A 53,759-nucleotide genomic window follows, 5' to 3' on the forward strand; every position below is an offset into this window, starting at 1 on the left:
CTGGAGCATCTGCCGCAGCGCTACGCCGAGCTGCACGGCATCAGCCGGGCGCTGGCCGATGCCGAGCTGATGCCGCTGTTTCGCCAGCATGCCGGCACCCTGCCCTGGTACTGCACCGACTTCTGGAGCCGCGAGCTGAAACTGTCGGTCCGCGACCTGAAGCGCGAGGTCGCCGACCTGATCGCCCTGCGTCCGGACGCCGATTTCTTTCTCCAGGCGCTGCGCGACGCCGGCAAGCGCGTGGTGCTGATCACCAACGCGCACCGCGATTCGCTGTCGCTGAAGCTGGAAAAGATCGAGCTGGCGCCCTACTTCGACCGCCTGATCAGCTCCCACGACTACGGCTTCCCCAAGGAGGACCAGCAGTTCTGGTTCGCCCTGCAGCAGGACTTCCCCTTCGACCCGGCGCGCAGCCTGTTCATCGACGACAGCCTGCCGATCCTGCGCAGCGCGGGGCGCTACGGCGTGGCCCATCTGCTGGCGGTGCGCCAGCCAGACAGCCGCGGCCAGGCCAGGGACACCGAGGAGTTCGCCGCCGTCGAGGACTACCGCCAGCTCGGCGCGCAGCTCAGCGCCGCGCTCTGAATCGCCGACCACCGCACCGCCGGCCGGTTCGCCGGCTGCGCCACTTTTTGCGCAGGTCGTGATTGTCCTCGCAGCCCGGCGATGCGGTGCTTGTCCGGCGAGACGGCGCTGGCAGCATGTGCTGCCATCCATCCAACGAGGCCTGCGATCCATGAAGTTTTCCTTGTTCCTGCTCACGCTCGGTTTGGCCAGCGGCAGCGCCCTGGCCGGTAACACCGAGGCCGGCATCGGCGGCGCCTTAGGCGGCGCGCTGGGCACGGTGGTCGGTGAGCACGTCGGCGGCAGCACCGGCGCCACCATCGGCGCCGGCGTTGGCGGGGCTGCCGGCAGTGCCGTCGGGGCCGACAGAGACGCCCGCGCAGAAGCCGCCATTGGCGGTGGCATCGGCGCCGCCGGCGGCCAGGTGATCGGCAGCCGGGTCGGTGGCAGCACCGGCGGCGTGATCGGCGCGGCCGCCGGCGGCGGTGCCGGGGGCGCGCTGGGCAATGCCTCCGGCGGTGATGACGACGATCACGACGGGCGCCGCTACCGCGATGGCCACCACCATGACGGGCACCCCGGCAAGGCCCTCGGCCACAAGAAGCACAAGTGGCACAAGAAGCACCGGTAAAACGACAAGGCCCGCACGAAGCGGGCCTTGTTTATAGAACTGAAGCCGTGCGGCGTCAGATGCCTTCGCGGCGCAGGGCCGCGGCGGTGAAGTCGCTCTTTTTCAGCTGCACGTTGAAGTCGTACATCGGCTCGTTGTTGTCGAGGCCGTCGACGAAGTAGCGGCTGCCCTTGAAGTCGTAGATGGTCTCCAGGGTGCTGAGGAACATCGGCACGTCGTAGTAGCTGATCGGGTGCGCCTCCTGCAGGCCCACCAGTTCGCCGTTCTTGTCGTAGAGGTCGACGGCGAGGATCTGCCAGCTGTCCTCGTCCAGATAGAAGCGGCGCTCGGCGTACGGATGGCTGTGGCCCTTGCGCAGCTTGGCGTCGACGACCCACACGCGGTGCAGCTCGTGGCGCAGCAGCTCGGGGTTGACGTGCTTCGCCTGCAGGATCTTGTCGTAGGGAATGCCTTTCTGGTGCACCGCGTAGCTGTTGTACGGCACCAGCATTTCCTGCTTGCCGACCAGCGTCCACTCGTAGCGATCCGGCGCGCCGTTGTAGGCGTCCACCACGTCGGCGGTGGCCATGCCGTTGGTGTCCGGCTGCATGGCGTCATAAGCCAGCATCGGCAGACGACGCACGCGACGCTCGCCGCGATTGAAGCGCCAAGCCTTGCGGATCGCCAGCACCTGGTCGAGGGTCTCCTGCACCACCAGGGCGGAACCGGCCAGCTTGCTCGGCGCGGTCACCACGTACTTGTAGAAGAACAGGGTGTTGTCCAGGTCCGCCGGGGTCATACCCTCGCGGCCGTAGAGGAACAGGATGTCGCGCTCGCGCTTGACCAGCACGTAGTCGCCGCCCTCGAGCACGGCGGCATGGTTGGTGACCATGCGGGTCTGCTCGCCACGGTAGCGGGTGATGTGGTTCCAGATCGCTTCCTGACCGTTCTGCGGAATCGGGAAGGGAATGCCGGCCGCGGTGCCCTCGATGCCATTGCCGCCGGCGATCAGGCTGGCGTTGGTGGCGTTGTAGCGGGTGGCGTCGTAGATGCGCTGCGGCGAGGCGGCGCTGCGGCGAGTGGGAAGCACGCGCAGGAAATAGTCCGGGTTCTGTTCCAGCAGCTTCTGGTAGGCCGGAGTCAGCAGGGCCTTGTATTGGCCCATGTTGCCCTTGTCGACGCGATACAGCTCGGCATCGGCGGCGAAGGGGTCTGGATGGTGCATGCCCGGCTGATAGTTGGCCGGCGGCGTGGCCACGCCTCCCTCCCAGGGCGGAATGGTGCCGGCGGCGTTGCCGGCGCGCTCCCCGCCCAGCGGCATCAGATCTTCTCCGAGGCGGGCGGCCTGGGCCGCATCCACGCGGGCGTGCGCGGGCAGGCTGACAGCGGCGGCCAGCGACAGGACTGCAATAGTTCTCAGCACAGCGTTCTCCTCGCGACGCGATAGCGCGTCGCTGCTCTTATCTACGACCAGTGTAGGTCGCGCTTGCAGATTGCCATTGGGTGAGGTGGCCATCCTGGCACCGGGTGGTCCCGGTTTATCGATCCCGCATCCGGCGGGACACTGAATGCTTACTCGTAGCGCTGGAACTTGAGGTCCCAGACGCCGTGGCCGAGGCGCTCGCCGCGCTTCTCGAACTTGGTGACCGGGCGCTCGCTCGGGCGCTCCACGTAGCCGGCGTCTCCAGCCAGGTTATGGTAGCCCGGTGCCAGCGACATGACTTCCAACATATGTTCCGCGTATGCCTGCCAATCGGTGGCCATGTGCAGCACGCCGCCGACCTTGAGCTTGCGCCGCACCAGCTCGGCGAAGGCCGCCTGAACGATGCGCCGCTTGTGGTGGCGGGCCTTGTGCCAGGGGTCGGGGAAGAACAGCAGGACGCGGTCGAGGCTGGCGTCGGCCACGCAGTCGCGCAGCACTTCCAGGGCGTCGCAGCTGTACACGCGGATGTTCGACAGGTTCTGCGTGAGCATGCCGTTGAGCAGGGCGCCGACGCCGGGGCGGTGTACTTCCACGCCGATGAAGTCCTGCTCCGGCGCGGCCGCGGCCATCTCCAGGGTGGCATGGCCCATGCCGAAGCCGATCTCGAAGGTGCGTGGCGCGCTGCGGCCAAACACCTGGTCGAAGTCGCGCGGGCCGTCGGCCAGCTCCAGGCCGAACTTTGGCCAGCCCTGATCCAGGCCGCGCTGCTGGCCCTCGGTCATGCGCCCGGCGCGCATGACGAAGCTCTTGATGGTGCGCAGGGGCCGCTCGGCCGCGCCTTCGCCGGCCTGCTGAATGTCGTCGCTCATGAAAGGTCTCTTACTTGATCAGGCCGTCCAGCGGCGACGATGCGCTCGCATAGAGTTTCTTCGGCATGCGCCCGGCCAGGTAGGCCATGCGCCCAGCGATGATCGCGTGCTTCATCGCCGCACCCATCAGGATCGGGTCCTGGGCGTGGGCGATGGCGCTGTTCATCAGCACCGCCTCGCAGCCCAGCTCCATGGCGATGGTGGCGTCGGAGGCGGTGCCCACGCCGGCATCGACCAGCACCGGCACGGTGGCTTCTTCGAGGATGATGCGCAGGTTGTAGGGGTTGCAGATGCCCAGCCCGGTACCGATCAGGCCGGCCAGCGGCATCACCGCGATGCAGCCCATCTCGGCCAGCTGGCGGGCGATGATCGGGTCGTCGCTGGTGTACACCATCACGTCGAAACCTTCCTTGACCAGCACTTCGGCGGCCTTGAGGGTCTCGATCACGTTGGGGAACAGGGTCTTCTGGTCGGCCAGCACTTCCAGCTTGACCAGCTTGTGGCCGTCGAGCAGCTCACGGGCCAGGCGGCAGGTGCGCACCGCTTCGGCGGCGTCGTAGCAGCCGGCGGTGTTGGGCAGGATGGTGTACTTGTCCGGCGAGATCACATCCAGCAGATTGGGCTCGCCCGGGTTCTGCCCGATGTTGGTCCGGCGCACGGCGACCGTGACGATCTCCGCGCCGCTGGCCTCGATGGCCAGACGGGTTTCCTCGAGGTCCTTGTACTTGCCGGTGCCGACCAGCAGGCGCGACTCATAGGTGCGGCCGGCCAGGGTGAAGGGCTTGTCGGTGATCGTGCTCATGGCTACTCCTCGAGGTCGATCTAGCCGCCGCCGATGGCGTGAACGACTTCCAGCCGGTCGCCTTCGTGCAGCACGGTGGCGCCGTGCTGACTGCGCGGGACGATGTCCAGATTGAGCTCGACCGCCACCCGCTTGCCGGCGGCATCGAGGCGCACCAGCAGGTCGGCGACCGTGGCGCCGTCCGGCAGCTCGAAGGGTTGGCCGTTCAACTGGATGTGCATGGCTGGGCGGTCAGATCATGAAAGGGTCGGCATTCTAGCCCGATCGACCGGATCGACCAAGGCACGCGCGTCCGATACCGTTCCGCGACGATTCAGGCGCGCCCGGAGCGCAGCGCCGCCAGGCCCAGGCACAGCCAGCCGGCGAGGAAGCACACGCCCCCCAGCGGCGTGATCATGCCCAGCTTGCCCAGGCCGCTCAGGGTCAGCGCATAGAGGCTGCCGGAGAACAGCAGAATGCCGACCGCGAACAGCGTGCCGGCCGCCCTGAGCAGGCGCCCCGGCAGGCGTTCGGCGAGCAGCGCCACGCCAAACAGGGCCAGGGCATGCACCAGCTGGTAGTGCACGCCGGTCTGGAACACCGCCAGGTATTCCGCGCTCAGCTGCCCCTTGAGACCGTGGGAGGCGAAGGCGCCCAGCGCCACGCCGGAGAAGCCGGCCAGGGCCGCCAGCAGCAGAAAGACTCGTAACATGATGGGTTCCCCGACAGATTCGATGCGGCCGCTATAATGGCCGCTCCCTCAGACCGGGCCAAGCCATGCTGCGCAACCTGCTCCGTCGCCTGACCAAATTGCTGCTCTGGTTCGTCGCCGTCAGCGCCCTGCTGGTATTCGCCTTGCGCTGGATCGATCCACCCGGCACAGCGCTGATGATCGAGCGCAAGGTGCAGTCCTGGATCGATGACGAGCCGATCGACCTGCAGAGAACCTGGCGCCCCTGGAGCGAACTGCCCGACGACCTGAAGATCGCGGTGATCGCCGCCGAGGATCAGAAGTTCGCCGAGCATTGGGGCTTCGACGTCGCCGCCATCCGCCAGGCCCTGGAGCACAACGCCGAGGGCGGCAGCCTGCGCGGCGCCAGCACCATCAGCCAGCAGGTGGCCAAGAACCTGTTCCTCTGGTCCGGCCGCAGTTGGCCGCGCAAGGCGCTCGAGGCCTGGTTCACCGGGCTGATCGAGCTGTTCTGGTCGAAGCAGCGCATCCTCGAGGTCTACCTCAACAGCGTCGAATGGAGCGACGGCGTGTTCGGCGCCGAGGCGGCCGCGCGCCACCACTTCAATGTCGGCACGCCGTACCTGTCGCGCCAGCAGGCCTGCCTGCTCGCCGCCGTGCTGCCCAACCCGCGCGCCTGGAGCGCCAGCCGCCCGGGCCCACATGTGCAGCGCCGGGCCAACTGGATCCGCCGGCAGAGCTATCAGCTCGGCGGCAGCCACTACCTCAACCAGCTGTCGACGCCGCAGCCGCTGGCCCAGTGGTGGCCGGAGTGGCTGTCGAAACCCTAAGCAGGCCCCAGGCGATCAGCGCCTGGCCGGTGAAGTAGCAGCTGACGATCACCGGCACCGCATGGGGAAAGGGCTGGACGAACTTGTTCACGCCGATCAGCGAGTCCGCCAGCATGAACAGCACGGCGCCCAGCCACAGCGGCCCGGGGCTCGTCTCCAGGCGCCCGGCGAGCAGCACCATGCTCAGCAGACAGCTGAGATAAACCGCCACCGGCACCTGCAGCGCGCCTGCGGCCGGCAGCATCCAAGTGGCCATCGCCACGGTGTAAATCGCCACCGGCAGTGCACGCCAGTTCAGCCAGGGCCGACCGCGGCCGAGCCTGAAGAAGGCCACGGCAAAGGCGATCTGATTGACCAGGAACGCGAGCAGCGCCTGCATGAACAGGCCGTCGCGATCGCCGAAGTCGAGAAAGAAGTCGCCCGCGGCCGCCGCGGCAAATCCCAGCGCCAGCCAGCGCCCCGTCGCAGCGGGAAAGGCGCGCCAGACCAGCAGGGCGAACAGCAGCATGGGCAGCGGCTTGAGCAGCCAGCCCAGCGGATAGGGCTTGAGCGGCAGCAGCGCCAGGTAGAGCAGGCCGAGGCCCAGGGCGAGCAGGTAGCAGCGGCGTTGCGGGGCGGACATGGGGCGACTCCCGGTCGAGACGGATGTCCGATCCTGCCGGCCAATCGCTCCGTTACGCCACGCCGGGCGCGCCAGCGCCGCCGGCCGTGGGCGTCACTCGTTGAGCAGCCGCCGCGGCACCACGCGCAGCAGCTGCAGATTCCCGTCCTGCAGGTGAACGGTGAGCCCCAGTTGCGGATAGACCCAGGCCTCGCCCTTGGGTATCTGCAGGCGCAACCGCGGCTCGCCGAGGCTGGCGCTGAGACCGGCGGCGGCCGTGGCCTGGCGCGGGCGCAGGTTGAGCACGGCAATCGGACGCTCGGCCAGTTGCTCGAGCATGGCCTTCGATTGCGGCTGCTCCGCACCGCCGGGCTTGGCGCCGCTGGCGCGCGCCAGGCTGTCGCGCTGCGACTCGCTGAGCGCCAGCTCGGCCTCCAGCTGCCAGGTACCTTCGCCCAGGGAGGGCTGGTCCCGCAGTAACAGGCGCGGGCCATCCAGACGCGGCTGCAACCACAGCTCGGCCGTCGGCAATCGCGCGGCGAGCTGCCCCAGGTTCAGCCGTTCCTCGGCCAGCGGCTGCAGCACCTCAACCTGCCAGGCGCCGAGCCAGGGTATCGGCGCGGCCTCCTTCTCGCGGGGTGTCAGCAGCCAGTAACCCAGCAGGCAACTGGCCACGGCCACGATGGTGAACAGCAGGGCGGGTGGACGACGAGTCACGGCGATCCTCCGGACAGAAAAAAGCCGCACCTGGGTGCGGCTTCTCGGGTGGCTGACGCTTACGCCTGGATCGAGCCTTTCAGCTTGTTCATGGCGTTCTTCTCCAGCTGGCGAATGCGCTCGGCGGAGACGTTGTACTTGGCGGCCAGGTCGTGCAGGGTCGCCTTCTCCTCGGCCAGCCAGCGCTGGTGAAGGATGTCGCGGCTGCGCTCGTCCAGGCTCTCCAGCGCCTCGTGCAGGCTGGCGTTGGAGCTGTCGCTCCAGTCGGCATCCTCGAGCTGCATGGCCGGATCGTAGCGATGGTCTTCCAGGTAGTTGGCCGGCGACTTGAACGCGCTTTCGTCGTCGTCCTCCGCGGCCGGGTCGAAGGCCATGTCCTGGCCGGACAGCCGGCTCTCCATCTCGCGCACTTCGCGCGGCTCCACGCCCAGGCTCTCCGCCACCGCATGCACTTCGTCGTTGCTCAGCCAGGCCAGACGCTTCTTCTGGCTGCGCAGGTTGAAGAACAGTTTGCGCTGGGCCTTGGTGGTGGCGACCTTGACGATGCGCCAGTTGCGCAGAATGAACTCGTGAATCTCGGCCTTGATCCAGTGCACGGCGAAGGACACCAGGCGCACACCCATCTCCGGGTTGAAGCGCTTGACTGCCTTCATCAGGCCGACATTGCCTTCCTGGATCAGGTCGGCCTGGGCCAGGCCGTAGCCGGCGTAGCTACGGGCGATGTGCACCACGAAACGCAGGTGGGCCAGCACCATCTGGCGCGCGGCCTCGAGGTCCTGCTGGTAGTAGAGACTCTCGGCCAGCTCGCGCTCCTGCTCGACGGAAAGCAGCGGGATGCTGTTCACCGCATGCACGTAAGCCTCCAGGTTGGCGCCTGGGACTAGGGCATGGACAGGTTGCAGGGAAGTGGTCATCAAAAACCTCCGGTATTACAGAGCGGTGCAGTCTAGCACTGCCCCTTCTGAGCCGGGAACCTGTGGAAAAGTTCCCTTACAGTTGCTCATAAATTGATCAGAATCAACGCATTGCTAGCGTGGCGCGAGCTCGCTCAGGTGACGGGCGACGGCCAGCCAGGCGCCAATATAACCGAGGAATACCGCGCCCAACAGCAGCGAGAATCCATCGCCGGCGGGTACGCCCGCCAGAGCGAAATCGCTGCCGTAGAGACCGGCCAGGCGCACCACCGCATCGTTCAACCAGTCCAGACCGAAGGCCAACAAGGCCCAGGCGAGCAGGCCGGCGCCGAGACCGTAGAGCGCGCCCATATAGAGGAAGGGACGACGCACGTAGCCGTCGGTACCGCCGACCAGCTTGATCACCTCTATCTCGCTGCGGCGATTCTCGATGTGCAGGCGAATGGTGTTGCCGATCACCAGCAGCAGCGCCATCACCAGCAGCAGGGTCAGGCCGAAGACGAAGCGGTCGCCCAGGCCGAGAATGGCGGTCAGCCGCTCCACCCACTGCAGGTCGAGCTGCGCCTGGTCGACGGCAGGCAGCTCGGACAGACGCTGGCGCAGGGCCTCCAGGCGCGGCTTGTCGATTTCCTTGGGCGTCACCACCACCACCGCGGGCAGCGGGTTGTCCGGCAGCTCGCGCAGCGCCTGACCGAGGCCGGACTGCTGCTCGAACTCGGCCAGGCCGGCCTCGCGGCCGATGAATTCGGCCTCGGCCACGTCGGCCATAGCGGCGATCTCGTCGCGCAGTTGCAGACCCGCGTCGTCGCCGGCCTCCACCTTCAGGTACAGGGAAATCTGCGCGGCTTTCTGCCAGGAGCCGCCGAGACGCTCGACGTTGTCCAGCAATAGCGCCAGACCCATGGGCAGCGACAGCGCCACGGCCATCACCAGGCAGGTGAAGAAGCTGCCGATCGGCTGGCCGATCAGCCGGGCGAGACTGTCGACCAGGCTGGCACGGTGGCTCTCGACCCAGGCGGCGAACAGGGCGGAGAAGTCCGGGCCCTGCTTGATCGGCTTGTCGGTTTTGCTCTGCACGGCGCCGACGCGTTCGGCGGCCTTGATGTTGCGTTGCTTCTCGCTCATCAGCTGGCCTCCCCGTCGCCGATCAGTCGGCCGCGCTGCAGGGTCAGCATGCGGTGGCGCATGCGGGCGATCAGCGCCAGGTCGTGGCTGGCGATCAGCACCGTGGTGCCGAGGCGGTTGATGTCCTCGAACACGCCCATGATCTCGGCGGCCAGGCGCGGGTCGAGGTTACCGGTGGGCTCGTCCGCCAGCAGCAGGGCCGGGCGATGCACCACGGCGCGGGCGATGCCGACACGCTGCTGCTGACCGGTGGAGAGGTCGGCCGGGAACTGCTCGGCCTTGTCCGACAGCGACACACGCTCCAGCGCCGCGCCGACCCGCTTGGCGATGTCCGGCTTGGACAGGCCGAGGATCTGCAGCGGCAGGGCGACGTTGTCGAACACCGAGCGGTCGAACAGCAGCTGGTGATTCTGGAACACCACGCCGATCTGTCGACGCAGAAAGGGAATCTGCGCGGTGGTGATCTGCGACAGATCCTGGCCGGCCAGCAGCAGCTTGCCGCTGGTGGGCCTTTCCATCGCCAGCAGCAGGCGCAGCAGGGTGGACTTGCCGGCGCCGGAATGGCCGGTGACGAAGAGGAACTCGCCGCGGCGCACGCCAAAACTCAGTTCGTGCAACCCGACATGGCCGTTGGGATACCGCTTGCCGACCTGCTCGAATCGAATCATCCCTGTTCCTTCTGTGCAAAGAGCGCCTGGACGAAGTCGTCGGCGACGAAGGTGCGCAGATCGTCGATGCCTTCACCGACGCCGATGTAGCGGATCGGCAGGCCGAACTGCTTGGCCAGGGCGAAGATCACCCCGCCCTTGGCGGTGCCGTCCAGCTTGGTCAGGGCCAGGCCGGTGAGGGTCACGGCCTGGTTGAACTGCTTGGTCTGGTTGATCGCGTTCTGCCCGGTGCCGGCGTCCAGCACCAGCAGCACTTCGTGCGGCGCGGTCTCGTCCAGCTTGCCGATGACCCGACGGACCTTCTTCAGCTCCTCCATCAGGTTGTCCTTGGTGTGCAGGCGACCGGCCGTGTCGGCGATCAGCACATCCACACCGCGGGCCTTGGCGGCCTGTACCGCGTCGAAGATCACCGAGGCAGAGTCGGCGCCGGTGTGCTGGGCGATCACCGCGATGTTGTTGCGTTCGCCCCACACCTGCAGCTGCTCGACGGCGGCGGCGCGGAAGGTGTCGCCGGCGGCGAGCATGACCTTCTTGCCCTCGCCCTGCAGCTTCTTGGCCAGCTTGCCGATGGTGGTGGTCTTGCCGACGCCATTCACGCCGACCACCAGAATCACGTAGGGCTGTTTGCCCGCCTCGACCACCAACGGCTGCTCGACCGGCTTGAGCAGGTCACCCAGTTCCTCCTGCAGCGCCTTGTACAGCGCGCCGCTGTCGGCCAGTTCCTTGCGCGCCACGCGCTTGGTCAGGCTGCCAATGATCGCGCTGGTGGCCTCGACGCCGACGTCGGCCATCAGCAGACGGGTTTCCAGCTCGTCGAGCAGGTCGTCGTCGATGGCCTTCTTGCCAAGGAACAGGCTGGCCATGCCCTCGCCCAGGCTGGCGCTGGTCTTCGACAGGCTCTGCTTGAGACGGGCGAACCAGCCGCCCTGGTTGTCGCCGGGCTTGCTCTGCTCGACCTGTACCGGCGCGCTCTCGACCACGGGCTGCGGCTCGGGCTGGGCCTCGGCGGGAGTCGGCTGCTCATGCGTCGGGTGGGTGACTTCGCTGCCGGCATTGATGCGGAAACGCGAGAAGGGCTGCCTGGATTCTTCCACCAGCGGCTGGGCCTCGACCACCGGCAGGTGCTCGATCGGCGGCTGCACCACCGGCACGGTTTCGGCGGGCGCAGGCTCGCTCGGGACAGGTACGGCGGGTGCCTCGGCCGTGGCCTGGGTGGCGACGGATTCTTCCGCCGGAGCGGGCTCGGTCGCTACCGGCTCGGGCGCTGCGGCGGCCGATTCGGAGTGAGGTTGATCAGGTGTCGGCTGAGCGTCCTGCGGCTTCTTGCGCAACCAGCCGAACAGGGATTTCTTCTCGCCGGACTGCTCCGGTGATGGCTTGTCGTCTTGGGAACCAAACATGGGTCGCTTGATCTCAGGGGAGCCGCACGGATCGCCGCGCCGCCCCGGAAAAGGATGCGGTATCCTAGCACCTCTTCGCCCGCCGGCGGTACGACCGCCCGGGCCGTCCGAAAGGCTCAGGTTCCCCTATGACACGTCTCGCCCGCCGCTGTGCCGGCCTGCTCTTCGCTACATTCGTTCTCCCCCTGACGGCCCTGGCCGCAGCTCCCCAACCCACCCACGAATTCCAGCTGGACAACGGCCTCAAGGTCATCGTCCGCGAGGATCATCGCGCCCCCGTGGTGGTCTCCCAGCTCTGGTACAAGGTCGGCTCCAGCTACGAGACGCCCGGCCAGACCGGTTTGTCTCACGCCCTCGAACACATGATGTTCAAGGGCAGCCGCAAACTCGGCCCTGGCGAGGCCTCGCGCATCCTGCGCGAGCTCGGCGCCGAGGAGAACGCCTTCACCAGCGACGACTACACCGCCTATTACCAGGTGTTGTCGCGCGACCGCCTGGCCGTGGCCTTCGAGCTGGAGGCCGACCGCCTGGCCAGCCTCAAGCTGCCGGCCGACGAGTTCGCCCGCGAGATCGAGGTGATCAAGGAAGAACGCCGCCTGCGCACCGACGACAAGCCCTCGGCGCTGGCCTACGAGCGCTTCGAGGCCATGGCCTATCCCGCCAGCGGCTACCACACCCCGACCATCGGCTGGATGGCCGACCTCGAGCGCATGACCATCGATGAGCTGCGCCACTGGTACGAGGCCTGGTACGCGCCGAACAACGCCACCCTGGTGGTGGTCGGCGACGTCACCCAGGACGAGGTGCGCGGCCTGGCCGAGAAATATTTCGGTCCGATCCCACGCCGCGACGTGCCGCCGGCGAAGATTCCCCGCGAACTGGCCGAACCCGGCGAGCGCCGCCTTACCCTGCACGTGAAGACCCAGCTGCCGAGCCTGCTGATGGGCTTCAACGTGCCCGGCCTGGCCACCAGCGCCGACGCCCGCCAAGTGCATGCCCTGCGCCTGATCGCGGCGCTGCTCGACGGCGGCTACAGCGCCCGCCTGCCGTCGCGCCTGGAGCGCGGCGAGGAGCTGGTGTCCGGCGCCTCGGCGGGCTACGGCGCGTTCAAGCGCGGCGACAGCCTGTTCCTGCTCACCGCCACACCCAACGTGCAGAAGGGCAAGACCCTGGAACAGGCGGAGGCCGGCCTGTGGCGCCAGCTGGAAGATCTCAAGCACAGCGCGCCGAGTGATGAGGAACTGGCGCGGGTGCGCGCCCAGGTGATCGCAGCACTGGTCTACGAGCGCGACTCGATCACCAGCCAGGCCAGCACCATCGGCTCGCTGGAAACCGTCGGCCTGTCCTGGCGCCTGATGGACCAGGACCTCGCCGCCCTCGAGGCCGTCACCCCCGCCGACATCCAGAAGGCCGCGCAGACCTTCTTCACCCGCTCGCGCCTGTCGGTCGCCCACATCCTGCCCGAGAACATCCCCGAAGGAGACCAGCCATGAGCGCGCGCAACGGCCTGCGTTACGGCCTGCTCGGCCTCGGCCTGATCCTGCTGGTCGGCCTGCTGACATTCATCGCCACCCGCACCGCACAGGCGCCGACCGAGGCGCCCGCCCCCTCGAAGCAGCTGGAATCGCTCGCCACGCTCGAGGGCAAGGCGCCGAGCAAGCGCACTCTGGACATCCAGCAGTGGCGCACCGCCGAAGGCGCCCGCGTGCTGTTCGTCGAGGCGCGCCAGCTGCCGATGTTCGACCTGCGCCTGACCTTCGCCGCCGGCAGCAGCCGCGACGACGGCGTGCCCGGCCTGGCCACCCTGACCAACGCCATGCTCAACGAAGGCGTGGCCGGCAAGGACGTCACCGCCATCGCCGAAGGCTTCGAGGGCCTCGGTGCCGAATTCGGCAACGGCGCCTACCGCGACATGGCCATCGCCAGCCTGCGCAGCCTCAGCGCCGCCGAGCAGCGCGTGCCGGCGCTGAAGCTGTTCGAGCAGGTGATCGGCCAGCCGACCTTCCCCGAAGACTCGCTGGCGCGAATCAAGAACCAGCTGCTGGTCGGCTTCGAGTACCAGAAGCAGAACCCCGGCAAACTCGCCGGGCTGAAGCTGTTCGAGCGGCTGTACGGCAAGCACCCCTACGCCCATCCCAGCGAGGGCACCGAGCAGTCGATCCCGGGCATTTCCACGGACCAGCTGCGCGCCTTCCACGCCAAGGCCTATGCCGCCGGCAATGCGGTCATCGCCCTGGTCGGCGACCTGTCCCGCACCGAGGCGGAAGCCCTCGCCGCCGAGGTGTCCGCCGCCCTGCCGAAGGGCCCGGCGCTACCCCCGGTAGCCCAGCCCGAGGAGCCCGATCCCGGCCGCAGCCACATCGATTTCCCCTCCAACCAGACTCACCTGATGCTGGCCGAGCTCGGCGTCGACCGCCGCGACCCGGACCACGTCGCGCTGACCCTGGGCAACCAGATCCTCGGCGGCGGCGGCTTCGGCACCCGTCTGATGGAAGAGGTGCGCGAGAAGCGCGGCCTGACCTACGGCGTCTACTCCGGCTTCAGCCCAATGCAGGCCCGCGGCCCGTTCATGATCAACCTGCAGACCCGCGCCGATCAGAGCGAAGGCACCCTCGAACTGGTGCAGGGCATCCTCCGCGACTACTTGGCCAGCGGCCCGACCCAGCAGGAACTGGACGACGCCAAGCGCGAGATGGTCGGCAGCTTCCCGCTGACCACCGCGAGCAACGCCGACATCGTCGGCCAGCTCGGCGCCATGGGCTTCTACGATCTGCCACTGACCTATCTCGACGACTTCATGAGCGAAGCCCAGGCCCTCACCGTCGAACAGGTGAAGACCGCCATGGCCAAGCACCTGAATGCCGACAAGCTGGTGATCGTCACCGCCGGCCCTACCGTCGAGCAGAAGCCGCTCCCACCGCCCACCGACAAGCCGGCCGAGCAACCCTCCGGCCCACCGGGGCACTGATGCGCAAGTCCAGCGGCAAACCCGCCCCCAAGGCCGGCCACGGCGGCAGCGGCCAGCTGCGCATCATCGCCGGCCAGTGGCGCTCGCGACGCTTCGTCTTTCCCGAGGGCCCCGGCCTGCGCCCGACCCCGGACCGGGTGCGCGAGACGCTGTTCAACTGGCTGGCGCCGCATGTCGAGGGCGCCCACGTGCTCGACTGCTTCGCCGGCAGCGGCGCCATGCTGCTGGAGTCGCTGTCACGCGGCGCCGCCAGCGCCCTGGGCCTGGACCTCAACCCGCAATCGGTGGCGGCCCTGCGCGGCCATCTGGCCACCCTGCAATGCCCGGCCGGCCAGGTTCAGCAGGTGGACGCCCTGCGCTACCTCGAAGCCCAGCCGGCAACGCCCTTCGACCTGGTGTTCCTCGACCCGCCCTTCCACCAGAACCTGCTGGCCCCGGCCTGCACTCTGCTGGAAGAACGCGGCTGGCTGGCACCGCGCGCCTGGATCTACTGCGAGAGCGAGGCCGCCCCCTCGACCCTGGGCTTGCCGGCCAACTGGCGCCTGCACAGGGAAAAGCAGGCCGGCCAGGTGTATTACTCGCTGTGGCAGCGTGGCTGATGGCGCGCCGCCCCTCGCCGCTGCGCGATTTTGTCTACGACAACCTGCTCTATCTGTTGCTTATCCCGCTGGCACTGGCCCTGCTCCTCGCCGAGCAGGAGATCGGCCTGAGTCTCTCCCGCAGCATCCAGGAACCCTCGACAGGCCTGACCCTGGGCCTGGCGACGCAGCGGGCGATTGCCGTGCTGATCCTGATCTTCAGCGTGCGCGGTATGTGGCTCGGCAGCCGGCGCTGAGTACACATTCGTCCGGCCAATGGTGCTTTCTCTTTGCCTGCACAGGCCCTAGCCTGAGCGTTTCGGCACGACCCCGACCTCCATGCACGACTTCCAGCCCGCCTGGTGGCTCCCCAGTCCCCACCTGCAGACCCTGTTCGGCTCGCTGTGCCGCACCCCGCCTGCGCTTGCGCGTCAGCGCGAGCGGCTGTGGCTGGAGGATGGCGATTTTCTCGATCTGGACTGGCATGGCCCGCACGAGGCGAAGGCGCCGCTGGTGCTGGTGCTGCACGGGCTGACCGGGTCTTCCAGTTCGCACTATGTGCTCGGCTTGCAGCAGCAGCTGGCGGCGCGCGGCTGGGCCAGCGTGGCGTTGAACTGGCGCGGCTGCTCGGGCGAGCCCAACCTGCTGCCGCGCGGCTATCACTCCGGGGTCAGCGAGGACGTGGTCAGCGTGGTGCGCCACCTGCAGGCCCAGCGGCCGCTGGCGCCGCTCTACGCGGTCGGCTATTCGCTGGGCGGCAACGTGCTGCTCAAGTACCTGGGCGAATCGGGACGGGACTCGGGATTGCAGGCGGCGGTCGCGGTGTCGGTGCCCTTTCGCCTGGACCACTGCGCCGAGCGCATCGACCGCGGCTTCTCCAAGGTCTACCAGGCGCACTTCATGCGCGCGCTGGTCGCCTATGTGCGCGACAAGCAGCAGCGCTTCACCGACGAGGGCCACCACGAGCGCCTGGCGGCACTGCAGCAGCTGGGCTCGCTGGAGGGCATGCGCACCTTCTGGGATTTCGACGGCCGCTTCACCGCGCCGCTGCACGGCTACGCCGATGCGGACGACTACTACCGGCGCGCCTCCAGCCACTATTACCTCGGCAAGATCGCCACGCCGACGCTGATCATCCAGTCCAGCGACGACCCCTTCGTCTTTCCTCACAGCGTGCCGCAACAGGACGACCTTTCCCCCACCACGCATTTGGAGCTGCACGCCCGCGGCGGCCATGTCGGCTTCGTCGGCGGCTCGCCGCGGCGACCGGAGTTTTACCTGGAGCGGCGCATTCCCGCCTGGCTGGCCGGCGAGCGCTAACCCACCACCGCGTCCATCGGCACGTGCAGGCGCTGCAACAGCGCCTGCACGGCCTCGCGTGCGGCCTCGGTGACGTAGCCGCTCTCCAGCGCGAGGATCTGGTACACGCCGCGGCGCATCAGCTCCTCGCTGAGGTCGCCGGGGTTGCTGCGGATGGTGCAGAGGAAGCGTACCCAGGACGTCAGGATGATCCAGCTGTTGAGCACCAGCGCTTCGATCTGCTGGTCGTTCATCGCCAGGATGTTGGCGGCGGCGAAGCCCCGGTAGATATCGCCGGCGGCCTGCATGCAGCGGCTGGCGAAGGCGCGGTAGCGCGCGGCCAGTTCCGCGTCGGTTTCCAGCAGGTGCTCGAGGTCGCGGTGCAGGAAGCGGTAGTGCCACATGGCCGCCAGCAGCGCCTCCAGGTAGAAGGTCTTGTCGGCCACCGTCAGGGCGCGGCCGGACGGCGGGCGCAGGAAGGTGTCGACGCGGCCTTCGTACTGGGCGAACAGCTCGGCGATGATCGCCTGCTTGTTGCGGAAGTGGTAGTACAGGTTGCCCGGCGAGATGCCCAGGTGCGCGGCGATGTGGTTGGTAGTGACACTGCGCTCGCCCTGGGCGTTGAACAGCTCCAGGCTGGCTTCGACGATGCGGTCGCGGGTCTTGTTCTTCGGGGCCATGGTTCGGCTCACGCGGCAAAGGAGACAAAAGTACAGGGAAGCGCCCGATCTGACGACCGGCGTGGCCCTCGATTGACACTTTAGAGCATTTACTCTAAAAGTCATTCCATTCCCATCCTGCCGCATCCCGAGAGGACGCCACCATGGTCGCCGACGTTGCCTATCTCCAACAAAACCAACAGCAGATAGACGCCCTGGAGCCGTTGCTGGGCGCCCAGCGCGCCGCCTACCGTGCCAACCCGATGCCCTCGGCCGACCAGCGCCGCGCCTGGCTCAAGGCACTGCGCGAGGCGATCCTGGAGAACAAGCAGAATCTGCTCGACGCCGTCTCCCGCGACTTCAGCAACCGCGCCGAGAGCGAGACCCTGCTGGCTGAGATCATGCCGAGCCTGCAGGGCATCGACTACGCCAGCAAGCGCCTGGGCAAATGGATGAAGCCCTCGCGTCGCCATGTCGGCGTGGCCTTCCAGCCGGCCTCGGCGCGCGTGGTGTATCAGCCGCTCGGTGTGGTCGGGGTGATCGTGCCGTGGAACTACCCGCTGTACCTGGCCTTCGGCCCGCTGATCGGCGCCCTGGCCGCCGGCAACCGGGTGATGATCAAGATGAGCGAGTCGACTCCGGCCACCTCGCAGCTGGTCAAGGAGCTGCTGGCCAAAGTCTTCCCCGAAGACATGGTGGCCGTGGTGCTGGGCGAGGCCGAGGTCGGCATGGCCTTCTCCAAGCTGCCGTTCGACCACCTGCTGTTCACCGGCGCCACCAGCATCGGCAAGCACGTGATGCGCGCCGCCGCCGAGAATCTGGTGCCGGTGACCCTGGAGCTGGGCGGCAAGTCGCCGGCCATCGTCTCCGCCGACGTGCCGCTGGAGGACGCCGCCGAGCGCATCGCCTTCGGCAAGACCATGAATGCCGGGCAGACCTGCGTGGCGCCGGACTACGTGCTGGTGCCGCAGGAGCGCGTCGAGGAGTTCGTCGCCGCCTACCGCAAGGTCGTGCAGCGCTTCTACCCCACGCTGGCGAACAACCCGGACTACACCGCCATCATCAACGAGCGCCAGCTCGGTCGCCTCAAGGGTTACATCAGCGATGCCGAGGCCAAGGGCGCGCAGATCGTCCCGCTGTTCCCCGGCGACCAGGGCCGTCGTCTGGCTCACAGCCTGGTGCTCAACGTCAGCGACGAGATGAAGCTGATGCAGGAAGAGATCTTCGGCCCGCTGCTGCCGATCGTGCCCTATCAGCGCCTGGACGATGCCTTCGCCTACATTTCCGACCGCCCACGGCCGCTGGCCCTGTACTACTTCGGCTACGACAAGGGTGAGCAGCAGCGCGTGCTGCACGAGACCCACTCCGGCGGCGTGTGCCTCAACGACACCCTGCTGCACGTGGCCCAGGACGACATGCCGTTCGGCGGCATCGGTCCGTCCGGTATGGGTCACTACCACGGCCACGAGGGCTTCCTCACCTTCAGCAAGGCCAAGGGCGTGCTGATCAAGCAGCGCTTCAACGCAGCGCGCTTCATCTACCCGCCGTACGGCACGGCGATCCAGAAGCTGATCCAGAAGCTGTTCATCCGCTGAGGCCAGCCATGACCGACATCTCCAACGCTGCGCCGTCGCTGTCGCGCCGCGGCCTGCTCAAGGTCGGCCTGCTGGGCGGGGCGTTCCTGGCCACCGCCGGGGTCACCGCCAGCCTCAGCGGTTGCTCCGCCAGCGGCCCGGCCGCCGACTACGCCGTGCTGCGCGCCAGCGACCTGCCGAGCCTGCGCGCGATCATCCCGGTGGTGCTGGAGGGCGCGGTACAGCCGGACGCCCTGAAGGCGGCGGTGGATGCCACGCTGCAGGGCATCGACCGCAACCTGCATCACCTCTCGCCGGAGCTGCTCAAGCTGACCCAGCAGCTGCTCGACGTGCTGGCCATGGCCGTAACCCGCGGCCCGCTGACCGGCATCTGGGGCAGCTGGGAAAACGCCAGCGCGGACGATATCCGCCAGTTCCTGGTGCGCTGGGAACACAGTTCGCTGGACCTGCTACGCATGGGGCACGCCTCGCTGCTGCAGCTGATCCAGATGGCCTGGTACGCCCGGCCCCAGTCCTGGGCCCATTGCGGCTATCCCGGCCCGCCGCAGTTTTGACCTTGATGGCCGGCTGAGCGGCCAGCGTTGCTGCATGCGCGCTCGGACGGTGACTTGCCCCGAACGCCCGAAGTGCTGTCCAGAGGGCGATGTAACGAGCACTGCTCCGCCCCCGCGCACTTGCGCCTAGCCTGCCTCTAGCTCGCTCGGCTCGACTCCGAGCGCAATTACAAGAATGAGAGCCTGAACATGCCTGTACCCGATAGTTTCCGTGAAGGCCTGGCCCGTGGCTGGACCACCTACGACGGCTCGCGCCTGGAAAAAGACCTGCTGCTGGAGGCCGACGTCGCCATCATCGGCAGCGGCGCCGGTGGTGGTACCACGGCGGAAATCCTCAGCGCCGCCGGCTTCAAGGTGCTGCTGATCGAGGAAGGCCCGCTGAAGACCAGCAGCGACTTCAAGATGCAGGAGGCCGACGCCTACCCGCAGCTGTATCAAGAAGGTATCGGCCGCATGAGCAAGGACGGCGCCATCACCATCATGCAGGGTCGCGCCGTGGGCGGCACCACGCTGGTCAACTGGACCTCCAGCTTCCGCACCCCGGAGCCGACCCTGGCCCACTGGGCCGATGCGCATGGCGTTAAGGGCCACAGCGCCGCCGAGATGGCGCCCTGGTTCGAGCAGATGGAACAGCGCCTGGGCGTAGCACCCTGGGCCATTGCGCCGAACCCCAACAACGCGGTGATCAGCGCCGGCTGCGAGAAGCTCGGTTACGCCTGGCACATCATCCCGCGCAACGTACGCGGCTGCTGGAACCTCGGCTATTGCGGCATGGGCTGCCCGGTCAACGCCAAGCAGTCGATGCTGGTCACCACCATTCCGGCGGCGCTCGACAAGGGCGGCGCCCTGCTCTACCTGGCACGCGCCGAACGCCTGCTGCACGACGGCAACCATGTCACCGGCCTGGAATGCCTGGGCATGGACGAGCGCGCGGTGGCGCCCAACGGCCGGCGCATCATGGTCAAGGCCCGCCACTACGTGCTGGCCGGCGGCGGCATCAACTCGCCAGCGCTGCTGCTGCGCTCGCAGGCGCCGGACCCGCACCAGCGGGTCGGCAAGCGCACTTTCCTGCACCTGGTGAACTTCTCCGCCGCGCAGTTCGAGCAGGTCATCAACCCCTTCTACGGCGCGCCGCAATCGGTGTACTCCGACCACTTCCAGTGGGACGACGGCGTCGCCGGGCGCATGTCCTACAAGCTCGAGGTACCGCCGCTGCAACCGGCGCTGGCGGCCACCCTGCTCGGCCGCTTCGGCGTCGACAACGCCCTGCGCATGGAACAGCTGCCGCATACCAACGTAATGCTGGCCCTGCTGCGCGATGGCTTCCATCCGGACAGCGCCGAGGGCACGGTGGAGCTGCGCGGCGACGGCACCCCGGTGCTCGACTACCGCATGACCGACTACACCTGGGACGGCCTGCGTCGGGCCTTCCACAGCATGGCCGAGATCCAGTTCGCCGCCGGCGCCAAGGCCGTGCTGCCGCTGCACGCCGCCGCCGAGTACGTGAAGAGCCCGGCCGAGGCCCGCGCGCTGATCGACCGCCTCGACCTGCGCCTGTTCCAGACCCGCCTGGGCAGCGCCCACGTGATGGGCGGCTGCGCCATGGGTGAGGACGCGACGATGGCGGTCACCGACAGCCTCGGTCGCCATCACCAGCTGGAGAACCTGTCGATCCACGATGGCTCGCTGTTCCCCACCAGCATCGGCGCCAACCCGCAGCTATCGATCTACGGCCTCACCGCCCAGCTCTCGACGCTGCTGGCCGAGCGTCTCCAGGCTTGACCATGGGCAGCAAGCTGATCGCCGTCCTGTTGCTGGTCGCCGGCATCATTCACCTGCTGCCGCTGGTCGGCGTGCTCGGTGGCGAACGGCTCAAGCTTTGTACGGGCTGGCGCTGGACGAGCCGAACCTGCAGATCCTGATGCGCCACCGCGCCGTGCTGTTCGGCCTGCTCGGCGCGCTGCTGGTGGCCGCCGCCTTCACGCCCGGCCTGCGCGGCGTGGCGTTGCTCGGCGGCCTGGTCAGCGTGGTCAGTTTTCTCCTGCTGACCTGGAGCGCCCCCTTCTACAACGAGGCCCTGGGCCGCGTCGTGGTCGCCGACTGGGCAGCTCTTGCCTGCCGGTTGCCGGCCGCGGCGCTGCATCTGCGCGCAGCCTGAGGCTTTTCCGCCGGGGAAGCGCTGCGCTACCATCCGCGACTCTTACCGCTCCGAGCAGGACGAGACGATGAATCGAGTGTTGTACCCGGGCACTTTCGACCCCATCACCAAGGGTCATGGCGACCTGATCGAACGCGCCTCGCGCCTGTTCGACACCGTGATCATCGCGGTGGCCGCCAGCCCGAAGAAGAACCCGCTGTTCCCCCTGGAACAACGCGTCGAACTCGCCCGCGAGGTCACCCGGCACCTGCCCAACGTCGAGGTGGTCGGCTTCTCCACCCTGCTGGCGCACTTCGTCAAGGAGCAGAACGCCAACGTGTTCCTCCGCGGCCTGCGCGCGGTGTCCGACTTCGAGTACGAGTTCCAGCTGGCCAACATGAACCGCCAATTGGCGCCGGACGTGGAGAGCATGTTCCTCACCCCGTCAGAGAAGTATTCCTTCATCTCCTCGACCCTGGTGCGCGAAATAGCGGCGCTGGGCGGCGACATCAGCAAGTTCGTCCATCCGGCCGTCGCCGACGCCCTGGCCGAGCGTTTCAAGCGATAGCCTCGGGCCGCGAGCGGGTGGCTCCGTCGCCCGCGCATGGCGCGATGCCGGTCAATCCGGCACAATTCGCCCATTGAATGCCTGAGAGTGCCGAGCCCGCCGGGCCTGGCAGGAGTTGCCCCGATGTCCCTGAAAATCACCGACGACTGCATCAACTGCGACGTCTGCGAACCCGAGTGCCCGAACGGCGCCATCTCCCAGGGTGAGGAGATCTATGTGATCGACCCCAACCTGTGCACCGAATGCGTCGGCCACTACGACGAGCCGCAATGCCAGCAGGTCTGCCCGGTGGACTGCATCCCGCTCGACGACGCCAATGTCGAGAGCAAGGACCAGCTGATGGACAAGTACCGGCGCATCACCGGCAAGGCCTGAGTCACCCGCCGCACCGCGAGGTGCCGATCTTCGCTAGGCTATGGGCCTGCCCAGCACGGATCGAGCCCATGCCCCACAAGACGCTTCTCGCCTGCCTGCTGCTGACCTGCGCACTCGCCGCCCAGGCCGCGCCGCCCAAACCGCAGCAGGCCGCCGTCGCCACCGCCCACCCCGCCGCCACCGTCGCCGGCCTGGAAACCCTGGCCCACGGCGGCAACGCCTTCGACGCCGCGGTGGCCATCGCCGCCGCGCTGGCGGTGGCCGAGCCGTATGGTTCGGGCCTCGGCGGCGGCGGCTTCTTCCTGCTGCGTGAGGCCGGCGACCAGCCGACCTACCGTTTCGTCGACGCCCGCGAACGCGCGCCGCTGGCCGCCGGCCCCGACCTGTACCGGCGCGACGGCACGGTGCAGCGCGAGCTGTCGCTGAACGGCCCGCTGGCCGCCGCCATTCCCGGCCTGCCGGCAGCGCTGGCGCACCTGGCCGAGCGCTACGGCAAGCTGCCTCTCACCGATTCGTTGACCCCGGCCATCCGCCTGGCCCGCGACGGCGTGGGCATCGACCGGGTCTACCGCGAGCGCGCCGAATGGCGCCTGAAGGCCCTCGAGCAGGACCCGACCAGCGCCGCCATCTTCCTCGACCAGGGACGCATTCCCGACGAGCACGGCCTGCTGCGCCAGCCGGCGCTGGCGCGTACCCTCGAACGCCTCGCCAGGGACGGCCACGCCGGGTTCTACGACGGCGAGACGGCGCGCCTGCTGGTCGACGGTGTGCAGACCGCAGGCGGCATTTGGAGCGCGCGCGATCTGCGCGACTACCGGGTGGTCGAGCGTCAGCCGCTGCGCGTCAACCTCGCCGATGGACGCGAGCTGATCAGCGCGCCGCCGCCCTCGGCCGGTGGCGTGGCGCTGGCCCAGAGCCTGCTGATGCTGGAGCGGCTGAACTGGCGCCAGGCCGGCGCGGTGCAGCGCAGCCACTATGTGATCGAGAGCCTGCGCCGTGCCTACCGCGACCGCGGCCTGCTGGGCGACCCGGACCAGGTGCGCAATCCGCTGACCCAGCTCCTCGACGCTCAGCACCTGCAGCGCCTGGCTGGCGGCATCGAGCTGCAGCGCGCAACACCCAGCGCCAGCCTGCCGCCGATGCCCGCCTGGCGCGAGGGCGATCACACCACCCACTTCACGGTGCTGGACGCCGAGGGCAACGCGGTGGCCGCCACCCTGTCGATCAACCTGCCGTTCGGCGCCGCCTTCACCGTGCCCGACACCGGCGTACTGCTGAACAACGAGATGGACGACTTCGCCGCCGATCCGCGCGGCAGCAACGCCTACGGCCTGACCGGCAGCCAGGCCAACGCCATCGCCCCGGGCAAGCGGCCGCTGTCGTCGATGAGCCCGACCTTCATCGAGAGCGAGAAGGAGCTGGCCAGCTTCGGCACGCCGGGCGGCAGCCGCATCCCCAGCATGGTGCTGCTGGCGATACTCGACTACCTGGACGGTAAGCCGGTGTCGCAATGGCCGGCTACGCCGCGCTATCACCACCAGTATTTGCCCGACGTGGTCGAGTACGAGGCCGACGCCTTCAGCCCCGGCCAGTTGAGCGGCCTGGAACTGCGTGGGCACAAGCTCAAGCGGGTGGAGCGGCGCTACGGCAACCAGCAGGTACTGCTGTGGCGCAAGGACAGTGGCCAAGTCGAGGCCGCCAGCGACCCGCGCGGCGTGGGCCGGTCTGCGCTGTGGAAATGAGGACCGCAGAAACGCGAAAGCCGGTCAGGTAACCGGCTTTCGATGACGCGGCGAAGGATCAGTCCTTCCTGTAGCCGCTCTCGGTGCAGCCCAGGCAGCGTACGAAGGCCGCGGCGCCCGGCTCGACCACCAGCGCCTTGCCGGCTTCCTTGACGTTGCCGCCGGCGGCGGTGAACGGCAGGCTGATCAGGAACAGGCCGGCGCCGATCACGGTACCGGCGATCAGCAGCGGACGGGCGATCAGCAGGTCACCGGCCATGGCGTAGCCCTTGGGAGCTTCCACGGAATAGATGGGATCGCCGCTGGTGTTCTGTTGAACCACTTCCGCCTGCGCCGGCAGTGCCAGCAGGCCAGTGGTCAGAGCCAAGACAGCGGCGGTGGTGCGAAACAGGTTCATGGCGCGATCCTTCATTGTGTCGTTATGGCAGAACGTTGCAGCTAACTATAACAGTGCTCGCGCAATTGTCAGCGTGAACGCCGTCAATCGCCGTGGAAGGCGTATTCCGGCTTCTTCGGCACATAGGGACGGAAGAACTCCAGCAGCGCCCGCAGGTCCGCTTCGGCATCGCCGGTCGGCTGGAACGGCGCGCCGATCACCACCCGGCGATTGGCGAAGTCCAGCGCCCCCGGCACGATCGGCACGCCCGCCCCCAGCGCGATGTGGTAGAAGCCCATCTTCCAGCGCTCGACCTTCTTGCGCGTGCCTTCCGGCGACAGCACCAGGATGAATTCGCGGTTGTCGCGAAAGCCCTGGATCGCCTGCTCCACCATGTTCAGGCTGAGGTGACGCTGGATCGGGATGCCGCCCCAGCGACGCATCAGGCCGCCGAAGGGCCAGCGGAAGATGCTGTGCTTGCCGAACCAGCGGGCATTGAGGCGCAGCACGAACTTCAGCGCGATGAAGATCACGAAGTCCCAGTTGGACGTGTGGTGGGCGCCGATGGCGACGAACCGGTCGAGCCGGGGCAGCTGCCCCTCGATGCGCCAGCCCATGAGCCGCAGCACGGTGCGCCCGAGCCACTCCGCGAGCGGATTGGGCGGCAGGTAGTTGCCGGACATCTCTGACCTCTTGTTCTTGTTCTCGGCGGTGTCGCGCAATCGCTGTCAGCGCTGGCAGCGCGGGCAGTACACGCTGGCGCGCTGGCCCAGCTTCACCTCGCGCAGGGTGCCGCCGCAGGCCTTGCAGAACTCGCCGCCGCGGCCGTAGGCGAACAGCTCCTGCTGGAAGTAGCCCGGCTGGCCATCGCCGCCGACGAAGTCGCGCAGGGTGGTGCCGCCACGCTCGATGGCATGGGCGAGGATGCGCTTGATCTCCAGCGCCAGCGCCACGTAGCGGGCGCGGGAAATCGACCCGGCGGCGCGGCGCGGGTCGATGCCGGCGGCGAACAGCGCCTCCGTCGCATAGATGTTGCCCACGCCCACCACCACGGCGTTGTCCATGATGAACGGCTTGACCGCCATGGCCCGGCCACGCGAGAGCTGGTACAGACGCTCGCCGTCGAAGGCCTCGGTCAGCGGCTCCGGGCCCAGGCGCACGAGCAACTCGTGGCCGAACGGGTCGTTGCTCCAGAGCAGCGCACCGAAGCGCCGTGGATCGGTGTAGCGCAGAGCCATGCCGGACTCCAGCTCAATGTCGACATGCTCGTGCTTGGCCGCCGGGGTACCCACCGGCACCAGGCGCAGGCTGCCGGACATGCCCAGGTGGCCGATCAGCGTGCCGGCCTCGGCATTGATCAGCAGGTACTTGGCGCGCCGCTCCACCGCCTCGATGCGCTGGCCCGACAGGCGCACGTCGAGGTCTTCGGGAATCGGCCAGCGCAGGCGGCGCTCGCGCACCAGCACGCGGCTGACGCGGCGTCCCTCGAGATGAGGCGCGATGCCGCGGCGGGTGGTTTCGACTTCGGGGAGTTCGGGCATGGACGTCAGACTGCGACGAAAGGGGCGGCCACCTTAGCAGGCGCCGGCAGGCCGGTTAAGTGCCGCTCAGCCGGCGCCCAGGTCGTGGATGGTGTCCTTGAGCATGTCGAAGTCGTACTCCGACAGCCCTACGTAGTCCAGCACCGGGCCGCGGATGCTGTCCCACTCGTGGTCCTGCTCCTGGTTGCCGAGCACGCGGTAGCACGCGCAGATGTGCTCGGCCATCTTCAGGATAGCCAGCAGGTTCTTCAGCTGCACGTCGCGGCTGGAATCGTCGCTGCTGAAGATGGCCAGGGCGTTGTGGTGGTTGGCGATGGCCTCGCACAGGTGCAGCGGCAGGTTCCACGACTTGGCGGTGTAGTAGCCGACCACCGCGTGGTTGGTGTTGAGCAGGCGGTTCTCGGTGTCGACGATGCGGCGCTCGTTGCCGGCGCTGTAGTAGGCCTCCTCCAGCACCGTCATGTAGTTGGGGAAGCGCTTGAGCATCAGCGGGATGCCGCAGTTGTGGAACAGGCCCAGGGTATAGGCCTCGTCCGGCGCCTCGCAGCCGATCCGTTTGGCCAGGGTCAGGCAGGTCATGGCCACGTCCTGGGCGGTATCCCAGAAGCGGTTGAGGGTGACGATGGTCTCGTCGCTCATCTCGCCCTTGATCGACAGCGCATTGATCATATTGATCACCGAGCGGCTGCCGAGCAGGTTCACCGCGCGCTGGATCGAGCTGACCTTGTTGGCCAGGCCGAAATACGGCGAGTTGACGATCTTCAGCAGCGCGCCGGACAGCCCCGGGTCCTGGCTGATGAGCTTGGCGATGCTCTTCAGGTCCGGGTTGGGCATGAACTGCTCCATCTGCAGATCGACCATGATCTGCGGCTGCGGGGGCACGCTGATGCCCTGCAGCACCTGCTGAATCTGTTCGGGGGAGAGTTCCTGGACCATGGCACGACAGCTGGAAGTGTGAACGAGCCTACAGTCTAACCGAGCGCATGCGACAAGGCGGCTAAACCTTTTGGCTGATCTTTTCCGGTCGGGCCCGGTCGGAACAGGAACACCCCCGACACAGAGGAGATTCCGCCATGTCGCTATCCCTGAAAGGCAAACGCGTCGCCCTGCTGGTCACCGACGGCTTCGAGCAGGTCGAGATGACCGAACCGAAGAAGGCCCTGGAAGCCGCCGGCGCCCGCGCCGATGTGCTCTCCACCAAGGAAGGCCAGGTGCAGGGCTGGCACCACGACAAGCCCGGCGACAGCTTCCCGGTCGACGGCACCATCGACAAGGCCCAGGTCGAGGAATACGACGCCATCGTCCTGCCCGGCGGCGTAATGAATTCCGACACCATCCGCACCGACACCGCCGCGCTGACCCTGGTACAGGCCGCCGAGAAGTCCGGCAAGCCGATCGCGGTGATCTGCCATGGCGCCTGGCTGCTGGTCTCGGCCGGCCTGGTCGAGGGCAAGACCATGACCAGCTGGCCGTCGCTCAAGGACGACATCCGCAACGCCGGCGGCGATTGGCAGGACAAGGAAGTGATCCGCGACGGCAACCTGATCAGCAGCCGCAAGCCGGACGACCTGCCGGCGTTCAATCAGGCCCTGCTGGAGCTGCTGGCGGCCTGAGAACCTGTCTACGACTTGATCGTCGGCCATGCTTCGTCGAGCGCGGTCTCGGGCTGCTCATTTACGACCGGTAAACTCCGCGCCCCCGCTCGTCTTGCCTGGCTCTAGCTCAAAAGCTGGTAAACAGGCTCCGGTCAGAGTGGGCAGGGTATAATCGCGCTCTTTTTCCCGGAGCGCCCCCATGACCCTGCCCGCCCTGCGCCTCAAAGCCAACGCCGATCGTCGCCTGCGCGCCGGTCACCTGTGGGTCTACAGCAACGAGATCGACGTGGCAGCCACTCCGCTGCACGGTTTCCAGGCCGGCGACCAGGCGATCCTCGAAGCGGCCGGCGGCAAGCCGCTGGGCATCGTGGCGATGAGCCCGAACAACCTGATCTGCGCCCGCCTGCTGTCGCGCGATGTCAAGCACGTGCTGGACAAGTCGCTGCTGGTGCACCGCCTGAACGTCGCCCTGAGCCTGCGCGAGCGCCTGTTCGACACCCCGCACTACCGCCTGGTGTACGGCGATTCCGACCTGCTGCCGGGCCTGGTGGTCGACCGCTTCGGCGACCATCTGGTGGTGCAGCTGGCCTCTGCCACCATGGAGCAGCAGAAAGAGGCGGTGATCGAGGCGCTGGTGCAGGTGCTCAAGCCACGCGGCATCCTGTTCAAGAACGACTCCGCCGCCCGCGACGCCGAGGGTCTGCAGCGCTACGTCGACACCGCCTTCGGCGTGGTCCCCGAATGGGTCGCGCTGGAGGAGAACGGCGTGAAATTCGAGGCCCCCGTGCTCGGCGGCCAGAAGACCGGCTGGTTCTATGACCACCGCATGAACCGCGCGCGCCTGGCGCCCTACGTGCAGGGCAAGCGCGTACTCGACCTGTTCAGCTACGTCGGCGGCTGGGGTGTACAGGCCGCCGCCTTCGGCGCCAGCGAGGTGTTCTGCGTGGACGGCTCGAGCCTGGCGCTGGACGGTGTGGAGCGCAACGCCACGCTCAACGGCGTGGCCGAGAAGGTCACCTGCGTGGAAGGCGACGTGTTTGAGGCGTTGAAGGAACTGAAGGCCGCCGAGGAGCGCTTCGACGTGGTGGTCGCCGACCCACCTGCCTTCATCAAGCGCAAGAAGGACCTGAAGAACGGCGAGGCCGCCTACCGCCGTCTCAACGAACAGGCCATGCGCCTGCTGAACAAGGACGGCATCCTGGTCAGCGCCAGTTGCTCCATGCACCTGCCGGAAGACGACCTGCAGAACATCCTGCTCTCCAGCGCCCGCCACCTGGACCGCAACCTGCAGCTGCTCGAGCGTGGCGGCCAGGGCCCGGACCATCCGGTGCACCCGGCCATTCCCGAGACCCGCTACATCAAGAGCCTCACGGTACGCCTGCTGCCCAACAGCTGATGGAGGCCCCGCCCTTTCGGGCGGAGCGGGGGCATCAGTTGATGCCCTTGCGCTGCTCGGTCCACAGCAGGCTGGTGCACAGGCCGCAGAAGGTGCCGTAGAAGGTACTGCTGGCGTTCTGGTCGTTCATCAGGTGATAGCGGAACCACGCGGTGGACGGCCCGCGGTAGGCGCCGCCATTGCCGACCGGCTCGAAGTGGCTGACCGTGCGCCGCTCACCCCAGAACACCGGCACGTTGGCGCGGGTGTAGACCGGCTGGGCGTTCAGGTAGGGGAAGGCGATGGTGTCGCCGCCGCCGGTCATCAGGAACATCGGCCCCTTCTGGTTGCGCTGCGACGCGCTGTCGTGGCCCAGGCCGATGGTGTACGGCTGGATGGGCGCCGTCACCCGCACCCGGTCGTCCTGCCCGGCCATGATCGAACCGCCGCCGCCCTGGGAATGCCCGGACGTGCCGACGCGCCCGGCGTTGAGCTTGCCGGCATAAGTGCCGTAGGTGGCGGCGTTTTCCTGCACCAAGTAATCCAGGCAGGCGAGCATCTCCTGGCCGGTGCCGGCATTGGACGTCTCCGCCGCGGCCACCACGAAGCCGTGGCTGGCCCAGTGGCCGAGCAGCGCGGCGTAGGTGCTCGGGCTGGACCCGGTGCCGTTGCCCCAGAGGATGATCGGGTGGCGCACGCCGTTCTGACCGAGGTTGCTGGGCCGGTAGATGCGGCAGCTCGGCCCCTCGCTCTGGCTGGTGGTGGCGTAGGGGCCGTTGTTGTCGAAGCTGGACACGGCCGGGAACGGCGTGCCGGGGGTATCCGGCAGGGGAGCGGCCAGGGCAGAGGCCGAAGCGGTCAGCAACGCGGCCAGCAGGCCGCCGAGTTTGAAGTCATGCATCGAAGGGTTTCCTCGTTCTTGTTTCCCTGAGACACGAATCGCCATTTCCCTCCCGACCCACTGCGCCGGACCCGGGCTGCACTGCACGGTAAATCGCTGGCGAACGCCGGCGCCCGGTCGCGGACCGCGGCGCACCGCCGAACCCTACGTGACCGCACGGTCACACCCGCAATCGACCGAAGGGGGAAAGCGGATGAACGGCATCGCACCAAGGGGCTAACCCTTCGCCGCCGGCACCGGCAATCGCACCGCCTTGGCTCGGCGGCGGCGGCGGGCGTAGAATCGGGGCATTCCCTCGCCAGGCATCCTCCGGCGGGCTTGTGAGCCCGGGCCGGGCGGACGGTGATCCCGTCCCGCTGCACGCCCACCCTCCGACGCGGTCATCTGCCGCCGACCCGCTCACCCAAACCACTGCTTACCTGATTAGCCGCAGGAACCCGTCATGCCCGATTACCGCTCGAAGACCTCCACCCACGGCCGCAACATGGCCGGCGCCCGCGCCCTGTGGCGCGCCACCGGGATGAAGGACGAAGACTTCAAGAAGCCGATCATCGCCATCGCCAACTCCTTCACCCAGTTCGTGCCCGGCCACGTGCATCTGAAGGACCTGGGCCAGCTGGTCGCCCGCGAGATCGAGAAACACGGCGGCGTGGCCAAGGAATTCAACACCATCGCCGTGGACGACGGCATCGCCATGGGCCACGACGGCATGCTCTATTCCCTGCCGAGCCGCGAGATCATCGCCGACTCCGTGGAATACATGGTCAACGCCCACTGCGCCGACGCCATCGTGTGCATCAGCAACTGCGACAAGATCACCCCCGGCATGCTGATGGCCGCCCTGCGCCTGAACATCCCGGTGGTGTTCGTCTCCGGCGGCCCGATGGAAGCCGGCAAGACCAAGCTGGCCAACCATGGCCTGGACCTGGTCGACGCCATGGTCGTCGCCGCCGACGACTCCTGCTCCGACGAGAAGGTCGCCGAGTACGAGCGCAGCGCCTGCCCGACCTGCGGTTCCTGCTCCGGCATGTTCACCGCCAACTCGATGAACTGCCTGACCGAAGCCCTGGGCCTGTCCCTGCCGGGCAACGGTTCGACCCTGGCCACCCACAGTGATCGCGAGCAGCTGTTCCTGCGCGCCGGCCGCCTGGCCGTCGAGCTGTGCCAGCGCTACTACGGCGAGAACGACGAGTCCGTACTGCCGCGCAACGTCGCCAGCTTCAAGGCGTTCGAGAACGCCATGACCCTGGACATCGCCATGGGCGGCTCGACCAACACCATCCTGCACCTGCTGGCCGCCGCCCAGGAGGCGGAGATCGCCTTCGACCTGCGCGACATCGATCGCCTGTCGCGCAAGGTGCCGCAGCTGTGCAAGGTGGCGCCGAACATCCAGAAGTACCACATGGAAGACGTGCACCGCGCCGGCGGCATCTTCTCGATCCTCGGCGAGCTGGCCCGTGGCGGCCTGCTGCACACCGACGTACCGACCGTGCACAGCCCGAGCATGGCCGACGCCATCGCCGAGTGGGACATTACCCAGACCCAGGACGAGAAGGTGCACACCTTCTTCAAGGCAGGCCCTGCCGGCATCCCGACCCAGACCGCCTTCAGCCAGAGCACTCGCTGGGACACCCTGGATGACGACCGCGCCGAAGGCTGCATCCGCAGCGTCGAGCATGCCTACTCGCAGGAAGGCGGTCTGGCCGTGCTGTACGGCAACATCGCCCTCGACGGCTGCGTGGTGAAAACCGCCGGCGTCGACGAATCGATCCACGTGTTCGAAGGCACCGCGAAGATCTTCGAGAGCCAGGACAGCGCCGTGAAGGGCATCCTCGCCGACGAGGTGAAGGCCGGTGACATCGTGATCATCCGCTACGAAGGCCCAAAAGGCGGCCCGGGCATGCAGGAGATGCTGTATCCGACCAGCTACCTGAAGTCCAAGGGCCTGGGCAAGGCCTGCGCCCTGCTCACCGACGGCCGCTTCTCCGGCGGTACCTCGGGCCTGTCCATCGGCCACGCCTCGCCGGAAGCCGCCGCGGGCGGCGCCATCGGCCTGGTGCGCGATGGCGACAAGGTGCTGATCGACATCCCCAACCGCAGCATCAACCTGCTGGTGAGCGATGAAGAGCTGGCCGCCCGCCGCATCGTCCAGGACCAGAAGGGCTGGAAGCCGGTCGCGCCACGCGCACGCAAGGTGACCACCGCGCTGAAGGCCTACGCCCTGCTGGCCACCAGCGCCGACAAAGGTGCGGTGCGCGACAAGTCGCTGCTCGACCAATAAGGCGCGGCGGCACCCACACGAGCCCGGCCCCGCGCCGGGCTCGTGCTTTGCAGGGTGCGCAGATACGCGAAGTGCGCGCGGGCACCCTAAGGAGGAGGCAGAGGCGCCATGAAGATCGGCCTGATCAGCGACACCCACGGCCTGCTGCGCCCCGAGGCGCTGGCGGCGCTGGCCGGGTGTGCGCACATCCTGCATGCCGGCGATATCGGCAAGCCGGAGATCCTCGATGCGCTGCGCCAGATCGCCCCGCTGACAGTCGTGCGCGGCAACAACGACGAGAACCTGGAGTGGGCTGCCGAGTTGCCGCTGGCGGTCGAGCTGCAGCTCGGCGGCGTCGGCCTGTATCTGGTGCACGAGCGGGCCCATGTGCCGGCCGGGTTGCCGGACGGCGTGCGCGTGGTGATCACCGGTCACTCGCATAAGCCGCTGATCGAGGAGCGCGACGGCATCCTGTGGGTCAACCCCGGCAGTGCCGGGCCGCGGCGCTTCAAGCTGCCGATCAGCGTCGGCCTGCTGCATATCGAAGACGGCGCCGTGCGCGCCGAACTGCTCGAACTCACCCTTTAGGGCGCGCCGCGCGCACCGTAGCGTCTCAGCTCACACCGACATAACGGTCGGCGCGGTGATTCAGCGCCAGCACCAGGTTGAGCATCACCGCGCCGAGCACCGACAGCGCCACCTTGTCCGGCGTCACCACGAAGATCGCGCCCAGCACGATGACCGCGTCGATGGCCATCTGCACCGTGCCGGCACGCACGCCGAAGCGTTCCTGCAGGAACAGCGCGAGGATGTTCACCCCGCCCAGGCTGGCCCGGTGGCGGAACAGCATCAGCAGGCCCAGGCCCATGGCCGCACCGCCGAACAGCGCGGCGTACAGCACATCGAGGTGAGCGAAGGCGACCCAGCCCGGCGTCAGTTCGGCCAGCAGCGACACCAGCAGCACGGCGCAGCCGGTGCGCAGGGTGAAGGCCCAGCCCAGGCGCCAGATGCCGAGCGCGTAGAACGGCAGGTTAACCAGGCAGAACACCAGGCCGAACGGCCAGCCGGCCAGGTACTTGGCCAGGAAGGCGATACCCACGGTGCCGCCGGTGAGCAGCCCGGCGTGGGTGTAGAAGGCGATGCCCAGGGCCACCAGGGCGGTGCCGAACAGCAGCGCCAGGGCATCCTCCCACAGCGGGTGGCGGACGAAGATGGCGGCGACGGTTTCAGCCTCGGGCGTGTCGATAGGGTCGGTCATGTGCGGATCTTGGCGGATAAAAGCAAAAGCATAGGGCGCCGCCTTCGGGCGAAGGCGACCTCGATCAATGACAGTGAAGAAAAGTCCTAGCGGCCTGTGCGGTTAATGCGTGCATTCAAGTTCGAGTGCCAGGGTTTGCCAGACTAGGCGTCGCGACGAGTCGTAGCAGAGCTACGGCGAGGAGCGGCAACGACGTATGGCAAAGCCTGGCGCCGAAATTGGATATTTGAATTAGCCAAACAGGCCTCTAGCGGCGCTGCCAGGTCTCGAAGCGGTAGGCCGGCGAAGCGTCGGTCGCTTCGTGCGCTTCGCACTCGCTGCGCTGCCAGGCGGCCTCGTCGAAGGCCGGGAACCAGGCATCGCCCTCGGGCTGCAGCGCCACGCGGGTCAGGTACAGGCGCGCGGCCTGGGCCAGGCCCTGTTCGTAGAGCTGGGCGCCACCGATCAGCATCAGCTCGTCCACGCCCTGGGCGCGGGCCCACTCGTCGGAGCGCACGATCGCCTGCTCCAGCGAGGCGAACACCTCGGCCCCTTCCAGCTGCAGCCCCGCTTGGCGGCTGACCACCAGGTTGAGGCGACCCGGCAGCGGCCGGCCCAGCGAATCCCAGGTCTTGCGGCCCATGATGATCGGCTTGCCGAGCGTCTTGGCCTTGAAGTGCTTGAGGTCCGCCGGCAGGTGCCAGGGCAGTTGGTTGTCGCGGCCGATCACGCGGTTTTCCGCGAGGGCGGCGATCAGGCAGAGGGGCAGGGTCTGGTTCATGGCCGCGAGGATACCAGAGGCCCCGGTGTGAAGCAGCGCGCAGCATGGCCGACGGTCATCGTCCTGCCATGACACGTTCGGTAAACGGTCATCGCGGGCGGTCAGGGTGGAAGCGCTGTTACCCTCTCCCCACCCCGCAAGGAGCGTTGCCATGCAGATCCAATCCCTGCGGCATTGGCTGGTCGCCGCCAGCCTGACGTTGCCCCTGTTCGCCCACGCCGGCGATGCCGCACCCACCGCCCGCGCCGAGCCCACGCCCCTGGTGATCGGCCATCGCGGCGCCAGCGGCTATGTGCCGGAACACACCCTGGCCTCCTATGCCCTGGCCGTGCTGCAGGGCGCCGACTACATCGAGCCGGACCTGGTGATGACCCGCGACGGCCAGTTGGTGGCGCGCCACGACAACGAGCTGGGGCTGACCACCGACGTCGCCGACCGCCCGGAATTCGCCGACCGCAGGCGCACCCAGACGGTGGATGGCGTCAGCCTCAGCGGCTGGTTCAGCGAGGACTTCACCCTGGCCGAGCTGAAGACCCTGCGCGCCATCGAGCGCATCCCCGACATCCGCCCCGGCAACGCACGACTGGACGGCGCCTTCGAGGTGCCGACGCTGCAGGAGATCATCACCCTGGTGAAGACCATGGAGCGCAGCGAGCGGCGGCGCATCGGCCTGTACATCGAGACCAAGCACCCGACCCACTTCCAGCAGCTCGGCCTAGCGATGGAGGCGCCGCTGCTGCGCACCCTCGCCCGCAACGGCTACAAGGACCGCCGCGATCCGGTGTACATCCAGTCGTTCGAGGTCGACAACCTGCGCCACCTGGCTCGCCACAGCCGCCTGCGCCTGGTCCAGCTGTTCGGCAGCGGCCAGCCCTACGACCAGCAGGCGCAGGGCTCGCAGCTGACCTACGCGAAGATGGCCACAGCCGAGGGCCTGCGCCGCGTCGCCCGCTATGCCGCCGGGGTCGGCCCGGAGAAGAGCTACGTGATCCCGCGCGACGCGGCCGGCAACCTGGGCCAGCCGACCCGCTTCGTCGCCGACGCCCACGCCGCCGGGCTCAAGGTGCACCCCTACACCTTCCGCGCCGAGAACGCCTTCCTGCCGACCGCCCTGCGCAGCAGCGACCGGCCGGACGAGCGCAGCGACAGCGCGGCGGAAATGCGCGCCTTCCTCGAGGCCGGCATCGACGGCCTGTTCACCGACCAGCCGGACGTCGCCGTACGCCTGCGCGAGCAGCGCTGAGGCGAGCAACCGGCGCCGCCGTGTCGCGGCGCCGGTTGTTGTGCGGTTATGCTTCCGCCTCATTCCGGTGAAAGAGACGCCGCGTGAGCGAAGCCCGATCAAACCACCTGCAATGCCTCTGGCTGTGTGAAGCCGTGCGCCTGCGCGAGGAACACGCCGGCCCGCTGGAGGACAGTGAAGCCAACCGCCTGGCGCGCCAGACCGGCACCGACCTGGCCACCCGCATCCAGGCCCGCGCCCTGTTTCTCGCCGGCCGCGACGGGCAGACCCGCGCCCTGCGCCACTGGCTGCAGGGCGGCCGCCTGGCGCTGCTGGCCCTGGCCGTGCTGGCGCTGCTCAGCGGCGCGGCCCTGGCCTTCGCCGCCCTCGGCGACGGCAGCCGCCCGGTCAATGTGTTCTGGGCCCTGGGCAGCCTGCTCGGCCTGCATCTCCTGACCCTGCTCGGCTGGCTGTTCGGCCTGCTCTTCGCCGGCGAGCACCAGGCCGCGCTCGGCCGCCTGTGGCTGTGGCTCAGCGAGAAGCTGGCGCGCGACGCCGCGGCCGCCCAGCTCGGCCCGGCGCTGGTCCTGCTGCTGCGCCGCCGGCGTCTCAACCGCTGGCTGCTCGGCGCGCTGGTCCATGGCCTGTGGCTGCTTGCGCTGGGCTGCGCGGCGGTGATGCTGCTGCTCCTGCTCAGCACCCGGCGCTACGGCTTCGTCTGGGAAACCACGCTGCTCTCCGGCGACGCCTTCGTCACCCTCACCCACCTGCTCGGCGGCCTGCCCGCCCTGCTCGGCTTCCCGCTGCCGGACGTGGAGACCATCCGCGCCAGTGGTGCGGCAGCACTGACCGACGAGGCCGCGCGCCACGCCTGGGCCGGCTGGCTGCTCGGCGTTTTGCTGGTGTTCGGCCTGCTGCCGCGCGCGCTGCTGTTGCTGCTGTGCCTGTGGCGCTGGCGCCACGGCAGCATGCGCCTGAGCCTGGATCTCGACCTGCCCGCCTATCGCCTGCTGGCCGAGCGCCTGCAACCGCCGGCCGAACGCCTCGGCGTGATCGACCCCGCGCCCGCCGCACTGCCGGAACCGCACGCCGGCCAGCGGCTCGAGGCCGGCGGCGGCGCCCTGCTGGTGGCGGTGGAGCTGGACGCCGGTCGCCCCTGGCCACCGGCGCTGGGCAAGGGCGTGGCCGATGCCGGCGTGCTCGACGGCCGCGAGCAGCGCCAGCGCCTGCTCGACCAGCTCGGTCGCTTCCCGCCGGCGCGCCTGGCCATCGCCGTCGACCCGCGCCGCTCGCCGGACCGCGGCACCCTGGCGCTGCTCGGCGAGCTGTCGCGCAACGCCGCCGCCACGCGCATCTGGCTGCTGCCGCCGCCGCCCGGCGAGGCGCTGGACAGCCAGCGCCTGGGCGACTGGCACGAGGCCCTGCAGCGCCTCGGCCTGACCTTCTCCGACGCCTCGCCCGCGGCCTGGCTGGAGCGCGGCCATGACTAAGCCGCTGCGCCTGGCCGTGGTCGGCCATACCAATGTCGGCAAGACCTCGCTGCTGCGCACCCTGCTGCGCGACGCCGGTTTCGGCGAGGTGTCGCACCGCCCCAGCACCACCCGTCACGTCGAGGGCGCGCGCCTGTCGGTGGCCGGCGAGGCGCTGCTGGAGCTGTACGACACGCCCGGGCTGGAAGACGCCATCGCCCTGCTCGACTACCTGGAGCAGCTGGAACGCCCCGGCGAGCGCCTGGACGGTCCGGCCCGCACGGCGCGTTTTCTCGACACCGCCGAGGCGCGCCAGCGCTTCGAGCAGGAGGCCAAAGTGCTGCGCCAGTTGCTGGCCAGCGACGCCGGCCTGTACGTGATCGACGCGCGCGAGCCGGTGCTGGCCAAGTACCGCGACGAGCTGAGCGTGCTGGCCGGCTGCGGACGGCCGTTGCTGCCGGTGCTCAACTTCAGCGCCTGCGAGCGCCAGCGCGAGGCCGAATGGCGCGACGCCCTCGCCCGCCTCGGCCTGCATGCACTGGTGCGCTTCGACAGCGTGGCGCCGCCGCTGGACGGCGAGCGACGCCTGTACGAGAGCCTGGCCCTGCTGGTGGAGCCGGCGCGCACGGCGCTGGAGCGGCTGATCGTCGATCACGAGGCGCAGGCCGACATGCGCCGCGAGGCCGGCGCCCGGCTGATCGCCGAGCTGCTGGTGGACTGCGCCGCCCTGCGCCGCGGTGTCGCCACGCAACCGACGATCGAGCAGGCCGAGATCGCCGCCCTGCACCAGGCCGTGCGCCAGCGCGAGCAACGCTGCGTCGAGGCCCTGCTGCGCCTGTACGCCTTCCGCGAGGGTGACGCCCGCGCCGGCGAACTGCCGCTGCAGGCCGGGCGCTGGGGCGACGACCTGTTCAACCCCGAGACATTGCGCCAGCTCGGCATCCGGGTCGGCGGCGGTATGGCCGCCGGGGCCGCGGCCGGCGCCGGTGTCGACCTGCTGGTCGGCGGCCTCACCCTGGGCGCCGCGGCGCTGCTCGGCGCGCTCGCCGGCGGCGGTCTGCAGACCGCGCGCAGCTATGGCGGGCGCCTGCTCGGCAAGCTGCGTGGCGAGCGCGAGCTGAGCGTCGACGACAACGTGCTGCGCCTGCTTGCCCTGCGCCAGCGCCAGCTGCTGGCGGCGCTGGCCACACGCGGCCACGCGGCGACCACGGCGATCCAGCTGGACGATCCGCGCGACGAGGCCTGGCGCCAGGCCGCCCTGCCCGAGGCGCTGCGCCGGGCCCGCGCCCATCCCGAATGGTCGTCGCTGAACCCCGCGCCGCAGCTGGATCAGGTCGAGCGCCAACGCCAGGTCGAACGCCTGGCAGGGGAGCTGGGCGGCAACTGAGGCGTCACCGGCGGCAACCCCTTGCCGCAGACGGGCCGGTATTTGCCGCTGCGCCTGCGCCGACGGCGCCCAACTCCTTGATGCACAAAGCAATGCCACCGCCCACCGAGGCTGGCATCGGCCTTGCTCCTGTGTGGGTTCGCGTCCTACGGATCAGGAGGAACCATGAACAGCATCGGCGGCATCGGCGGGCAATTCGCCTGGTCGTTTCTCGGCGTACGTGGCAAGGATCGGCTCCCGGACGAGGAGCTGTTCGCCCTGGGCGCGCCCGCGGCGCCCTCGGCCGGCACCGGCTCCGGCGGTTCCAGCAGCAGCTCCGGCTATGACTTCCGCGCCGAGGAGGCCTACAACGAGGGCTTCGCCCGGCTGCGCGTCAGGCTGCAGAACCTGGCGGACCAGGAAGGCAAGGAAACCAGCCTCAGCCAGGGCAAGCTGACCTCCAGCCTGGTCGGCGAGAGTTCGGCGAGCCAGGCCTTCCACGAATACATGGCGATGACCCCGGCCGAGAAGATGCGCGACGCGATCCTCAAGGAGATGGGCCTGACCGAGGAGGAGATCGCCGCGATGCCGCCGGAGAAGCAGAAGGCCATCGAAGAGGAGATCGCCCAGCGCATGCAGCAGCGTGCCGAGCTGCAGGCGGCCAAGGAGAAGGAGCAGAGCCACGGTGACCGGTCCGGCGCCGTCGGCAGCCCCGAGGAAGAGGCCAGCCTGCTGTCCTGATCGGCCTGATCCGCTAGCGCCTCAGCGCCGCGCCAGGCTGGTCCACAGCGTCGCGGCGACGATCAGCAGCCCGCCGATCCACGCCTGCAGGCTCAGCGTCTCGCTCAGCCAGAGCACGGCGAACAGCGCGCCGAACAGCGGCTCGCTGCCCATCAGCAGGCTGACCCGGGTCGGGCTGCTGCGGCCCAGCGCCCAGTTCTGTACATAGAAGGCGAACAGGGTGGCGAACAGCACCAGGTACAGGCTGCCGACCCAGAACGCCGGCGCGGTCGGCAGCGGCGGCAGGCCGCCGGGCAGCAGCAGCGCGCCGAGCAGCAGGCAGCCGAAGCCGATCACGCCGGACTGCACGGCGGTGAGCGCCAGCGACGGCACGTCGCGGCCGGCGGTGAGGCGGCGGGTCAGGCACACCTGAAAGGCGCGCAGCAGCGCGGCGGCCAGCATCAGGCCGTCGCCCAGACCGAAGTCGAGGTCCACGCCACCGCTGAGCAGCCAGGTGCCGAGCAGCGACAGCGCCACCGCCGGCAGCAGGCGCGCGTCCGGGCGCTGGCCGAGCATCAGCCACTCGACGAAGGGCGTCAGCACCACGCACAGGCTGATCAGGAAAGCGGCGTTGCTCGCCGTGGTCAGCTGCACGCCGTAGGTCTCGCAGAGGAAGATCGCCAGCATGGCCAGGCCCAGCGGCAGGCCGGGCGCCCAGGCGCGCCGGCCCGCGCCGCGCAGCTGCGGCGCCAGCAGCAGGAAGGTGATGCAGAAGCGCACGGCGAGGAAGCCCAGCACCGGGTAGAACACCAGCGCCTGCTTGGCCACGCCGTAACTGGTGCCCCACACCAGCGCCACCAGCAGCAGGAGCAGGTCGCTGCCGTGCAGCAGGCGGGAACGATGGGTGGCGGTCAGGCTGGTCATGACGGTGGCTCGCGGTGGCAATGGGGCAATTGTCCATTGCCAACCTCACCGCGATAATCAGGCCATCCCGCACGAGACTCGTTCCTGATGAGCATGAATAACCTGCTGCCGCTGATGGCCAGCTTCGTCCGCGTGGTGGAGTGCGGCAGCTTCTCCGCCGCCGCGCGCCAGCTGCACACTAGCGGCTCGGCGCTGAGTCGCCAGCTCGCCCAGCTGGAGGCGGCCCTGGGCCTGCGCCTGCTGGAACGCACCACCCGCCGCCTGCGCCTGACCGAGGCCGGCAGCGAAGTATTCGAGCGCTGCCGGGAGATGCTCGGCGCCGCCGAGGCCGCCGTGGCGGTGGGCGAGCGGCTGATGAGCGATGCCCGTGGCCAGGTGCGCCTGTCGGTGCCCAAGGCCTTCGGCAAGTACCTGGTCGCGCCGCTGATGGCAGACTTTCTCGCCAGGCACCCGGAGGTCGACGTCAGCCTCAACCTCAGCGACCGCAGCCCGGACCCGATCGCCGAGGGGTTCGACCTGATCATCCGCATCACCGAGCAGCCCCCGGAGCAGATGGCCGGCCGCCCCTTGTGCCAGGTCGAGCACCTGCTGTGCGCCACGCCGCAGTACCTGGCCGACCACGGCACGCCGCAACACCCGCAGGACCTGGTGCGCCATCGCTGCCTGTACCTGGACGAGCGCGCCGACGACCACCGCTGGCACTTCGCCAAGGACGGCGAGCAATGCACGGTGGCCGTGCGCGGCCGCTTCGCCAGCAACCACAGCGAAGTGCGCCTCAACGGCGCGCTCGATCACCTGGGCATCGCCTGCCTGCCGAGCTTCACCGCCGACGAGGCGCTGGCCGATGGTCGGCTTCTGCAGGTGCTCGGCGACTGGCGCTACACCGGCTACTACCACGGCACGGCCTGGGCGCTGTACCCGTCCAATCGCCATCTGCCGCCGAAGCTGCGCGCGTTGATCGACCATTTGGCGGCCGGGCTGGCCGGCTAAGCGTTGTGCAGCCGTAGGGTGGACAACCGCGCAGCGTTGTCCACCGTGGGCGCCCATGGTGGAAAAGGCCTGCGGCCGTTTCCACCCTACGCAGGGCCGTCCTGCAGCGGGTTGAGGCGAACTGCGTAAGGGCGAGCCCAGCAGCGGCGTGTGAGCCCGTTGGGCTTCGCTGCGCCCACCCCAACCGACGCCTCAACCCGCGCGCAGCCCGGCCTACGACCTCGCTGAGTGCACGCGCAGGGCCAGCTCTTCCAGCCAGGCCAGCTCGGCCGCGGGACGGCCGGGCACCTTGGCCGCCTCGTCCCAGCGGCGTAGGCGCAGGCTGTCGGCGAACAGGGGATCGCGCTCGAAGGCATCGGCCTGGGCCTCGCTCATTGGCCCGCCCTGCCAGCTCAGCGTCTGCAGGCTGGCCGGGCTGAGCGCCGCCAGGTAGCCTGGCTCACGCCGGCACAGGTAGCGCTTGGCCTCGACATGCAGGGCCACCAGGCCGCTGAGCCGGGCGGAGAAACCCAGCCCGCGCAGACAGCGCGCGCCGACCCGCTCGTGGCCCTGGCGGCCGAGGCCGGCCATGCTGTTGTGCGCCGCCGGCGGCACGCAGAAGTGGCCGACGTCGTGGCAGAAGGCGGCGAGGATCAGCTCCTCGTCGGCGCCCTCGTCGCGCGCCAGCTCGGCGGCCTGGACCATGTGTTCGAGCTGGCTGACCGCCTCTCCGATGTAGTCGGCCTGGGCCTGCTGGCGGCACAGGGCGAACAGCTCGGCCACCGCCAGCGCGGCACTCACGCCGGCAGCGCCACGGGCCAGTCGCCCTCGCCGAGCAGCGCGGCGATAGTGCGCTCGCCCAGGCCGAGGCCGACGCTCATGCCCAGGCCGGTGTGCATCAGCACCGCGGTCACACCCTCGGCGGCGCGCAGCACGCTGAACGGGCCGGGGCCACGGGAGCCGTACACGCCCTGCCAACGCTCGAGCACCTGCAGGCGACCGCCTAGGGTGTGCTCGGCCAGCTCGATCAGCAGCTGGTCGACGTCCTCGGCGTTGAACGGCGCGGCGTCGCTGCCGTAGTCGTGGGAGTCACCGATGATCAGCTCGCCATAGGGCGTCGGGCTGACCAGCAGGTGGATGCCGTATTGCTCCAGCGCCGGGTAGTCGCGGCGGATCTCGGCCTGGATCGCCGCGGCCTCGGGCAGGTCGGCGAAGGCGCCGTAGTGCACGCAGCTGAGGCCGGTGAGCACGGCGTGCTGCAGGTCCAGCGGGCGCTCCAGGCGCGCGCGCAGCATTTGCAAGCGGCACACGGACGGCTTGAGCGCGGCCATGGGTTCGGCCAGCAGGGTCTGATAGTCATGCCCGGAGCAGACCAGGATGTGCCGCGCGGTGAAGCGCCCGGCGGTGGTCAGCGCGCTGCCGGATTCGACATCACGGACCAGGGTGGAAAAGTGGAACTCGACGCCGAGGCCGCGCAGATGATCGACGATCTGCGGCAGCGCCTCGCGCGAGTACAGCTGCTGGTCGTCCAACCCGTGCAGGGCGGCACGGTGGTGGGTGAAGCGGCCGGCGTACAGGCCGTCCAGCGCGGCGCCGCGCAGCAGTTCGACGCGGTAGCCGAGTTCACGCGCGCGGCCGGCGCAGAAGGCTTCGAGCATGGCCTCCTCGGCCTCAGTGCGGGCGAATACCAGCGAACCTTGCTGCTTCAGCGCCAGGCCCGCGGCCTTGCCCAGCTCGGCCCACAGGCCGTGGGCCTGGCGCGCCAGGTCGAGCATCGGCCCCGGCGCCTGGCCGGTGACCAGGGCCTGGCCGAAGTTGCGGATGGAGGCGCCGAGCGGCGTGGCGGTGCGCTCGAAGACCTTGACCTTGAGGCCGCGCTTGGCACCGGCCCAGGCATGGGCAAGGCCGAGCATGCCGGCACCGACGACCAGCAGGTCGCAGTCGTGCTGACTCATGGGGAAACTCCTGGAAATCTGTAGCCCGGATGCAATCCGGGGATGGGTGTTGCGGGTGTCCCGGATTGCATCCGGACTACGGGCAGGTCTCCCCTCGCCCACTTGTGGGAGAGGGGCAGGGGGAGAGGGGCTTGTTGTCGCGCCCTCTCCCCAACCCTCTCCACTAGGCGTGCCCCCGTAACGGGAGACGGGCCATCCGTGCAGGCTTATTGCGCCACCGGCTCGGACTTGCCGTCGTAGCGCTTGCGCCACTCGGCGAGGATCTTGTCGCGGTTTTCCGAGGCCCAGGCGAAGTCGTTCTTGATCAGGCGCTGCTCGTAGTCGGCCGGCAGCCCCTGGAACGGTTCGGCGATGCCCGGCTGGGCCAGTACGGCGAAGTTGGCCTTGTACAGGTCCATGGCCTCACGGCTGGCGGCGAAGTCGGCGAGCTTCTTGGCTGCTTCCAGCTGGTCGGTGCCCTTGACGATGCCGGTGGCCTCGATCTCCCAGCCCAGGCCTTCCTTGGGCAGCACGATGTCCAGCGGCGCGCCCTTGCGCTTGAGTTGCACGGCCGGGTATTCGAAGGAGATGCCGATCGGGAACTCACCGGCGGCAGCCAGCTTGCACGGCTTGGAGCCGGAATGGGTGTACTGGCCGATGTTGGCGTGCAGCTTGTCCATGTAGGCCCAGCCGCCGGTTTCGCCGAAGGTCTGCAGCCAGGCGCTGACGTCCAGGTAGCCGGTGCCGGAGGACGCCGGGTTGGGCATGACGATCTTGTCCTTGTACACCGGGTTGGTCAGGTCTTCCCACTTGGTCGGCTTGGGCAGGCCCTGCTTCTCGGCCTCGATGGTGTTGAAGCAGATGGTCGCGGCCCACACGTCCATGCCGACCCAGGCCGGCGGGTTGGCGGCGTCGCGGTAGTTGGCGCCGATCTTGTCCAGGTTGGCCGGAGCGTAGGGCACCAGCATGTCCTGCTGCTTGAGGATGGCCAGGCTGGAACCGGCCAGGCCCCAGACCACGTCGGCCTGAGGGCGATCCTTCTCGGCCAGCAGCTTGGCGGTGACGATGCCGGTGGAGTCGCGCACCCACTTGATGCTGATGTCCGGGTTCTGCTTCTCGAACGCTTCCTGGTAGGGCTTGAGCTGCTCGACTTCCAGCGCGGTGTAGACGGTCAGCTCGGTGTTGGCCTGGGCCTGCAGGGCGCAAGCGGCGAGCAGGCCGGCGGCCAGGGCGGTGCGTTTGAACATGGTGGAGCTCCTAGTGGTGTGGCTAGCGGTTGGCGTTGGTTGTCCGGTCGCGATTGGCTGCGCGTCGGCCAGGCTGTGTCGGAACAGGCCTCGGGATGCTCATTTACCGTTCGTAAACTGCGCTCCCTCGGCCAGCTCCTCCTTGCCTGGCTCTAGCTCGCTCAATCGCTCATTTGTTTATGTGGCCTGCGGGCTTTCGCCACGGGCCAGGCGTGCATTGATGTGGTCGATGACGGCGGGCAGATCGGCGATGGTGTCGATCAGGTAGTGCGGGCGGCTGCCGGCGAACAGCCCGTCGATGCGCGCACGCTCGGCGGCGCGGCGCTCGGCCGGCAGCGCCTGGTACTCGTCCCAGGAGAGGCCCAAGAAATTGCCGGAGAAGCGCAGGGCCACGGTCCACATGCCGGCGGCGCGGCCTTCGAGGATGCCCGGCTCGGTGTCGTCGACCTTGACGCAGGCGGCGACGTCGTCGAGGCCCAGGGCGATGACGTTGGCCAGCGCCTGCGCCGGGCTCGGCCGGCCCTTGGGCACCTCGTCGGTGGCGACTACGTGATCCGGGCTGTAGCCCTTGGCGGCGGCCAGTTCGACCACCTTGCCCATCACTGCCAGCGGGTAGCCGGAGCAGCTGCCGATGCGCAGGCCCCGCTCACGCAGGGCGGCGATGGCCTGCAGGGCGCCGGGGATCAGCGCCGAGTGCTCGCCGACTTTTGCTACCTGTAACGGCATAAAGCGTTCGTAGATGGCGGTGACGTCGGCGTCGCTCGGCAGGCGACCGAAGCGGCGCTGGTAGCGCTCGGCCACGGCCGGCTGATCGCACAGGGTGCGGATGTGGTCCCACTTGCCCATGCCCATCGGGCCGCGTGCCTCGTCCAGGCTCAGCTCGATATCGAACTGGGCAAAGGCCTCGACGAAGATCCGCGTCGGCGCAAAGGAGCCGAAGTCGACCACGGTGCCGGCCCAGTCGAGGATGGCGGCTTGCAGGCGGTCGGGGTGCTGGTAGCGCATGAATGTTCTCCGAAAAGGTTAGTGACCAGGCGCTGCGCGCCAGGCCTGGGAGCGGCGCAGCAAGCCGCGCGAGGCCCCGGCCAGCAGCAGCGAGACGGCGGCGGACGTGAGCAGGATCAGAGTGGACATGGCGGCGGCGCCGCCGACGTTGCCGGCGTCGTCCATGTTCAGCACGGCGATGGCGGCCAGCAGGCTGTCCGGGCTGTAGAGGAAGATCACCGCCGACACCGTGGTCATCGCCGAGACGAACAGGTAGCGGACGATGTCGAGCAGCGCCGGCAGGCAGATCGGCAGGGTCACGCGGAAGAAGTGGCGCAGCAGCGGCACCTTCAGCGACAGCGCGGCGGCCTCGAACTCGCCATCGAGCTGGCGCAGGGCGGCGCTAGCGGTCATCTGCGCAGTGGTCAGGAAGTGCGCCACGGTACAGATCACCAGCAGGGTGACGCTGCCGTACAGGCCGTGCAGCGGGTTGGCCGGCAGGTTGAAGAAGAATACGTAGCCGAGGCCGAGGACCAGGCCGGGCACCGCCATGGGAATGAAGCACAGCAGGCGCAGCAGTTGGGTCAGCGGGCTCTGCCGGGTCTTCTCCAGCAGGTAGCTGCCGAGGAAGATCAGCACGCCGCCGAACAGCGCGCAGCAGGTCGCCAGCAGCAGGCTGTTGCGGTAGGCCAGCCAGCCGCCGGGCAGCTCGGAGAAGGCGTAGTTGTGCAGCGACAGCGATAGGTCGTAGGGCCAGAACTTGACCAGCGACGAGTACACCGCCATGCCGAACACGCCGAGCAGGCAGGCGCTGACCAGCAGCACCAGCAGCAGGAAGGCGCCATCGCGGCCACGACTGGGCTGCGGGTGGTAGACCTGGGCGCGGCCGCCCATGGCGTCGCGCTGGCGGCGGCGCAGCCAGAGGTCGACGGCAAAGCTGAGCAGCGCCGGCAACAGCAGGAACAGGCCGATCAGCGCGCCGCGGCCGAACTGCTGCTGGCCGACCACCGCCTTGTAGGCCTCCAGCGACAGCACCTGGTAATCGCCACCCACCACCACCGGCACGCCGAAGTCGGTGACGCACAGGGTGAAGACCAGGCAGGCGGCGGCAAACAAGCCCTGGCGGCTGCCCGGCCAGGTGATGCTGCGGAACGCGCGCCAGGGTGAGGCGCCCATGCTCGAGGCGGCGTCGAACAGCCGCGCATCGGCCAGGGCCAGGGCGCTGAGCAGCACCATCAGCGCGTGAGGGAAGGTGTAGATGACCTGGCCGAGGACGATGCCCCAGAAACCGTAGATGTTGTCCGGGATGAAGTCGCGCAGCACGCCCTGGTTGCCGAACAGGTAGATCAGCGCGATGCCCGGCAGCATCGACGGCGCCAGCAGCGGCAGCAGCGAGATGCCGCGCCACAGGCCCTTGCCCGGCACGCAGGTACGCTGCAGGGCATAGGCGAAGGCGTAGGCCAGCGGCACCACGATCAGCACCACGGCCAGGGCGCTCTTCAGGCTGTTGCCGAGCAGCCAGCGGAAGTTGGCGCTGGCCACCAGCTCGCTCGCCGCGGCCAGCCCGCCGCCCTGCCCCGGATCGCCGGCCAGGCCGCGCCAGAGCATGGCCGTGAGCGGCAGCAGCACGCCGAGCAGCAGCAGCGCCAGCAACAGCCACTGGCCGCCCTGCACGAACAGGCGGTCGGCCAGGTCCGCCGGCCAGCGCCGGACGAGCGTCCGGGGCTTGTGCAGAATCGCGACCTGTTGCATCAGGCGAACACCTGCAGGCTGCGCGGCGGCAGTGCCACCCAGATCTCGGCGCCACTCAGGCGCGGCATGGACTCGGGCGCCAGCTCGGCGAGCAGGGCATGGCCCGGCAGCGCGTCCAGCTCGAAGCTCAGACGGCAGCGGTTGCCGAGGAAGGTGATCTCGCGCATCTGCGCCGGGAACAGGTTGTCCTCGTGCACCGGCGGGTTGATCACCACCGCCTCGGGACGGCAGAACAGGCGGCCGCGCTCGGCGTGGCCGGCACCCCGCTGAGCGCTGTGCAGGCGCAGGCTGAGGTCGCCGACGCGGGCGTGCTCGCCGTCACGCTCGAACGGCAGCCAGTTGCCCTGGCCGACGAACTCGGCGACGAAAGGCGTGGCCGGCGCGCGGTAGATGTCCTGGGGCGAGGCGTACTGCTCGACGCGGCCGTGGTTCATCACGGCGATGCGGTCGGCCATCAGCATGGCCTCGTCCTGGTTGTGGGTGACCATCAGGGTGGTGATGCCGAGCTGGCGCTGCAGGGCGCGCAGCTCGCCGCACAGATGCTCGCGCACGCGGGCATCGAGGGCCGACATCGGCTCGTCGAGCAGCAGCAGTGACGGGCTCGGCGCCAGGGCGCGGGCCAGCGCCACGCGCTGCTGCTGGCCGCCGGATAGCTGCGCCGGGTACTTCTGCTCGCTGCCGGTCAGGCCGACCAGCTCGAGCATCTCGTTGACCCGTGCGCGGATCGCATCGCGGCCCTGGCCGGCCAGGCCGTAGGCGACGTTCTGCGCCACCGTGAGGTTGGGGAACAGCGCGTAGGACTGGAACAGGATGCCGTAGTCGCGCGCTTGCGGCGGCAGCTCGGAGACGTCACGTCCGGCGAAGCGGATGGCGCCGCCGTCCTGGCGTTCCAGGCCGGCGATGCAGCGCAGCAGGGTGGTCTTGCCGCAGCCGGACGGGCCGAGCAGGCAGACCAGCTCGCCGGCAGCGATGTCCAGCGATACGCCGTCCAGCGCCTTGAAGGCGCCGAAGCCCTTGTGGATATCGCGCAGCTGCAGGTCGACGGTGGCCATGGCGGAACCTCGTTGTGAATCGAACGAGGCTCATGCTGGGCGCGCAGTGCTAAGGCTTTATGGCAGTTGGGCAAAAGCTGCCGATAGTGGTATCGGCGGATTTGTGTAGGGTGGACAACGCCGCTGGCGGCTTGCCCACCGAGAGCGACGCAATGGTGGGCAACGCTACGCGGTTGCCCACCCTACTCGGTGCTTTCCCGCGCCAGGGCCAGGAAGGCCGCCGGCAGGCGCGCGGCGCGGCGCTCCTTGAGGCAGTAGAGGTATTCCGGGATCAGCGGCGCGTCGTCCAGCTCGATCACCCGCAGCTCGGGGTTGTCCGGCACTTCGTGGCGGGCGATCACGCTGATGCCGATGTTGCGCAACACCGCCTCACGGATCGATTCGCGGCTGCCGATCTCCAGCACCGCGCCGGGTGCGGCGCCGGCGTCGCGCAACATCTGTTCGGTGAGCAGGCGCGTGGTGGAGCCGGCCTCGCGCACCAGCAGGCAGTGGCCGGCCAGCGCCGAGGCGTGCAGGCGCTTGTGCGCGGCCAGCGGATGGCAGCGGTGCACGGCCAGCACCAGCGGGTCCTGGCCCAGCACCAGGCGGGTGAAGCGCGCGTCCTGCTCCAGCTGCGAGGAGGCGGCGAGGTCGACGCGATACTCCTCCAGCGCCTCGATCACCTGCTGCGAGTTGCCGATCTCCAGGGTCACTTGGATCTGCGGCAGGCGCTCGCGGAAGCGTTTGACCAGATCGAGCACGTAGTAGGGCGCGGTGGCGGCGATACGCAGGCTGCCCTGCAGCTGGCCGCAGTTGCGCAGGAAGAACTCGATGTCGGCTTCCTGCTGCAGCAGCCGCTGCACCATCGGCAGCAGGCGCGCGCCCTCCTCGCTCAAGGTCAGGCGGCGGCCGCCACGGTAGAACAGCTCGACGCCGTACTGCGCCTCGAGGTTGCGGATCTGCGTGGTGACCGTCGGCTGGCTGAGGCCGAGCTTCTTCGCCGCCTGGGTGATGCTGCCCAGGCGGGCGACCATGTGAAAGGCCTTGAGCTCGGCCGCCAGCATGGCTTACACCGCGACCGGCGCGGCGATGTGCGGGTGGGCCTGGTAGTTCTGCAGCTCGAAGTCCTCGAACCTGAAGGCGAACAGGTCCTTCACCTCGGGGTTGAGCTTCATGGTCGGCAGCGGCAGCGGCTCGCGGGTCAGCTGCAGGTCGGTCTGCTCGATGTGGTTGGCGTACAGGTGGCAGTCGCCGCCGGTCCACACGAAGTCACCGGGCGCAAGATCGCAGACCTGGGCGATCATCAGCGTCAGCAGGGCGTAGCTGGCGATGTTGAAGGGCACGCCGAGGAAGATGTCGGCCGAGCGCTGGTACAGCTGACAGCTCAGGCGGCCGTCGGCGACGTAGAACTGGAACATGGTGTGGCACGGCGGCAGGGCCATCTCGTCGACCAGCGCCGGGTTCCAGGCGGAGACGATCAGGCGGCGCGAGTCCGGATTCTTCCTGATCATCGCGATCAGCTTGCTGATCTGGTCGATCGACTCGCCGTTCGGCGCCGGCCAGCTGCGCCACTGGTAACCGTACACCGGGCCGAGGTCGCCGTTCTCGTCGGCCCACTCGTCCCAGATGCGTACGCCGTTGTCCTTCAGGTACTTGATGTTGGTATCGCCCTGGAGGAACCACAGCAGCTCGTGAATGATGGACTTCAGGTGGCACTTCTTGGTGGTCACCAGCGGGAAGCCGTCGGCCAGGTTGAAGCGCATCTGGTGGCCGAACACCGAGTAGGTGCCGGTGCCGGTGCGGTCGCTCTTGAAGGTGCCGGTCTCGCGCACCAGGCGCATCAGGTCGAGGTACTGTTTCATAGCGCGGCTCCTTGGGCGGCTTCGCGGCGGTAGGCCCAGATCATAAGGCCGAGGCCGCCGAGAATCATCGGCACGCACAGCACCTGGCCCATGGTCAGCCAGCCGCCGGCGAGATAGCCGAGCTGGGCGTCCGGCACGCGGACGAATTCGACGATGAAGCGGAAGATGCCGTAGCAGACGGCGAACAGGCCGGACACCGCCATGGTCGGGCGCGGCTTGCGCGAGTAGGCCCAGAGGATCAGGAACAGGGCCACGCCTTCAAGGGCGAACTGGTACAGCTGCGACGGATGGCGCGGGTCCGGCCCGCCATTGGGGAAGACCATGGCCCAGGGCACGTCGGTGACCTTGCCCCAAAGCTCGGCGTTGATGAAGTTGCCGATGCGCCCGGCGCCCAAACCGATCGGAACGAGCGGGGCGATGAAGTCCATCAGTTCGAAGAAGCTCTTGCCGTTGCGCTTGCCGAACCACCAGGTGGCCAGCATCACGCCGATCAGCCCGCCGTGGAACGACATGCCCCCTTCCCAGACGCGGACGATCTTCAGCGGCTCGGCGATGTAGGCGGACAGGTCGTAGAACAGCACGTAGCCCAGGCGACCGCCGAGAATTACGCCCATGGCTACCCAGAACACCAGGTCGGAGAGCTTCTCCTTGCTCCAGCTCGGGTCGAACTGCTTCAGGCGGCGCGACGCCAGCAGCCAGGCGCCGCCGATGCCGATCAGGTACATCAGGCCGTACCAGTGGATCTTCAGCGGGCCCAGGGCGATGGCCACCGGGTCGATCTGCGGATAGGGCAGCATTGCAACTCCTTAGATGAGGAAGCTCACGCCCACGCACAGCAACAGCAGGGCGAACAGGCGTTTCAGTACATGGGCCGGCAGGCGATGCGCCAGGCGCGCGCCGATGCGGGCGAAGAACATGCTGGTGATGGCGATGCCGGCCAGCGCCGGCAGGTACACGAAGCCCAGGCTCCAGGCCGGCAGGTGCGCCTCGTTCCAGCCCAGGACCATGAAGCTCAGGGTACTGGCCAGGGCGATGGGCAGGCCGCACGCCGAGGAGGTCGCCACCGCCTGCTGCATGGGCACGCTGCGCCAGGTCAGGAACGGCACGGTCAGCGAACCGCCGCCGATGCCGAAGATCGCCGAGGCCCAGCCGATCACCGCGCCGGCGCCGGTCAGCCCGGGCTTGCCTGGGACCGCGCGACTGGCCTTGGGTTTCAGGCCCAGGCCCATCTGGATGGCGATGACGATGGCGAACACGCCGATGATCTTCTGCAGCATCGGCCCCTGAATGGCCGCCGCGGTGAGCGAGCCGAGGGCGGCGCCGAGCAGGATGCCGAGGCTCATCCAGGCGAACACCGGCCACAGCACGGCGCCCTTGCGCTGGTGCTCGAGCACCGAGTTGACCGAGGTGAAGATGATGGTGGCCAGCGAGGTGCCCACGGCCAGGTGGGTCAGCACGGCCGGGTCGAAGCCCTGGGCGGTGAAGCTGAACACCAGCACCGGCACGATGATGATGCCGCCGCCGACGCCGAACAGCCCGGCCAGCACCCCGGCCGCCGCGCCGAGCAGCAGATAGAGCAGGAATTCCATGCGCAACCCCCGAAAACGAAGCGGCATGGTAACGGAAGGGCCCCGCGCCCTCCAGCCGAGGCGATGGATGCCCACGGCTGTTAGACTCCGGGCAGCCGACAGAGGAGGTGGTATGTGCCTGATCGTGTTCGCCTGGCGCCCCGGACACCCGCAGCCGCTGGTGCTGGCCGCCAACCGTGACGAGTTCTACGACCGCGCCAGCCTGCCGCTGGCCGAATGGGAGGATGCCCCCGGGCTGCATGCGGGGCGCGACCTGCGGGCCGGCGGCACCTGGCTGGGGGTGACGGCCGACGGCCGCTTCGCCGCCCTGACCAATATCCGCGACCCGCGCCAGCCGCGCGGCGCTCGCTCACGGGGCGAGCTGCCCGAAGGCTTTCTGCGCGGCGACGCCGACGCCGAGGCCTTTCTCGCCGACCTGGCCCGGCGCAGCGACGACTACAGCGGCTTCAACCTGCTGCTCGGCGATCGCCACGCGCTGTACTACTTCAATTCCGAGGAGGGCCTGGCGCGGCGCCTGGAGCCAGGCGTCTACGGCCTGTCCAACGCCCGGCTCGACACGCCCTGGCCCAAGGTCCGGCGCGCCACCGACGCCCTCACCCGCACCCTCGACGATCCGCAGCCGCAGCACCTGCTGGCCCTGCTCGGCGACCGCCAGCAGCCGCCGCGCGAACAGCTGCCGAATACCGGCGTCGGCCTGGACTGGGAGATGTTGCTGGCCACCGTGTTCATCGTCGGCCCCGGCTACGGCACCCGAGCCAGCAGCGCCCTGACCCTGAACGCCGAGGGCGGGCTGCGCCTGGTGGAGCGCAGCTTCGACAGCCAGGGCGAGGTCGCGGGCGAGGTCGATCTGCGGCTGGAACCGCAGCAGTAGATTTACGACCTTCGAAGCCAACGCCAGGCCGCAACGCCCAGCCGTGGTGGCCCGGTGGACGAGCGCCAGCGCATCGAAGGGGCGAAAGCGGCAAACCGGCACGCCGCGCCCGTTTCAACGCGACACGGCCGGCGCTCAGGCCATCGGAGTCTCTCAGTTCCGCCAGTCGCAGAAACAGCCCACCGCCAGGTTGCTGTCCGCCCGCACCGGCCGGCCTGCCACCAGGGCCTCGAGGATCGGCTCGATGAAGCTGTTGGCCGAGGTGCACACGGCGCCCTCGCTGTAAGGGCCGAAGTAGGCCAGTTCGCCGCGCTGATCCCAGATCGCCACCGCCGGGCTGGCCGGCAGGCCCTCGCTGCCGGGCAGCGACTCCAGCGGTTGCAGCGCCGCCAGGTTGGCCGGCAGACGACCTTGGCTGCCGGCCTTGCGCACCGCATAGAACTGCACGCCGCGCGCAGCGAACTGCTGCACCAGCTCGCCGAGGTGCTGCTGATTGCGGACGTTGCACGGGCAGGCCGGGTCCCAGAAGTGCACCAGGCGAATCGGACCCGGCCCGGCCAGGTCCGCCGGCAGGCGCAGCTGGCTGCCCATGAACAGCTCGGTGCGCTCCTCGAAGGGGCGGATGTAGCGGGACTGGAACCACTGGTAGGCGACCAGCATGGCGCCCAGCCAGAGGGCGGCGGCGAGGCTGACGAGCAGGAATTTGCGGCGGGAGGACATGATCGCGGCACCGGGGAAAGGCCCGTAGCTTGCCACGCCGCGCCCGACAGCAGAATATCGACGGCCTGTCCCGACCTCGAAGTTGCCATGACCGCCATGCCCCAGACCGTGCCCCAGCCCTTCCAGCCCGAGCGTCTGCGCGCCGGCCTGCGACCCTTGGCCGCGGCCACCGGGCCGATGCCGGACGAGGTGCTGGCCTACCAGCGCTACTACGGCCTGGACCTGCCGCAGCACGGCGCCGTGCGCAGCCGCCTCGGGCGCTTTTCGTGCGACGGCCTGGATCTGGTCGCGCAGCTGTGGCTGCCGCCCGAGCCCAAGGCGACGCTGATCCTGCTGCACGGCTATTACGACCACATGGGCCTGTACCGCCACGTGATCGACTGGGCCCTGGGCCTGAACCTCGCGGTGCTGGCCTGCGACCTGCCGGGCCACGGCCTGTCTGCCGGGGCGCGCGCCAGCATCGATGACTTCTCCGCCTACCAGCGCACCCTGCAGTGCCTGTTCGCCGAGGCCGCCAGCCTCGACCTGCCGCAGCCCTGGCATCTCTGCGGGCAGAGCACCGGTGGCGCCATCCTGCTGGACTTCCTGCTGCTCGGCGACAAACGCCCCGAGCCCGGCGCCACCATTCTCCTGGCGCCGCTGGTGCGGCCGCGCGCCTGGGGCCTGTCGCGGCTCAGCTACCACCTGATCGGGCCGTTCCGCTCGCAGATCCCGCGGCGCTTCTCGGAGAACTCCAGCGACGCCGAATTCCTCGAGTTCCTGCGCAATCACGATCCGCTGCAGCCGCGCCATCTGCCGACCGCCTGGGTCGGCGCCCTGGCCCGGTGGATCCCGCGTCTCGAGAAGGCCCCGCCCAGCCCGCTGCGGCCGCTGGTGGTACAGGGCGAGCAGGACATGACGGTGGACTGGCGGCACAACCTGCGGGTGCTGCAGGGCAAGTTCGATCAGCCGGAGGTGCTGCGCATCCCCGGCGCCCGTCATCATCTTGCCAACGAGAGCGAGGGCGTGCGCCGCGAGTACTTCGCCTTCCTCACCGAGCGCCTGAGGTAACGCGCCACCCTGTGAGAGCGGCCTCGGCCGCGATACCGACGAGTGCCGCCCTCACCCATCAGCCATAGCCCGGATGCAATCCGGGAAACAAGCGACTCCGCCTCACGACCCGCCTCGCCTTGCTCGGCGCGGCTGAGTCGTGGCGTCAGATGCCCTGCTGAGCCGGCTGCAGGTCGCTGCCGCCCTTTTCGGCCGCCAGCGCCGCGCGCAGGGCGGCCAGCGCCGCCTGGTAGTAGGCCTTGCCGCCGGGCGACTCGGCGAAGGCGGCGAACTCTTCCAACTCCGGGTCGGACAGCCCGCTATAGACATGCAGCA

58 protein-coding genes and 1 pseudogene (2 of these 59 only partly in view) are annotated in these 53,759 nt (G+C 68.9%); 27 read left to right on the forward strand and 32 right to left on the reverse strand.

What is annotated here, in order from left to right; all coding sequences use genetic code 11:
• Positions 1 to 585: the 3' portion of a GMP/IMP nucleotidase gene (yrfG, locus tag NF616_RS12195; protein WP_252273548.1), read on the forward strand. 90 nt of this gene lie to the left of the window's left edge; the window shows 585 of its 675 coding nt (coding positions 91-675); its start codon lies off the left edge, out of view; the stop codon is at positions 583 to 585.
• Between the two features lie 151 nt (positions 586 to 736).
• Positions 737 to 1,195 carry a hypothetical protein gene (locus NF616_RS12200; RefSeq protein WP_252273549.1) on the forward strand — a complete coding sequence of 153 codons (459 nt, stop codon included), beginning with the start codon at positions 737 to 739 and terminating at the stop codon, positions 1,193 to 1,195.
• Positions 1,196 to 1,250: 55 nt separating this feature from the next.
• Here NF616_RS12200 and NF616_RS12205 read toward each other — a convergent pair whose 3' ends face one another.
• From NF616_RS12205 to NF616_RS12225, 5 genes are all read right to left on the reverse strand, one after another.
• Positions 1,251 to 2,594, reverse strand: coding sequence for a DUF1329 domain-containing protein (locus NF616_RS12205; protein WP_286675038.1), 1,344 nt, complete (start codon positions 2,592 to 2,594; stop codon positions 1,251 to 1,253).
• Positions 2,595 to 2,746: 152 nt separating this feature from the next.
• Complete coding sequence (trmB, locus tag NF616_RS12210) at positions 2,747 to 3,418, reverse strand: tRNA (guanosine(46)-N7)-methyltransferase TrmB (RefSeq protein ID WP_252273661.1); 672 nt, start codon at positions 3,416 to 3,418, stop codon at positions 2,747 to 2,749.
• A 58-nt stretch (positions 3,419 to 3,476) separates the two neighbouring features.
• The gene (locus NF616_RS12215; protein WP_252273551.1) at positions 3,477 to 4,268 is read right to left on the reverse strand and encodes a thiazole synthase; all 792 of its coding nucleotides are present in this window, start codon (positions 4,266 to 4,268) and stop codon (positions 3,477 to 3,479) included.
• A 20-nt stretch (positions 4,269 to 4,288) separates the two neighbouring features.
• On the reverse strand, positions 4,289 to 4,489 hold the full coding sequence (thiS, locus tag NF616_RS12220) for a sulfur carrier protein ThiS (RefSeq protein WP_252273552.1): 201 nt from the start codon (positions 4,487 to 4,489) through the stop codon (positions 4,289 to 4,291).
• A 92-nt stretch (positions 4,490 to 4,581) separates the two neighbouring features.
• Positions 4,582 to 4,959: a DUF423 domain-containing protein gene (locus tag NF616_RS12225; RefSeq protein ID WP_252273553.1), complete on the reverse strand. Its 378-nt coding sequence runs from the start codon at positions 4,957 to 4,959 to the stop codon at positions 4,582 to 4,584.
• A gap of 65 nt (positions 4,960 to 5,024) precedes the next feature.
• On the opposite strand from NF616_RS12225, the gene mtgA reads away from it, so the two are divergent.
• Positions 5,025 to 5,768 carry a monofunctional biosynthetic peptidoglycan transglycosylase gene (gene mtgA, locus NF616_RS12230; protein WP_252273554.1) on the forward strand — a complete coding sequence of 248 codons (744 nt, stop codon included), beginning with the start codon at positions 5,025 to 5,027 and terminating at the stop codon, positions 5,766 to 5,768.
• Here mtgA and NF616_RS12235 read toward each other — a convergent pair.
• The 6 genes from NF616_RS12235 to ftsY all read right to left on the reverse strand — a co-directional run bounded on the left by NF616_RS12235 (position 5,704) and on the right by ftsY (position 11,193).
• Positions 5,704 to 6,390 (reverse strand): lysoplasmalogenase, encoded by a 687-nt coding sequence (locus NF616_RS12235; RefSeq protein WP_252273555.1) that lies wholly within the window; start codon positions 6,388 to 6,390, stop codon positions 5,704 to 5,706. The two genes, mtgA and NF616_RS12235, sit on opposite strands and share 65 nt — an antisense overlap.
• Positions 6,391 to 6,483: 93 nt before the next feature.
• On the reverse strand, positions 6,484 to 7,086 hold the full coding sequence (locus tag NF616_RS12240) for a hypothetical protein (protein WP_252273556.1): 603 nt from the start codon (positions 7,084 to 7,086) through the stop codon (positions 6,484 to 6,486).
• Between the two features lie 59 nt (positions 7,087 to 7,145).
• Positions 7,146 to 8,000 (reverse strand): RNA polymerase sigma factor RpoH, encoded by an 855-nt coding sequence (rpoH, locus tag NF616_RS12245; protein WP_252273557.1) that lies wholly within the window; start codon positions 7,998 to 8,000, stop codon positions 7,146 to 7,148.
• A 114-nt stretch (positions 8,001 to 8,114) separates the two neighbouring features.
• Positions 8,115 to 9,125 (reverse strand): permease-like cell division protein FtsX, encoded by a 1,011-nt coding sequence (gene ftsX / locus NF616_RS12250; protein ID WP_252273558.1) that lies wholly within the window; start codon positions 9,123 to 9,125, stop codon positions 8,115 to 8,117.
• A complete protein-coding gene (gene ftsE / locus NF616_RS12255; protein WP_252273559.1) occupies positions 9,125 to 9,793 on the reverse strand; it encodes a cell division ATP-binding protein FtsE in 669 nt (222 codons plus the stop codon). The genes ftsX and ftsE overlap by 1 nt, the downstream gene beginning before the upstream one ends.
• Entirely contained in the window at positions 9,790 to 11,193 is a 1,404-nt protein-coding gene (ftsY, locus tag NF616_RS12260; protein ID WP_252273560.1) for a signal recognition particle-docking protein FtsY, read from the reverse strand. Before ftsY ends, ftsE begins: the two co-directional genes overlap by 4 nt.
• Before the next feature lie 54 nt (positions 11,194 to 11,247).
• Here ftsY and NF616_RS12265 point away from each other — a divergent pair.
• The 5 genes and pseudogenes from NF616_RS12265 to NF616_RS12285 all read left to right on the forward strand — a co-directional run.
• Positions 11,248 to 12,687, forward strand: a pseudogene (locus tag NF616_RS12265) (M16 family metallopeptidase); the annotation flags it as partial.
• A complete protein-coding gene (locus tag NF616_RS12270; protein WP_252273562.1) occupies positions 12,683 to 14,161 on the forward strand; it encodes a M16 family metallopeptidase in 1,479 nt (492 codons plus the stop codon). The pseudogene NF616_RS12265 and the gene NF616_RS12270, both read left to right, overlap by 5 nt.
• Positions 14,161 to 14,760, forward strand: coding sequence for a 16S rRNA (guanine(966)-N(2))-methyltransferase RsmD (rsmD, locus tag NF616_RS12275; protein WP_252273563.1), 600 nt, complete (start codon positions 14,161 to 14,163; stop codon positions 14,758 to 14,760). The genes NF616_RS12270 and rsmD overlap by 1 nt, the downstream gene beginning before the upstream one ends.
• Positions 14,760 to 14,996 (forward strand): hypothetical protein, encoded by a 237-nt coding sequence (locus tag NF616_RS12280; protein WP_252273564.1) that lies wholly within the window; start codon positions 14,760 to 14,762, stop codon positions 14,994 to 14,996. Before rsmD ends, NF616_RS12280 begins: the two co-directional genes overlap by 1 nt.
• Before the next feature lie 82 nt (positions 14,997 to 15,078).
• A complete protein-coding gene (locus NF616_RS12285; RefSeq protein ID WP_252273565.1) occupies positions 15,079 to 16,059 on the forward strand; it encodes a hydrolase in 981 nt (326 codons plus the stop codon).
• Here NF616_RS12285 and NF616_RS12290 read toward each other — a convergent pair.
• Complete coding sequence (locus NF616_RS12290; protein WP_252273566.1) at positions 16,056 to 16,718, reverse strand: TetR/AcrR family transcriptional regulator; 663 nt, start codon at positions 16,716 to 16,718, stop codon at positions 16,056 to 16,058. The genes NF616_RS12285 and NF616_RS12290 overlap by 4 nt on opposite strands.
• Positions 16,719 to 16,861: 143 nt before the next feature.
• Between NF616_RS12290 and NF616_RS12295 the strand changes: the two genes are divergently transcribed.
• From NF616_RS12295 to ggt, 8 genes are all read left to right on the forward strand, one after another.
• Positions 16,862 to 18,292 carry a coniferyl aldehyde dehydrogenase gene (locus NF616_RS12295; RefSeq protein WP_252273567.1) on the forward strand — a complete coding sequence of 477 codons (1,431 nt, stop codon included), beginning with the start codon at positions 16,862 to 16,864 and terminating at the stop codon, positions 18,290 to 18,292.
• Positions 18,293 to 18,300: 8 nt separating this feature from the next.
• On the forward strand, positions 18,301 to 18,846 hold the full coding sequence (locus tag NF616_RS12300) for a twin-arginine translocation pathway signal protein (RefSeq protein ID WP_252273568.1): 546 nt from the start codon (positions 18,301 to 18,303) through the stop codon (positions 18,844 to 18,846).
• Between the two features lie 189 nt (positions 18,847 to 19,035).
• Positions 19,036 to 20,628 carry a GMC family oxidoreductase gene (locus NF616_RS12305; protein WP_252273569.1) on the forward strand — a complete coding sequence of 531 codons (1,593 nt, stop codon included), beginning with the start codon at positions 19,036 to 19,038 and terminating at the stop codon, positions 20,626 to 20,628.
• 2 nt (positions 20,629 to 20,630) lie between these two features.
• On the forward strand, positions 20,631 to 20,768 hold the full coding sequence (locus tag NF616_RS12310; protein ID WP_252273570.1) for a hypothetical protein: 138 nt from the start codon (positions 20,631 to 20,633) through the stop codon (positions 20,766 to 20,768).
• A complete protein-coding gene (locus NF616_RS12315) occupies positions 20,768 to 21,004 on the forward strand; it encodes a hypothetical protein (RefSeq protein WP_252273571.1) in 237 nt (78 codons plus the stop codon). The genes NF616_RS12310 and NF616_RS12315 overlap by 1 nt, the downstream gene beginning before the upstream one ends.
• Before the next feature lie 67 nt (positions 21,005 to 21,071).
• Positions 21,072 to 21,551, forward strand: a complete 480-nt coding sequence (coaD, locus tag NF616_RS12320) for a pantetheine-phosphate adenylyltransferase (protein ID WP_252273572.1) — start codon at positions 21,072 to 21,074, stop codon at positions 21,549 to 21,551.
• Between the two features lie 123 nt (positions 21,552 to 21,674).
• Positions 21,675 to 21,926, forward strand: a complete 252-nt coding sequence (locus NF616_RS12325) for a YfhL family 4Fe-4S dicluster ferredoxin (protein WP_252273573.1) — start codon at positions 21,675 to 21,677, stop codon at positions 21,924 to 21,926.
• A 68-nt stretch (positions 21,927 to 21,994) separates the two neighbouring features.
• Positions 21,995 to 23,668, forward strand: coding sequence for a gamma-glutamyltransferase (gene ggt / locus NF616_RS12330; RefSeq protein ID WP_252273574.1), 1,674 nt, complete (start codon positions 21,995 to 21,997; stop codon positions 23,666 to 23,668).
• 58 nt (positions 23,669 to 23,726) lie between these two features.
• On the opposite strand, the gene NF616_RS12335 is transcribed toward ggt, so the two are convergent.
• From NF616_RS12335 to NF616_RS12350, 4 genes are all read right to left on the reverse strand, one after another.
• Complete coding sequence (locus NF616_RS12335) at positions 23,727 to 24,065, reverse strand: multidrug transporter (protein WP_252273575.1); 339 nt, start codon at positions 24,063 to 24,065, stop codon at positions 23,727 to 23,729.
• An 83-nt stretch (positions 24,066 to 24,148) separates the two neighbouring features.
• Positions 24,149 to 24,727, reverse strand: a complete 579-nt coding sequence (locus NF616_RS12340; protein ID WP_252273576.1) for a lysophospholipid acyltransferase family protein — start codon at positions 24,725 to 24,727, stop codon at positions 24,149 to 24,151.
• A gap of 45 nt (positions 24,728 to 24,772) precedes the next feature.
• Positions 24,773 to 25,585 (reverse strand): bifunctional DNA-formamidopyrimidine glycosylase/DNA-(apurinic or apyrimidinic site) lyase, encoded by an 813-nt coding sequence (gene mutM / locus NF616_RS12345; RefSeq protein ID WP_252273577.1) that lies wholly within the window; start codon positions 25,583 to 25,585, stop codon positions 24,773 to 24,775.
• A gap of 66 nt (positions 25,586 to 25,651) precedes the next feature.
• The gene (locus NF616_RS12350) at positions 25,652 to 26,467 is read right to left on the reverse strand and encodes an HDOD domain-containing protein (protein WP_252273662.1); all 816 of its coding nucleotides are present in this window, start codon (positions 26,465 to 26,467) and stop codon (positions 25,652 to 25,654) included.
• 191 nt (positions 26,468 to 26,658) lie between these two features.
• Between NF616_RS12350 and NF616_RS12355 the strand changes: the two genes are divergently transcribed.
• Together NF616_RS12355 and NF616_RS12360 are read left to right on the forward strand one after the other, a co-directional pair.
• Positions 26,659 to 27,198 (forward strand): type 1 glutamine amidotransferase domain-containing protein, encoded by a 540-nt coding sequence (locus NF616_RS12355; RefSeq protein WP_252273578.1) that lies wholly within the window; start codon positions 26,659 to 26,661, stop codon positions 27,196 to 27,198.
• A 181-nt stretch (positions 27,199 to 27,379) separates the two neighbouring features.
• Complete coding sequence (locus tag NF616_RS12360; protein ID WP_252273579.1) at positions 27,380 to 28,576, forward strand: class I SAM-dependent rRNA methyltransferase; 1,197 nt, start codon at positions 27,380 to 27,382, stop codon at positions 28,574 to 28,576.
• 34 nt (positions 28,577 to 28,610) lie between these two features.
• On the opposite strand, the gene NF616_RS12365 is transcribed toward NF616_RS12360, so the two are convergent.
• Positions 28,611 to 29,456, reverse strand: a complete 846-nt coding sequence (locus NF616_RS12365; protein ID WP_252273580.1) for a poly(ethylene terephthalate) hydrolase family protein — start codon at positions 29,454 to 29,456, stop codon at positions 28,611 to 28,613.
• Between the two features lie 442 nt (positions 29,457 to 29,898).
• Here NF616_RS12365 and ilvD point away from each other — a divergent pair, with 442 nt between their 5' ends.
• Complete coding sequence (ilvD, locus tag NF616_RS12370) at positions 29,899 to 31,737, forward strand: dihydroxy-acid dehydratase (RefSeq protein ID WP_252273581.1); 1,839 nt, start codon at positions 29,899 to 29,901, stop codon at positions 31,735 to 31,737.
• Positions 31,738 to 31,845: 108 nt separating this feature from the next.
• Positions 31,846 to 32,304, forward strand: coding sequence for a metallophosphoesterase family protein (locus NF616_RS12375; protein ID WP_252273582.1), 459 nt, complete (start codon positions 31,846 to 31,848; stop codon positions 32,302 to 32,304).
• 25 nt (positions 32,305 to 32,329) lie between these two features.
• Here the strand turns inward: NF616_RS12375 and NF616_RS12380 are convergent, their stop codons facing one another.
• Entirely contained in the window at positions 32,330 to 32,974 is a 645-nt protein-coding gene (locus NF616_RS12380) for a YitT family protein (RefSeq protein WP_252273583.1), read from the reverse strand.
• A 247-nt stretch (positions 32,975 to 33,221) separates the two neighbouring features.
• The gene (locus NF616_RS12385; RefSeq protein WP_252273663.1) at positions 33,222 to 33,746 is read right to left on the reverse strand and encodes a dihydrofolate reductase; all 525 of its coding nucleotides are present in this window, start codon (positions 33,744 to 33,746) and stop codon (positions 33,222 to 33,224) included.
• Positions 33,747 to 33,885: 139 nt separating this feature from the next.
• Between NF616_RS12385 and NF616_RS12390 the strand changes: the two genes are divergently transcribed.
• The 4 genes from NF616_RS12390 (at position 33,886) to NF616_RS12405 (ending at position 38,532) form a co-directional block, all read left to right on the forward strand.
• Positions 33,886 to 34,977 carry a glycerophosphodiester phosphodiesterase gene (locus NF616_RS12390; protein WP_252273584.1) on the forward strand — a complete coding sequence of 364 codons (1,092 nt, stop codon included), beginning with the start codon at positions 33,886 to 33,888 and terminating at the stop codon, positions 34,975 to 34,977.
• Between the two features lie 83 nt (positions 34,978 to 35,060).
• Positions 35,061 to 36,446, forward strand: coding sequence for a DUF2868 domain-containing protein (locus NF616_RS12395; protein WP_252273585.1), 1,386 nt, complete (start codon positions 35,061 to 35,063; stop codon positions 36,444 to 36,446).
• Complete coding sequence (locus tag NF616_RS12400; protein ID WP_252273586.1) at positions 36,439 to 37,812, forward strand: GTPase/DUF3482 domain-containing protein; 1,374 nt, start codon at positions 36,439 to 36,441, stop codon at positions 37,810 to 37,812. Before NF616_RS12395 ends, NF616_RS12400 begins: the two co-directional genes overlap by 8 nt.
• Positions 37,813 to 37,977: 165 nt before the next feature.
• Entirely contained in the window at positions 37,978 to 38,532 is a 555-nt protein-coding gene (locus NF616_RS12405) for a hypothetical protein (protein ID WP_252273587.1), read from the forward strand.
• A gap of 21 nt (positions 38,533 to 38,553) precedes the next feature.
• Here NF616_RS12405 and NF616_RS12410 read toward each other — a convergent pair whose 3' ends face one another.
• Entirely contained in the window at positions 38,554 to 39,435 is an 882-nt protein-coding gene (locus NF616_RS12410) for a DMT family transporter (RefSeq protein WP_252273588.1), read from the reverse strand.
• A gap of 87 nt (positions 39,436 to 39,522) precedes the next feature.
• Between NF616_RS12410 and NF616_RS12415 the strand changes: the two genes are divergently transcribed.
• Positions 39,523 to 40,425, forward strand: coding sequence for a LysR family transcriptional regulator (locus NF616_RS12415; RefSeq protein ID WP_252273589.1), 903 nt, complete (start codon positions 39,523 to 39,525; stop codon positions 40,423 to 40,425).
• Positions 40,426 to 40,638: 213 nt separating this feature from the next.
• Here the strand turns inward: NF616_RS12415 and NF616_RS12420 are convergent, their stop codons facing one another.
• The 10 genes from NF616_RS12420 to NF616_RS12465 all read right to left on the reverse strand — a co-directional run bounded on the left by NF616_RS12420 (position 40,639) and on the right by NF616_RS12465 (position 50,803).
• Positions 40,639 to 41,205: an HD domain-containing protein gene (locus tag NF616_RS12420; RefSeq protein WP_252273590.1), complete on the reverse strand. Its 567-nt coding sequence runs from the start codon at positions 41,203 to 41,205 to the stop codon at positions 40,639 to 40,641.
• Positions 41,202 to 42,359 (reverse strand): TIGR03364 family FAD-dependent oxidoreductase, encoded by a 1,158-nt coding sequence (locus NF616_RS12425; RefSeq protein ID WP_252273591.1) that lies wholly within the window; start codon positions 42,357 to 42,359, stop codon positions 41,202 to 41,204. The genes NF616_RS12420 and NF616_RS12425 overlap by 4 nt, the downstream gene beginning before the upstream one ends.
• A 206-nt stretch (positions 42,360 to 42,565) precedes the next feature.
• Positions 42,566 to 43,585 (reverse strand): putative 2-aminoethylphosphonate ABC transporter substrate-binding protein, encoded by a 1,020-nt coding sequence (locus NF616_RS12430; RefSeq protein WP_252273592.1) that lies wholly within the window; start codon positions 43,583 to 43,585, stop codon positions 42,566 to 42,568.
• A gap of 177 nt (positions 43,586 to 43,762) precedes the next feature.
• Complete coding sequence (phnX, locus tag NF616_RS12435) at positions 43,763 to 44,590, reverse strand: phosphonoacetaldehyde hydrolase (RefSeq protein WP_252273593.1); 828 nt, start codon at positions 44,588 to 44,590, stop codon at positions 43,763 to 43,765.
• An 18-nt stretch (positions 44,591 to 44,608) separates the two neighbouring features.
• Entirely contained in the window at positions 44,609 to 46,321 is a 1,713-nt protein-coding gene (locus NF616_RS12440) for a putative 2-aminoethylphosphonate ABC transporter permease subunit (RefSeq protein ID WP_252273594.1), read from the reverse strand.
• Positions 46,321 to 47,373 (reverse strand): putative 2-aminoethylphosphonate ABC transporter ATP-binding protein, encoded by a 1,053-nt coding sequence (locus NF616_RS12445; protein WP_252273595.1) that lies wholly within the window; start codon positions 47,371 to 47,373, stop codon positions 46,321 to 46,323. The genes NF616_RS12440 and NF616_RS12445 overlap by 1 nt, the downstream gene beginning before the upstream one ends.
• A gap of 182 nt (positions 47,374 to 47,555) precedes the next feature.
• Complete coding sequence (locus NF616_RS12450; RefSeq protein ID WP_252273596.1) at positions 47,556 to 48,416, reverse strand: LysR family transcriptional regulator; 861 nt, start codon at positions 48,414 to 48,416, stop codon at positions 47,556 to 47,558.
• A gap of 3 nt (positions 48,417 to 48,419) precedes the next feature.
• A complete protein-coding gene (locus NF616_RS12455; RefSeq protein ID WP_252273597.1) occupies positions 48,420 to 49,214 on the reverse strand; it encodes a thymidylate synthase in 795 nt (264 codons plus the stop codon).
• Positions 49,211 to 50,011, reverse strand: coding sequence for a prolipoprotein diacylglyceryl transferase (lgt, locus tag NF616_RS12460; RefSeq protein ID WP_252273598.1), 801 nt, complete (start codon positions 50,009 to 50,011; stop codon positions 49,211 to 49,213). The genes NF616_RS12455 and lgt overlap by 4 nt, the downstream gene beginning before the upstream one ends.
• Before the next feature lie 9 nt (positions 50,012 to 50,020).
• Positions 50,021 to 50,803 (reverse strand): sulfite exporter TauE/SafE family protein, encoded by a 783-nt coding sequence (locus NF616_RS12465; RefSeq protein WP_252273599.1) that lies wholly within the window; start codon positions 50,801 to 50,803, stop codon positions 50,021 to 50,023.
• A 112-nt stretch (positions 50,804 to 50,915) separates the two neighbouring features.
• Between NF616_RS12465 and NF616_RS12470 the strand changes: the two genes are divergently transcribed.
• Positions 50,916 to 51,674, forward strand: a complete 759-nt coding sequence (locus NF616_RS12470; protein ID WP_252273600.1) for an NRDE family protein — start codon at positions 50,916 to 50,918, stop codon at positions 51,672 to 51,674.
• 153 nt (positions 51,675 to 51,827) lie between these two features.
• Here NF616_RS12470 and NF616_RS12475 read toward each other — a convergent pair whose 3' ends face one another.
• The gene (locus tag NF616_RS12475) at positions 51,828 to 52,394 is read right to left on the reverse strand and encodes a DUF6436 domain-containing protein (protein WP_252273601.1); all 567 of its coding nucleotides are present in this window, start codon (positions 52,392 to 52,394) and stop codon (positions 51,828 to 51,830) included.
• A gap of 108 nt (positions 52,395 to 52,502) precedes the next feature.
• Here NF616_RS12475 and bipL point away from each other — a divergent pair, with 108 nt between their 5' ends.
• A complete protein-coding gene (gene bipL, locus NF616_RS12480) occupies positions 52,503 to 53,444 on the forward strand; it encodes a phospholipase BipL (RefSeq protein WP_252273664.1) in 942 nt (313 codons plus the stop codon).
• Positions 53,445 to 53,589: 145 nt separating this feature from the next.
• Here bipL and NF616_RS12485 read toward each other — a convergent pair whose 3' ends face one another.
• Positions 53,590 to 53,759 carry the 3' portion of a hypothetical protein gene (locus tag NF616_RS12485; protein ID WP_252273602.1) on the reverse strand. 598 nt of this gene lie beyond the right edge of the window, so only the last 170 of its 768 coding nucleotides appear in the window; its start codon lies beyond the right edge, outside the window; the stop codon is at positions 53,590 to 53,592.

This window comes from Pseudomonas subflava, from assembly GCF_023823685.1.
GTDB lineage: Bacteria > Pseudomonadota > Gammaproteobacteria > Pseudomonadales > Pseudomonadaceae > Aquipseudomonas > Aquipseudomonas subflava.

What these genes read in the sequence shown, in the direction of transcription:
- NF616_RS12200 (WP_252273549.1), top strand. Translation starts at nt 737, where the DNA reads ATGAAGTTTTCCTTGTTCCTGCTCACGCTCGGTTTGGCCAGCGGCAGC.
- NF616_RS12215 (WP_252273551.1), bottom strand. Translation starts at nt 4,268, where the DNA reads ATGAGCACGATCACCGACAAGCCCTTCACCCTGGCCGGCCGCACCTAT.
- thiS (WP_252273552.1), bottom strand. Translation starts at nt 4,489, where the DNA reads ATGCACATCCAGTTGAACGGCCAACCCTTCGAGCTGCCGGACGGCGCC.
- NF616_RS12225 (WP_252273553.1), bottom strand. Translation starts at nt 4,959, where the DNA reads ATGTTACGAGTCTTTCTGCTGCTGGCGGCCCTGGCCGGCTTCTCCGGC.
- mtgA (WP_252273554.1), top strand. Translation starts at nt 5,025, where the DNA reads ATGCTGCGCAACCTGCTCCGTCGCCTGACCAAATTGCTGCTCTGGTTC.
- NF616_RS12235 (WP_252273555.1), bottom strand. Translation starts at nt 6,390, where the DNA reads ATGTCCGCCCCGCAACGCCGCTGCTACCTGCTCGCCCTGGGCCTCGGC.
- rpoH (WP_252273557.1), bottom strand. Translation starts at nt 8,000, where the DNA reads ATGACCACTTCCCTGCAACCTGTCCATGCCCTAGTCCCAGGCGCCAAC.
- ftsX (WP_252273558.1), bottom strand. Translation starts at nt 9,125, where the DNA reads ATGAGCGAGAAGCAACGCAACATCAAGGCCGCCGAACGCGTCGGCGCC.
- ftsE (WP_252273559.1), bottom strand. Translation starts at nt 9,793, where the DNA reads ATGATTCGATTCGAGCAGGTCGGCAAGCGGTATCCCAACGGCCATGTC.
- ftsY (WP_252273560.1), bottom strand. Translation starts at nt 11,193, where the DNA reads ATGTTTGGTTCCCAAGACGACAAGCCATCACCGGAGCAGTCCGGCGAG.
- NF616_RS12270 (WP_252273562.1), top strand. Translation starts at nt 12,683, where the DNA reads ATGAGCGCGCGCAACGGCCTGCGTTACGGCCTGCTCGGCCTCGGCCTG.
- rsmD (WP_252273563.1), top strand. Translation starts at nt 14,161, where the DNA reads ATGCGCAAGTCCAGCGGCAAACCCGCCCCCAAGGCCGGCCACGGCGGC.
- NF616_RS12280 (WP_252273564.1), top strand. Translation starts at nt 14,760, where the DNA reads ATGGCGCGCCGCCCCTCGCCGCTGCGCGATTTTGTCTACGACAACCTG.
- NF616_RS12285 (WP_252273565.1), top strand. Translation starts at nt 15,079, where the DNA reads ATGCACGACTTCCAGCCCGCCTGGTGGCTCCCCAGTCCCCACCTGCAG.
- NF616_RS12290 (WP_252273566.1), bottom strand. Translation starts at nt 16,718, where the DNA reads ATGGCCCCGAAGAACAAGACCCGCGACCGCATCGTCGAAGCCAGCCTG.
- NF616_RS12295 (WP_252273567.1), top strand. Translation starts at nt 16,862, where the DNA reads ATGGTCGCCGACGTTGCCTATCTCCAACAAAACCAACAGCAGATAGAC.
- NF616_RS12300 (WP_252273568.1), top strand. Translation starts at nt 18,301, where the DNA reads ATGACCGACATCTCCAACGCTGCGCCGTCGCTGTCGCGCCGCGGCCTG.
- NF616_RS12305 (WP_252273569.1), top strand. Translation starts at nt 19,036, where the DNA reads ATGCCTGTACCCGATAGTTTCCGTGAAGGCCTGGCCCGTGGCTGGACC.
- NF616_RS12310 (WP_252273570.1), top strand. Translation starts at nt 20,631, where the DNA reads ATGGGCAGCAAGCTGATCGCCGTCCTGTTGCTGGTCGCCGGCATCATT.
- NF616_RS12315 (WP_252273571.1), top strand. Translation starts at nt 20,768, where the DNA reads ATGCGCCACCGCGCCGTGCTGTTCGGCCTGCTCGGCGCGCTGCTGGTG.
- coaD (WP_252273572.1), top strand. Translation starts at nt 21,072, where the DNA reads ATGAATCGAGTGTTGTACCCGGGCACTTTCGACCCCATCACCAAGGGT.
- NF616_RS12325 (WP_252273573.1), top strand. Translation starts at nt 21,675, where the DNA reads ATGTCCCTGAAAATCACCGACGACTGCATCAACTGCGACGTCTGCGAA.
- ggt (WP_252273574.1), top strand. Translation starts at nt 21,995, where the DNA reads ATGCCCCACAAGACGCTTCTCGCCTGCCTGCTGCTGACCTGCGCACTC.
- NF616_RS12335 (WP_252273575.1), bottom strand. Translation starts at nt 24,065, where the DNA reads ATGAACCTGTTTCGCACCACCGCCGCTGTCTTGGCTCTGACCACTGGC.
- NF616_RS12340 (WP_252273576.1), bottom strand. Translation starts at nt 24,727, where the DNA reads ATGTCCGGCAACTACCTGCCGCCCAATCCGCTCGCGGAGTGGCTCGGG.
- mutM (WP_252273577.1), bottom strand. Translation starts at nt 25,585, where the DNA reads ATGCCCGAACTCCCCGAAGTCGAAACCACCCGCCGCGGCATCGCGCCT.
- NF616_RS12355 (WP_252273578.1), top strand. Translation starts at nt 26,659, where the DNA reads ATGTCGCTATCCCTGAAAGGCAAACGCGTCGCCCTGCTGGTCACCGAC.
- NF616_RS12360 (WP_252273579.1), top strand. Translation starts at nt 27,380, where the DNA reads ATGACCCTGCCCGCCCTGCGCCTCAAAGCCAACGCCGATCGTCGCCTG.
- NF616_RS12365 (WP_252273580.1), bottom strand. Translation starts at nt 29,456, where the DNA reads ATGCATGACTTCAAACTCGGCGGCCTGCTGGCCGCGTTGCTGACCGCT.
- ilvD (WP_252273581.1), top strand. Translation starts at nt 29,899, where the DNA reads ATGCCCGATTACCGCTCGAAGACCTCCACCCACGGCCGCAACATGGCC.
- NF616_RS12375 (WP_252273582.1), top strand. Translation starts at nt 31,846, where the DNA reads ATGAAGATCGGCCTGATCAGCGACACCCACGGCCTGCTGCGCCCCGAG.
- NF616_RS12380 (WP_252273583.1), bottom strand. Translation starts at nt 32,974, where the DNA reads ATGACCGACCCTATCGACACGCCCGAGGCTGAAACCGTCGCCGCCATC.
- NF616_RS12390 (WP_252273584.1), top strand. Translation starts at nt 33,886, where the DNA reads ATGCAGATCCAATCCCTGCGGCATTGGCTGGTCGCCGCCAGCCTGACG.
- NF616_RS12400 (WP_252273586.1), top strand. Translation starts at nt 36,439, where the DNA reads ATGACTAAGCCGCTGCGCCTGGCCGTGGTCGGCCATACCAATGTCGGC.
- NF616_RS12405 (WP_252273587.1), top strand. Translation starts at nt 37,978, where the DNA reads ATGAACAGCATCGGCGGCATCGGCGGGCAATTCGCCTGGTCGTTTCTC.
- NF616_RS12410 (WP_252273588.1), bottom strand. Translation starts at nt 39,435, where the DNA reads ATGACCAGCCTGACCGCCACCCATCGTTCCCGCCTGCTGCACGGCAGC.
- NF616_RS12415 (WP_252273589.1), top strand. Translation starts at nt 39,523, where the DNA reads ATGAGCATGAATAACCTGCTGCCGCTGATGGCCAGCTTCGTCCGCGTG.
- NF616_RS12425 (WP_252273591.1), bottom strand. Translation starts at nt 42,359, where the DNA reads ATGAGTCAGCACGACTGCGACCTGCTGGTCGTCGGTGCCGGCATGCTC.
- NF616_RS12430 (WP_252273592.1), bottom strand. Translation starts at nt 43,585, where the DNA reads ATGTTCAAACGCACCGCCCTGGCCGCCGGCCTGCTCGCCGCTTGCGCC.
- phnX (WP_252273593.1), bottom strand. Translation starts at nt 44,590, where the DNA reads ATGCGCTACCAGCACCCCGACCGCCTGCAAGCCGCCATCCTCGACTGG.
- NF616_RS12440 (WP_252273594.1), bottom strand. Translation starts at nt 46,321, where the DNA reads ATGCAACAGGTCGCGATTCTGCACAAGCCCCGGACGCTCGTCCGGCGC.
- NF616_RS12445 (WP_252273595.1), bottom strand. Translation starts at nt 47,373, where the DNA reads ATGGCCACCGTCGACCTGCAGCTGCGCGATATCCACAAGGGCTTCGGC.
- NF616_RS12450 (WP_252273596.1), bottom strand. Translation starts at nt 48,416, where the DNA reads ATGCTGGCGGCCGAGCTCAAGGCCTTTCACATGGTCGCCCGCCTGGGC.
- NF616_RS12455 (WP_252273597.1), bottom strand. Translation starts at nt 49,214, where the DNA reads ATGAAACAGTACCTCGACCTGATGCGCCTGGTGCGCGAGACCGGCACC.
- lgt (WP_252273598.1), bottom strand. Translation starts at nt 50,011, where the DNA reads ATGCTGCCCTATCCGCAGATCGACCCGGTGGCCATCGCCCTGGGCCCG.
- NF616_RS12465 (WP_252273599.1), bottom strand. Translation starts at nt 50,803, where the DNA reads ATGGAATTCCTGCTCTATCTGCTGCTCGGCGCGGCGGCCGGGGTGCTG.
- NF616_RS12470 (WP_252273600.1), top strand. Translation starts at nt 50,916, where the DNA reads ATGTGCCTGATCGTGTTCGCCTGGCGCCCCGGACACCCGCAGCCGCTG.
- NF616_RS12475 (WP_252273601.1), bottom strand. Translation starts at nt 52,394, where the DNA reads ATGTCCTCCCGCCGCAAATTCCTGCTCGTCAGCCTCGCCGCCGCCCTC.